Origin of the sequence: Megamonas rupellensis DSM 19944 (assembly GCF_000378365.1) — a bacterium.
In the GTDB taxonomy this organism is placed as follows: domain Bacteria; phylum Bacillota; class Negativicutes; order Selenomonadales; family Selenomonadaceae; genus Megamonas; species Megamonas funiformis.
This window is the reverse complement of sequence record NZ_KB899574.1, coordinates 1-57,671: the sequence shown is the minus strand read 5'-3', so window position 1 is coordinate 57,671 and position 57,671 is coordinate 1. Positions and strand designations below refer to the sequence as shown.

Genomic DNA, 57,671 nt, shown 5'->3' with positions numbered 1-57,671 from the left:
TACAATGGAAGAAATTAGAAAACCAATGGGAATGTTAAAAATTGACCATGTAAGAACAATGCTTCAAATGGAACGCATCAATAATTTATGGAAAGAAAAATATAATCGAGATTGGACAGAAGATGACGTACAAAAAATCTATGAAATCAGTGAACGTAAAATCTTTGAAGTTTTAGATAAATATACAGATATAAAACCACATGTATTAGAAACAATTATTGAAATTAGAAATAAAGGCTTAAAAATTGGTTCTACTACAGGCTATACAAGTGATATGATGAAAATCGTAACAGATAGAGCAAAACAGCAAGGATATACTCCTGATTTTTGGATTAGCCCTGATATGGTAAATAGTAAAGGCCGTCCATATCCTTATATGATTTTCCGCAATATGGAAGCTTTAGAATTAATTTCTGTGGATAAAGTATTAAAAGTTGGCGATACTATTGCAGATATTAAAGAAGGCGTTAATGCTGGTATTGATACTGTAGGTATCATCGAAGGCAGTTCTTTGATGGGCTTAAGTCAAGAAGAATATGAAGCACTATCTGAAGATAAGAAAAATGCAATGGATTTAAAAGTAGTATCTGCATATCAAGATGCTGGTGCGAAATATATTATTAGAGATATCAGTGGTTTATTGGATATTTTAAAATAATAGATGAATTTATAAAGGCTGTAATAATTGAACGTGATAGATTATTACAGCCTTTTTTGATGAGTTTTTTAATTAAATTTTATAATTTTAAAATTTAGATTTCACAAAGATTATTTATAATGTAGTTAGTTAAAATAATTTATAAGTATTTTATGGTATTTAAGTTTTTAAACTTATAATGATTGTGAGGGATTATATTATGTTTAAAGGAAGCAAACTATCTGCAATGGATTTGATGGCTAAAAATTTAATGATTATGATAAAATTTATGCAAAATAAAATGAAAGAAATCTTTAAACATAATTTTTATAAGCGTTCTTTAAATAAAAAAGTGCCTCCGGAAAGAAAAATCTCTATGCTTAAATTTGGTTGATAATTTTCCATTTTTAAACATAGAGATTTTTTTATTTTTGTTGATTTTTAAAGAATTGATAATAATAAGGTTTCATTTCTTTGCGATTTTTGATAGGTGGCCATAAATCACCAATAGCTGTTGTACGCATAGCAGCACTTAAATGTTCATATAAAAGAGGATTTTCTTTAGATAATTCTTCAATTAAATTTTTAGCTTTTTGACGCATTGTATTGCCATTGAATGGACATGGTGGAGCACAAGGTTCTTGACCATGAAGTGAGATGGCATTTCTTATTTCTTCTTCACGGAAATAAAGCAATGGTCTGATTACAGTTACATCAGAACGACTTAAATAAGTAGATGGCATGAAAGTCTTTAATTGACCAGAATAAAATAAATTCATGAAGAAAGTTTCTACTGCGTCATCATGATTATGGGCATAGGCTATTTTATTGTAGCCATGTTCTTTGGCATAGCCATTGATTGCACCACGGCGGAAGAAAGCACAGGAATAACAAGCGTTTTTATTATCTTGATTAGCGATAGTTTCAGCGATATTTACTTCATGAATATGGTAAGGCATGTTTAATTTATCGCAGAATTTTTGCATAGCTTCGCAAGAAAAATCTTTAGTAAACATAGGATTTATGGTGATTGCTCCTAGTGTGAAATTTTTCTTTAAAGTATTTTTTAATTCTGTTAAAGCGTATGCCATAAATAGGCTATCTTTGCCACCAGATAGACCGATTAGGATTTTATCATTATCTTCAATTAATTGGAATTCAACAACTGCACGGATTATGCGACTTAAATATTCTTTAGGTAATGGTTGCATAAAAAAATCCTTTCTTATAATAAATATTTGATAAATAATTATATTGTCTTATTTAAATAAATAATAGATAAAAGGTAGGATAAATGAATTATACAAAAGATAATATCTTTTATCAATCATAGCTTTTAAATTTTATGTAATATTGTTATAATAGAAAACAAAGCTATTAATTTGTAATGGAGGTTTTTCAACCTATGAGTGAACAAAAAGTAATTTATGCTATTGGTCATAGAAATCCAGATACAGACTCCATCTGTTCTGCAATAGCATATGCAAATTTAAAACGCAATATGGGCTGTGAAAATGTTGTACCAGCTCGTGCAGGTAGCGTAAACAAAGAAACTAAATATGCTTTAGAATATTTCGGTGTAGAAGCTCCTCAGCTTGTAAGTGATATTTATCCAAGAGTTAAAGATATTGCTGTTAAAGTACAAAAATCTGTAAAAGCAACAGATAATCTTCGTACTTTAGGTATGGCTATGAAAGAATGCAATCTTCGTTCTATACCTGTAGTTGATGATGAAAATAAATTAATTGGTATGGCTAGCGTTAGCGATTTAGCAAAAGCTTATTTCCAAGAAATTACATTAGATAGCGTATCTGCTTCTGGTGCTTGCATCAATGATATTGCTAATGTTATTGATGCTGATGTTTTAGTTGCTGGCAATAACGAAGGCAAAATCAATGGCGAAATCAAAGTAGCTGCTGCTTGCATGGAAAAAGTTGCAGAAAGCATCAAAGCTGGCGATGTAGTAATCATCGGCAATAGACCAGAATCTGCATTTATTAAATGCATTGATTTAAAAGTTGCTTGTGTAATCATCACAGGAAATACAACTATTTCTGATGAAGTAGTTGCTAAAGCAAAAGCTGAAAATGTAATGATTTTATCTACAGCATTGGACACTTATAGCACAGCTCGTCTTATCAGCCAATGTGCACCAATTTCTAGCATTATGACTACAGATGTAATATCTTTCAAACCATCTGATATGTTAAGTGATATCAAAGGTGTATTAGAAGCAAATGAATACCGCAATTATCCAGTAGTAGAAAATGGTAAATTAGTTGGTATCGTAAATAAAGATAAATTCATGATGCCTGAAAAACAACAGATTATTTTAACAGACCACAATGAATTAGCTCAAGCTGTTGAAGGTATTGAATCTGGAAAAATTATCGAAGTTGTTGACCATCATCGTTTCGGCGGATTACAAACAAGCGATCCTATTTTTATCAATGTTCGCCCAGTTGGTTGTACTTGTACAATCGTAACTAATATGTATCAACAATATGGCGTGGAAATTCCAAAAGAAATTGCAGGTCTTTTAATGTCTGCTATTATTTCTGATACAGTATTATTCAAATCCCCAACTTGCACACAAACAGATAAAGATGCTGTAGAATATTTAGCAAAAATCGCTGGTGTAGATTATAAAGAATATGGTATGGCAATGCTCAAAGCTGGTGCAGATATCGGCGATATGACTCCTGCTCAAATCGTTAAAAATGACTCCAAAGAATTCCAGATTGGTAACTATCCAATGCTCATCAGCCAGTTATCCGTTATGGATACAGACCAAGTAATGGCTATGCAAGATGAAATCTTAGCTGAAATGGCTCGTGTATGCACTGCAGAAGGTTATGCAATGTCTATCGTTATCGTTACTGATATCATCAACGAAGGTAGCTATTTACTCTTCAGTGGCGAACCTAAAAACTTAATCGGTGAAGCATTCAAACAAGATGCAAGCAAATCTGTTATGTATTTACCAGGCGTAATGTCCCGTAAAAAACAGATTATTCCACCACTTTCTGAAGCTGTAAAAAAACTTTAATAGATAAAATTTTATAGATGATAATATTAAAAATGCTGAAATAATATTTTTATTTCAGCATTTTTTTTATGAATAGAATTTAATTAGTACTTAATTTTGTAAAGACTCCCATTTAGCAGCGATGACTTTATCATTTTTTAAGCAATTAGATATTAATTTTTTTACAGCAATAATTGGTTGTTTATTGAAACATAAATATTCAGCTTTAATGTGGACATTATTATGAGATATATCTGTACTATTTAAACTTATAAGATAGAATTTTTCTTGTTTAGTGTCGTTTACTAGATAGGAACGAATAGAAAATTCTTCACTTTCCTTACAAGTGATATTTATGCAAAATGAATGTCTATTTTCTGTATAGACAGTATTTAAAGGATATACTTTAGGTGCTATAGAGCGAGAAATAATATTGGCAATAACTAAAATAATGGTGGCAATGGTAGAGAGTATAAGTTCATTTGCGCCAACAAAAACACCTATGGCAGCACTGCACCATAAAGTAGCACCTGTATTTAATCCTTTTACGTTACCTTTTTCTTTAAAAATAACGCTACTACATAAAAAACCCACACCAGAAATAATATAACTTTCTATACGAGCTGTTTCTGAAACTAAATTGATGATTGAAGGTAGTTGTATGAATAAGCAACTGCCAAAACAGATTAAAATATTAGTGCGAATACCTGCTAAATGACCTGTTAATTGTCGTTCAAGACCAATTATAAAACCAAGAGTGATGGAAAATGAAAGTTGTAAAATAAAATCAAATATATACATAAAAATCTCCTTAAATAATAAGATTTCATGTAAATTTTAATATAAATTAAAAAAGAAAAATATGATTTAAATCTGATTAATTTCTAATTTTTTGTTTAGATTTTAATTTTTTATAACTAATAATATATATTTTGACATCTAATCTAATATTTTAGATAATAGAATGAGTAATTTTTTATTTTGTTTTTATTTGGGAGGATTTTCTTTTGAATATATATGATGGTTTAAATCCAGCACAAGCTCAGGCTGTAGCTCATACAGAAGGGCCTCTTCTTATTATGGCAGGCGCTGGTTCGGGAAAAACGAAAGTATTGACTTGTAGAATAGCTAATTTATTAGATAAAGGAGTATCTCCATATAATATCTTAGCAATAACATTTACTAATAAAGCTGCAACAGAAATGCGTGAACGTGTGGATAGAATGATTGGTGAGAAAGCAAAATATGTTTGGCTCAGCACATTTCATTCATTTTGTGCTAAATTTTTGCGTTTTGAAATCGAAGCTTTAGGCATTTATAAGAAAAATTTTGTCATTTATGATACACAAGATGCTTTGACTTTAATAAAAAATTGTTTAAAAGAATTAAATCTTGATGAAAAACAATATGCACCATATGCAGTACAGTCAGCTATTTCCAATGCTAAAAATATGATGACAACTCCACAAGAGTATACACAATCAGCAAGTGATTTTTTTGCTAAAAAAATTGCAGAAATTTACACTATGTATCAAGCAAAATTAATTGAAAATAATGCTTTAGATTTTGATGATTTATTAATGCTTGCAGTTAAAGTTTTAAAAGAACATGAAGATATAAAAATGAAATATCAACAGCGTTTCCAATATATTTTAGTTGATGAGTATCAAGATACAAATGGAGCACAATATCAATTGACTTCACTTTTAGCTGGAATGTATCGCAATCTTTGCGTCGTAGGTGATGCAGACCAATCTATTTATGGCTGGCGTGGTGCTGATATTAGAAATATCATGGATTTTGAAAAAGATTATCCAGAAGCTACAGTCATAAAATTGGAACAAAATTATCGTTCAACAAAAACTATTTTGAATGCTGCTAATATGGTTATTGAACATAATCTTGACCGTAAACCTAAAAAACTATGGACGAATAATCCTCAAGGTGAAAAAATAATTCACTATACGGCAAGTGATGAACGTGATGAAGCTAGATTTATCACAGAAGAAGCTGTAAAACAAAAAACATTATTCAATGTATCTTATGGAGATATGACAGTATTATATCGTACAAATGCTCAATCTCGTGCATTAGAAGAAGGTTTCATGAAAGCTGGCGTTCCTTATACTATGGTTGGCGGATTGAAATTCTATGATAGAAAAGAAATTAAAGATATTTTAGCTTATTTGAGAGTTATTTATAATCCAGAAGATACAATAAGTTTAATGCGTATAATCAATGTGCCTAAGCGTTCATTAGGTGCTGTAACTATGAATAAATTAGCTGAATTTGCTGATATGTACAATATGACTTTATTTGATGCTATATCTGCTCCAGAAACGGCACCAATTACACCAAAAGCAAAACAATCTTTGGCTAATTTTGCTGAATTTATCTTAGAAATGTTGAATAATTCAGTGGTATTATCAGTTCATGATTTAATTGAACAAGTGATGCATAAATCTGGATATATTGCTGAATTGGAAAAAGAAAATACAGTCGAAAATCAGACTCGTTTAGAAAATATCAAAGAATTATTGAGTGTAGCGAAAGATTTTGAAAAGACAAATGAAGAACCAACTTTGGAAAACTTTTTAAGTACAGTGTCTTTAGTCTCTGATATTGATAATGCAGATATGGAAGACGAGAGAGTTACACTCATGACTATGCATTCAGCTAAAGGGCTAGAATTTCCAGTGGTATTTTTAGCTGGCATGGAAGAAGGATTATTTCCACATGCTAGAACTTTGATGAATGAAACTGAAATTGAAGAAGAACGTCGTACTTGTTATGTAGGTATAACTAGAGCTGAGCGAAAATTATATATTACAAATGCAAAAGCTCGTATGATTTATGGCAAAACATTATCGTATGAACCTTCACGATTTATCAGTGAAATTCCTGCGGAATATCTAGAAGAACGTGAAGCAAAAAATAAATTTGGCTTTGGCATGGGCAGTATGAATAATTATGGCTCAGGATATAGTCAAAGTGGTAGAAATAATTTTGGTGGAAGTATTTTAGGTAATAATAATTCTACAGGTAGACCAAATTCACTTTTAGGTGGAGGTTTTGCGCAAAAAGCGCAAACAGTTAAGCCAGCAGGTAATGTAATTCGTCCAGATTTATCCATAAAATGGAAAGTTGGTGATAAGGCTAAACATAATAAATGGGGAATTGGTACAATTGTATCTGTAAAAGGAACAGGTGAAGAAGTAGAATTAAAAATAGCTTTTCCAGGTCAAGGCATAAAAGCTTTAATGCAAAAATATGCTCCTATCAGTAAAGTATAAATAAAAAGATTGCTTTAATTGTGAAATACAGTTAAAGCAATCTTTTTTATTGGGGATAATTGAAGTTTTGGGGATATATCAAATAAAGTAAATATTATTAAAATTACCAGAATGGTACAAAAGTATCGATTTCTTCATCAGGAAGATTAGTAGCAGGGACAGCTGTGATATTTTGAGAATCTGTACTGCGATTCATATCAATTTTTGTGTTGATTATTTCGTCAGAAAGATTAGTAGCAGGAATAGCAGTAATATTTTGGGAATCAATACTGCGACTCATATCGATTGTTGTATTGATTGTTGCTTCTGGAAGATTAGTAGCGGGAACTACTGTTTTAGGGGAACCACTAGCAAAACATAAAGAGCTAGAAAATGCTAAAAGACAAGCGCAACTAAAACCGAGAGTGAATTTTTTTAAATTTAACATAATAAAACCTTCTTTTCTTAATTATATAGTATACTATTATATAAAAATTATCTTGTATTATATGATTATATTTAATATAATTTAAATATACATAGCTAACTATGTAATAAATAATAGCGCAATAAAAATTTTTTGTCAATAGTTTTTATAGATATTTTAGTTTATGTTGAGAGTGAAATTTTGATATAATATATATTATTATTGAGTTATTTTTTTCTTTTGAGGTGAGAGCAGTGTTAGTACCAGATACTATGCGATTAGGGCAATTAATATATGAAATAAATAAAAAAATGATAGCCAGACAAAATAATAATTTAGCCAGTTTAGGTGTAACTGTACAACAGGCATTAGTTATTGCTTATTTAGATAAATCTAAAGATAAAAAAGTTACACAAAGAATGATTGAAATTGGACTAAATAATACAAATCCAACTGTTACGAATATCATAAAAAGTATGATGAGCAAAAATTTAATATACAAAATTCAAGATAAGGTAGATAAGAGAAAGTATTATTTATATTTGACACCACTTGGCTTAAGTATTGCCTCAGAATGTGCAAAAAGAATGGAAGCAACAGATATAGCAGCTTATAAAAATTTAACAGAAGAAGAACTAAAGACGCTAAGAGTATTGTTAGAAAAAGTAGAATTTTAAGAGAAAAGACCAGTTACTTATATGGTAACTGGCCTATTTATATGTATTGTGGGTGAAATAATGGAAGATATAAAAAAACAAATAGATGAATTAAAGAAAAAAATCTTATATCATAATGATTTATATTACAATCAAGATAATCCAGAAATAGAAGATGCTCAATATGATGAATTGATGCGACAATTAAAAAAGTTAGAAGCTGAAAATCCAGAATTAATAACAAAAGATTCACCAACGCAAAGAGTAGGCGGGGTGGCAAAACGTGAAGCTGGTGTTCTTGTAAAACATGATGTGCCAATGCTTAGCTTGCAAGATGTATTTTCTGCTGAAGAAGTGGAAACTTTTGTAGATAATATGCAAAAAGAATTAGATAATCCAGAATTTGTAGTAGAAGAAAAAATAGATGGTTTGTCTTTAGCACTTCGTTATGTAGATGGTGAATTGAAATTAGCTGTTACTCGTGGTGATGGTGTTGTACAAGGTGAAGATGTAACAGCTAATGCTATGCAGATAAAAGATATTAAGAAAAAACTAAAAGAAAAATTGCCTTATTTTGAAGTTCGTGGAGAAGTATATATGACGCGAGAAGCTTTTTCCTTAGTGAATGAAAAACAAGAATTATTGGGGAAAAGATTATTTGCTAATCCTCGAAATTGTGCAGCAGGTACACTTCGCCAATTAGACAGCAAAATCACTAAAGAACGCAATTTATCCATGTTTATTTTTAATTTGCAAAAGGTAGAAGGTATAGAATTAAAATCGCATACACAGGCATATGACTTTATGCACAAACAAGGAATGAAGATTATACATTCATATAAAGTATGCAAAACTAAAGAAGAAGTTTTACAAGCTATAGAAGAAATTGGAAATCGCCGTGGAGATTTGGATTATGATATTGATGGAGCAGTTGTAAAAATAAATGATTTTGCACAAAGAGAAAAATTAGGGGCAACATCTAAAGTTCCTAAATGGGCAATAGCTTATAAATATCCACCAGAAGAAAAAGAAACTAAATTATTAAATATAGAATTATCCGTAGGTCGTACAGGAAGAATTACACCGACAGCAGTATTTGAACCAGTTTGGCTCTGTGGAACAAAAGTAGAAAGAGCTACATTGCACAATCAAGATTTTATTGATGATTTGGATATACGCATTGGCGATACAATAAAAGTATATAAATCAGGGGAAATTATTCCGAAAGTTCGTTGTGTAATCAAAGAAAAACGACCTCAAAATAGCAAGCCTTTTATCATTGGCGATACTTGCCCTGTATGTAATGCTCATACTATTCGCGATGATAAAGCAGATATTCGCTGTAGTAATCCACATTGCCCAGCACAGATTGAACGTTGGATAATAAATTTTGTCGGTCGAGATGCTATGGATATCAAAGGTTTTGGCATGATGTATATAAAAACTTTGATTGAAAATGGATATTTAAAAGATCCAGCAGATATATATTATTTACACAATTATCGCGATGAATTAATAGCAAAAGGATTGATTGGCAAGGAAAAAAATACTGATAAACTTTTAAATGCAATCGAAAAAAGTAAGCAAAATGCACCATGGAGATTGCTTACAGGACTGGGCATTTTGAATATAGGTAAATCAGCAAGTCGTTCCTTGATAAATCATTTTTATTCTTTTGATGATATAGCTAAAGCTACAGAAGAAGAGATAAAACAAGTAGTAGATATTGGAGAAATAAGTGCAAAACTTGTATATGAATTTTTCCATGATGAAGAAAATATTGCTTTATTAAATAAATTAAAAGAAGCAAATGTCAATATGGCAGAGGAAAAGACAGAAAAAACATCTGATAAATTCCAAGGTTTGACTTTCGTATTGACAGGAACATTAGAAACCATGGGCAGAAGTGAAGCTAGTGAAATTATTCAATCTCTAGGCGGAAAAGCTTCTGGTTCTGTATCGAAAAAAACATCTTATGTAATTGCAGGGGCAAATGCAGGCAGTAAACTTACAAAAGCTGAAAGTTTAGGTGTAAAAATAATTACTGAACAAGAATTTTTAGCAATGATTAAAGAAAATTAATTTATAAAAGAAAAGCATTTTAAAATGGATTGAGTAATAATTCCATTTTAAAATGCTTTTTTATTGATATTATTTAATTATTAGCTTTATTGTCTTTTAATTTTTGAGATACATTGTAAATAGCAGTGAGTTCATCTTTATTGAATTGATATTTTTCACCACAGAAATGACAGCAAACTTCAGCATGACCATCATCAACTAGAGATTTTAAATCATGTTCATTTAAGCTGATGAGTACATCTTCAATACGTTCTTTGGAGCATTGGCATTTAAATGCTAAATCTGTAGTAGTTAAATAATCAACTTTATCAAAACCTTGCAATAGTTCAGCAATAATACCACGAGCATCTAAACCATCTTTTACCATGGTAGAAACTGGGCGAATTTTAGCGAGGTTATTTTCTAATTTTGTAAGTGTTTCTTCTGTAGCATCTGGTAATAATTGAAGGATAAAACCACCAGCTGCAGCTACTTTTAAATCAGGATTTACAAGAACACCTAAGCCTACACTAGAAGGAGTTTGTTCAGAAGTATAGAGATAATTTGTGAGGTCTTCAGCAATTTCTCCAGAAACGATTTCACAGCTACCAGTAATAGGGTCTTTAAGACCAGTGAAACGAGTTACGGATAAAATACCTTGACCGACACCACCGCCTACATCTAATTTACCTTTTTCATTGAGTGGTAAATTAACATGAGGATTGGCGATATAACCACGTACAAATCCTTCAGGATTAGCATCAGCAACAACAGAGCCTAATGGGCCGTTACCATTAAATTTTATAGTGATACATTCTTTATTTTTAAGGTTTGCTGCCATTAGTAAAGCACCTGTCATAGTACGACCAAGAGCAGCAGCAGCTACAGGATAACATTCATGACGAGATACAGCTTCATTTACAAGGTTAGTTGTAATAGCAGCATGAACACGAACACCATCAGCGACAGCTTTTACTAAATGATCTTTCATTATATTCCTCCGAAATAGTAAATAAATTTAAATTTTAGATATAAAATAAATAATAGTATAGCATAGTTTTTATAATTATATAAAGATATGAGTTTAATATTTTGGATTATTTTTGTGATTGATGTTTAGGTACGAAATAAGACAAGATTAAACAAAGTACACTACTGCCAACTAAAATATAGTAAATATTATTTAGACTATAAAATAAAGCCTGGCGTAAAAGTTCATGATATTGAGGAGCAGTATTATCATAAAAATCTTGCATAGTGATATTTATTAAATTATGAGCTTGGATAAAATCTGCTGTAGAAACATTTAATACAGCACCGAGAACGGTAACACCAATTGTTTGAGCAAGTGTACGAGTGAGCATATTTAGACCAACAGCGGCACCACGTAGATTGTATTTTACAGAGTCTTGGACTATGAAAGTTAGTGTATTTAAAGTGCCTGAAAAACCAAAGCCAAAGAAAAATACATAAATAGATAAGTGCCAAAGAGGTGTGTCTATAGTTAATTGTGTTAATAACCAAGAACTGAAAATTAAAATTAACGAAGAAAACATAACAATTATATTTGTAGGATATTTTTTCATTAATTTAGCAATGGAAATCGAACTCATAAACCAAGCAATGGAAGTTCCTATCAAAGAAATACCAGCGATAGTAGCACTGTAACCCATAATTGATTGAATATGTAATGGTAAATAAACAGAACAAGCAATCAATATGAAAGAGCTGATAAAAGTTATGATATTTACAATGATAGAAGATTTATTGAGGATAAATAAAGGAACAATAGGCTCAGAAGTTCTGGCTTCTTGGATATAAAAGAGGATAGAAGAAATCAAAGTGATAACTAACAAGATTACACCTAAATAAAAATCTTCATCTAAACTCATTACACCATATAAAAGGCTGCCAATAGCAATGGAAAGCAAAATAGCTCCAAGGTAGTCTATTTTAGGATTAGTAGCAGGCTTTTGTTCATGTACAAATTTAGCGAGTATATAGACTGATAAAAGACCAAAGGGAATGTTTATAAAAAATATCCATTGCCATGAAAGATAATCTATGAGAAATCCACCAAGTAATGGACCTACAAGACCAGCTATTCCCCAAATAGTACTGATAGCTCCTTGAATAATAGAGCGTTCTTCCAAGGTGAAAATATCACCGATCATTGTAAAACCAATGGTAAAAATAGCACCAGCACCAATGCCTTGAATGCCACGGAAGATAATTAGTTGGTGCATGGTTTGAGATAATCCAGCCAATAAGCTACCGAAAAGAAAAATGGAAATGCCAATCATGAAAATTCGTTTTCGCCCATAAAGGTCAGCCAATTTACCGTAAATAGGAGTAGAAATTGCTGAGGTCAAAAGAAAAATAGAAAAAATCCAGCTAATCATTTTGAAATTATGCAAACTTTTCACAATTACAGGTGCAGCAGTAGAGACAACAACACCTTCAAATGCAGCTAGAAATATTGCAATGAGAAAGGAAAATGCAATTTTTTGTTTAGTTTTGTCCATATGTAAGAAATCACCTATTTTACTATTAATTTTTAAGACATTTTAACATAGAAGCTAAAATAAGTCAGCTATATTTTGTGGGGAAAAGTAACAATACTATTCAATCATTGTCTAAAATATGATAAAATGTAAACAGTTTATTTTGAAAATGGGGTGAAGATATGAAAGTTACTAGAGAAGATGTAGAAAATGTAGCTCTTCTGTCTCGTCTTAGCATTAAAGATGAAGATATGGATAAAAATATAAGCGAGCTTAATGATTTTCTTGAATATGTAGATAGATTACAACAAGTAGATACTGAAAATGTAGCTCCTACTGCACACGTATTGCCTGTACAAAATGTATTTCGTGAAGATGTAGTAAAACCTTCCCTTGATCGTGAATTGGCATTATCTAATGCTCCACAACAAGAAGATGGTTATTTCCGTGTACCTAAAATTTTAGAAGAATAATTTATTTTAATTACTTTGATTAAATTGAGGAGGCTTTTACGTGAATTTATTTGAAAAAACAGCACATGAATTACATGATATGCTTGTAAATAAAGAAATTTCTGCTGTAGAAATTACAAAAGATGTACTTTCTCGTATGGAAGTTACTGATGATAAAGTAAAAGCATATATCACAAAAACAGCTGATTATGCTTTACAACAAGCAGAAAATGTTGATGCTGATATCGCTGGCGGAGCAAAAATCTCTGTTTTAGCAGGTATACCAGCAGCTATAAAAGACAATATTTGTACAAAAGGTTTAAAAACAACTTGTGCATCTTATATGCTCGAAAATTTTGTACCACCATATAATGCTACAGTAATGGATAAAGTTTTAGCTCAAAAACCTGCATTACTCGGTAAATTAAATATGGATGAATTCGCTATGGGTGGTTCTACAGAAAACTCTGCGTTTTTTGCTACACATAATCCATGGAATTTAGACTGCGTACCAGGTGGTAGTTCTGGTGGTAGTGCTGCAGCAGTTAGTGCTGGTAGTGCTATTTGGGCATTGGGCTCTGATACTGGTGGATCTATTCGTCAGCCAGCATCTTTTTGTGGTGTTGTTGGTTTAAAACCTACTTACGGTCGTGTATCTCGTTATGGTTTAGTAGCATTTGCTTCTTCACTTGACCAGATTGGCCCTGTGACTCGCGATGTAACAGACTGTGCTCATGTGATGAATGTAATTGCAGGTCATGATGAAAAAGATTCTACATCTATCAATAGTGATGTTCCTGATTATACAAAATCCTTAGTAAATGATATAAAAGGATTAAAAATCGGTTTACCAAAAGAATATTTTATCGATGGTATGGACGAAGATGTAAAAAAAGCTATGAATACAGCTATCGAAGATTTGAAAAAACTCGGTGCTGAAATCGTAGATATTTCTTTACCACACACAGATTATGCTATTTCCACATATTATTTAATAGCTCCAGCAGAAGCTTCTACAAACTTATCTCGTTATGATGGTGTAAGCTATGGCTCTCGTGTAGATGGTGAAGACATTGTTTCTATGATGACAAATACAAGAACTGCAAAATTCGGTCCAGAAGTAAAACGTCGTATTATGATTGGTAACTATGCTTTAAGTGCTGGTTATTATGACGCTTATTATTTAAAAGCATTAAAAGTTAGAACACTTGTAAAACAAGACTTTGATAATGCTTTTAAAAACGTAGATGTTATTTTGGCTCCAGTAGCACCAACACCTGCATATAAATTAGGTTCAATGGCAAATGATCCATTAAAAATGTATTTGATGGATATTTTCACTGTTCCACTTAACTTAGCAGGTCTTCCTGGTATTTCTATTCCTTGTGGCAGAAGCAAAGATAATATGCCTATCGGTATGCAGTTTATTGGTCGCCCACTTGATGAAGAAACTATTATTCGTGCAGCATATACTTATGAAGTAAATCATGATTATGCTAATAAAATTGGTCAGGGGGTAGAATAATGAAATACGAAGCAGTCATTGGTTTGGAAATTCATAGTGAATTAAAAACTAATACAAAAATTTTCTGTAGCTGTGCTACTTCCTTTGGTGCAGACCAAAATACACATGTTTGTCCTGTTTGTCTTGGTCTCCCAGGCGTATTACCTGTTGTCAATAAACGTGTAGTAGAATTTGCTATCAAAGCAGGTCTTGCACTCAACTGTACAATTAATAAATTCAGTAAATTTGATAGAAAAAACTATTATTATCCAGATTTACCAAAAAATTTCCAGACTTCTCAGTTTGATTTACCAATCGCTGAACATGGTTATGTGGATATTGAAGTAGAAGGCAAAACAAAACGCATTCGCATCACTCGTATTCATATGGAAGAAGACGCTGGTAAACTCGTTCACTCTGGTACTACAATCAAAGATTCTAGTAGCTCTAATGTTGACTATAATCGTACTGGTGTACCACTTATCGAAATCGTATCTGAACCAGATATGCATTCTCCAGCAGAAGCTCGTGCATATATGGAAAAAATAAAATCTATTTTACAATACATTGATGTATCCAATTGTAAAATGGAAGAAGGTAATTTACGTGCCGATGTAAACGTATCTCTTCGTCCAGAAGGTAGCGAAAAACTTGGTACAAAAGTTGAAATGAAAAACTTAAATTCCTTCAAAGTAATCGAAGATGCTTTAGAATATGAAATTGAACGTCAAAATGAAGTGTTAGAAGATGGCGGTATCTTAGTACAAGAAACTCGTACTTGGGACGATGGTCGTGGAATTACACTTTCTATGCGTAGCAAAGAAAAAGCTCAAGATTATCGTTATATGCCAGAACCTGACCTTGTGCCAATTGTTACAACTGATGAACAGATTGAAGCATATAAAAAAGAACTTCCTGAATTACCAGATGCAAGAAAAGCTCGTTTAGTAAATGAATATGGTCTTCCTACTTATGATGCGGAAATCATCACTTCTACTCGTGCTATGGCTGAATACTTTGATGCTGTTGTAGATGCTGGTGCTGATGCAAAACTTGCTTCTAACTGGATTATGGGTGAATTGTCTAAACATTTAAATGCTAATGAAATGACTATTGAAAATTCTCCAGTATCTGCTCAAAATTTAGCAAGCTTAATTGGCTTAATTGGTAAAGGCACAATTTCTTCTAAAATAGCAAAAACTGTATTTGAAGAAATGTGGACAAGTGGAGATACTCCAGAAAAAATCGTAAAAGATAAAGGTTTAGTACAGATTACTGATACAAAAGCAATAGAAGAAATTGTAGATAAAGCAATTGCAGATAATCCAAAAGCTGTTGCAGATTATCCAAAATCTATGGGCTTTTTAATCGGTCAAGTAATGAAAGCAAGTAAAGGTAAAGCAAATCCTGGTCTTGTAAATAAAATGATAAAAGAAAAATTAGGCTGATTTATGGTCTAAGAATAATAAAAAGCTATTGTGTTAAATTTTTTAATACAATAGCTTTTTGTTTTAGATGGCGATATCTATATTCTTTTGATAAAAAATTTGACAAATTGTCAGTTAATAGTGATAATAGTAAAATATATACGGTTTATCTAAAGATTTATTTGTATGGGAATGTAATAAACAATGAAAAATATATATTGGGCTGCCATAAATTCTGTGCCAGGCATAGGTAGTAAAACGCTTCGTCAACTTTATGGATATTTTCATGACGGCCAAAAAATATGGACAGCGACAAGAGAAATGTTAGAACAAAGTAATTGTTTAGGCAGTAAAACATTGTCTGAATTAATAGAATTTAGACAGAAAATATCTATAGATAAATTAACAGAGCAATTAAAACATTATAAAATTAAAGTCTGCATAGAAATAGATGAAGAATATCCAAAGTTATTGAAAGAAATCTATGATCCTCCATTTATTTTATATTATCAAGGTCAATTGCCTAAAGATGAAATTTGTATAGGTATAGTAGGTTCAAGAACTCCAACGACTTATGGAAAACAGATAGCAGAAAATATGGCTGAGGAATTAGCTAAATTTAATTTTGTAATAGTTAGTGGTGCTGCTAAAGGTATAGACACTAAAGCTCATACAGGAGCTTTGAAAAAAGGTAAGACTATTGCTGTTTTAGGTTGTGGATTAGATATTATATATCCAAAAGAAAATAAGCAACTTTTAGAAGCTATAGCTCAAAATGGTGCTGTAATATCAGAATATCCACTAAATACATTGCCAAAACCAGGGAATTTTCCAGCTAGAAATAGAATTATCACAGGATTGTCCAAAGGAATATTAGTAGTTGAAGCTGCGAAAAAGAGTGGTTCATTGATAACAGCAGAATTTGCTTTAAGTGAAGGGCGAGATGTATTTGCCATACCAGGAAATATTTATTCGCAAAAAAGCGAAGGCTGCCATAGTTTAATAAAACAAGGTGCTAAATTAGTTACAAGGGCAAATGATATTGTAGAAGAATATAATTTTGTAACTAACCAGCAAAGTATATCCAAAGAAACACAAATAGAATTAGGTTTTTCCATGACAGCGGAAGAACAACTTATATATGATAGTTTATCTTTTACAGAGCCTAAATGTATTGATGAAATCATATATAAATTGAGAATAAATGTTTCGAATATATCGTTTATTTTATTACAAATGAAATTGAAGGGACTAGTTAAAGAGACAAGTCCAAATTTTTATATAAGAGCAATCAGGGAGTGCTTTGAATGAAGAAAAAAACGCTTGTAGTAGTAGAATCGCCAACTAAAGCAAAGACTATTGAAAAATATTTAGGCAATAAAAAATATACAGTAATGGCTTCTATGGGACATCTTCGAGATTTACCTAAAAGTCAGTTTGGTATAGATGTAGAAAATGATTTTGCACCTAAATATATCAATATTCGTGGCAAGGGAGATTTAATTAAATCTTTAAAGAAAGAAGCTAAAAAATCTGAAAAAGTTTATTTAGCTTCTGACCCTGACCGTGAAGGCGAAGCTATTGCTTGGCATCTATCTCATATCTTAGGGATTGATGAACATGAAAAATGTAGAATTGTATTCAATGAAATAACAAAACCTGCTATTCAAGAAGCAGTAAAAAATCCTAAAGAAATAAATATTGATAGAGTAGATGCTCAACAAGCACGTCGTATGCTTGACCGTATTGTAGGATATAAATTAAGTCCACTTCTTTGGAAGAAAATTCGCAAAGGTTTGAGTGCAGGGCGTGTACAATCGGTAACAGTGAAATTAATTTGTGACCGTGAAAAAGAAATTCAAAAATTTGAATCAGAAGAATATTGGACAGTTGATTTTAAATTTAAGAAAAAACCTCGTTCTAGTATGTTTGGAGCAGAGCTAGTCGCTATTGATGATAAAAAGTTAATGGTTTCAGCGAAAAAAGAAGATGTAAAAATTGCATCTAAAGCTCAAGCTGATGAATTATGTAGCGATATTGAAAAAGTTACTTTTAAAGTAACAGAAATAAAGAAACGTCAACGTCATCGCAAAGCTCCAGCACCATTTACAACAAGTAGTTTACAACAAGATGCCGCTAGAAAAATAGGTTTTACTTCACGTAAAACAATGATGATAGCTCAACAGCTTTACGAAGGTATTAGCTTAGGTAAAAAAGGGCCAACTGGTCTGATAACATATATGCGTACAGACTCTACACGTATTTCAGAAATAGCTTTAAATGAAGCTAGAAATTATATTGAAGAGAATTTTGGTAAAGAATATTTGCCAGAAAAACCATATATTTATGCAGCTGGAAAATCTTCTCAAGATGCTCATGAAGCAGTGCGTCCAACAAATATCGCTTTAAGTCCTGCCACTGTTGAAGAATATTTGAGCAAAGAACAGTTAAAACTTTATAAATTAATTTGGCAACGCTTCTTAGGTTGTCAGATGTTACCTGCTAGTTATGATGTTATGAGTGTAACTATTAAAGGCGATAAGTATTTAGCTAAAGCTACTGGTTCGCAATTAAAATTTGCAGGCTTTACTGCTGTATATAATGATAGCGATAATAAAAAAGAAAAAGATGTCATCTTGCCAGATTTGCAGGAAGGCGATGAATTATCTATTCAAAAATTAGAAGCAATGCAACATTTTACAGAACCACCTGCTAGATATAATGATGCTTCTTTAGTTAAAACTTTAGAAGAAAGAGGCATTGGTCGTCCTAGTACGTATGCACCAATTATTGAAACTATTTTAGCTAGAGGTTATGTAGTTCGCAGTGATAAAAAATTTGAACCAACTGATTTAGGTTTTGTAGTAGTAGATTTATTGGAAAAATATTTTAAAGATATTGTTGATGAGAAATTTACTGCTGATTTAGAAAATAAATTAGATGAAATAGCAGTAGGTAAAATTCAAAAAAATACTTTGCTTGAAGAATTCTATGGGCCATTTGAAAAAACTTTAGAACATGCAGAAGAAGAAATTGGTGAAGTAGAAGTGCCAGATGAAGTTTCTGATGTACAATGCGAATTATGCGGTCGTATGATGGTCATAAAACAAGGTCGCTATGGTAAATTCTTAGCATGTCCAGGTTTTCCAGAATGTAGAAATACAAAACCTATTTTAAAAGATACGGGTGTTAAATGCCCTAAATGTGGTGGTAAAATCATTGAACGCCGTACACGTCGTGGCGTAGTATTTTATGGTTGTGAAAATTATCCACAGTGCGATTATGTATCATGGGATATGCCACTTACAAGCAATTGCAAGACTTGTGGTTCATTCTTATTTAGACATCGTTTCAAAAATGGAAGAACTATTTTATATTGCAGTAATGATGATTGTGCTACAAGAAAAGAAGATACTCCTATAAATAAGGAAATTAATAAATTAAAAGAAAAAATTCAACAGCAGACTGCTAAGAAATTAGCGGAACTAGCACAAAAAGAAGCACAAGCAAAAGAAGAAAATGAAAATAAAGAGCATAAAGAAGAAAACGAAGCATAAAGAGAAATAGGAAAGGAGATTTTGCGTGAAAAAAGTTATTATCGTAGGAGCTGGTATGGCTGGCAGTGAAGCTGCATGGCAAGTGGCTCAAAGAGGTATAAAAGTAGATTTATATGAAATGCGACCAGAAAAATCTACTCCTGCACATAAGACAGAAAAATTCGCTGAATTAGTATGTAGCAATTCTTTGCGTGGTGCAGGACTTGAAAATGCTGTAGGCTTATTAAAAGAAGAAATGCGACAGCTAAATTCTATCATCATGGAGTCGGCCGATATAAATCGTGTACCAGCTGGTGGAGCTTTAGCTGTAGATAGAGAAGGATTTAGTCAATATATTACAGATAAAGTAAAAAATCATCCTAATGTTACTGTGATAAATAAAGAGATAGAAACAATACCTCAAGAAGATGATGTTATTACAATTATTGCCAGTGGTCCATTGACTTCAGAAGTATTAGCAAAATCCATTGGTGAATTGACAGGTGAGGATTATTTTTACTTTTATGATGCTGCGGCACCATTAATCAGCAAAGAGTCTATTGATATGAGTAAAGCATATCGCGCTTCTCGCTATGGTAAAGGAACAGCTGATTATATTAATTGCCCTATGGATAAAGAAGAATATGAAAAATTTTGGCAAGAGTTAACAACAGCAGAACTTGCACCAATCAAGGAATTTGAAAAAGCTAAGTTTTTTGAAGGTTGTATGCCTGTTGAAGAAATGGCTCGTCGTGGCATAGATACTTTACTATATGGGCCATTAAAACCTGTAGGTTTAGAAGATCCTAAAACAGGAAAAAGACCATATGCTGTAGTGCAACTTCGTCAAGATAATGCAGCAGATAGCCTATATAATATAGTAGGTTTTCAAACTCATTTGAAATGGCCAGAACAAAAACGCGTATTTGGTTTAATACCAGGACTTGAAAATGCTGAATTTGTGCGTTATGGCGTAATGCATAGAAACACATTTATTAATTCTCCTGAATTATTGCGACCAACTTTGCAATACAAAGATAGAGATGATTTATTATTTGCAGGTCAGATGACAGGCGTTGAAGGATATATAGAATCCGCAGCTTCTGGTCTTGTGGCAGGTGTTAATGCAGCATATTTAGCTAAAGGAGAAAATCCAGTGATTTTCCCAGAACAAACAGCTCATGGCTCTATGTGCAAATATATTACTTCTGCTGTAGCAAAACATTTTCAGCCTATGAATGCTAATTTTGGTTTGATGCCACCTTTAGAAGAACGCATTCGTGATAAAAAGTTGAAAAAACAAAAAATTGCAGAACGTGCCTTAGAATTTTTAGCAAAATTTAAAATAGATGTATTGAAATTATCTAAGTAAAACTGATAATATGAATATAGCCTATAAATGGAGATGATTTTATGGAAAATTTTAAAGCAACCACTATCATAGCAGTAAAAAAAGATGGAAAAACTGCTATAGCTGGTGATGGACAAGTTACTTTTGGACAAGCTGCTATTATGAAAGCAAATGCCCGTAAAGTACGTCGTTTATATAATGGTAAAGTTTTAGCTGGCTTTGCAGGTTCTGTTGCCGATGCTTTTACTTTATTTGAAAAATTTGAATCTAAATTAATTGAATATCATGGTAATTTAACTCGTGCAGCGGTAGAACTTGCTAAAGATTGGCGTACAGATAGAGTTCTTCGTAAATTAGAAGCATTATTACTCGTTGCTGATGAAAATACAATGTTACTACTTTCTGGTAATGGTGAAGTAATTGAACCAGATGGTAATGTTGCAGCTATTGGTTCTGGCGGATTTTATGCACTTTCAGCAGGTCGTGCATTAGCTAAACATTCTAATTTGACTGCAGCTGAAATTGCTAAAGAAGCACTTACTATCGCTGCTGATATTTGTGTATATACAAATCACAATATTATAGTGGAAGAATTAGATAAATAAAGGAGAATAAATTCATGAAATTGAATGAACAAATTCCTCGTCAAGTTGTTGAAGAATTAGATAAATATATTGTAGGACAATCACAAGCAAAACGTTCTGTAGCTATTGCACTTCGCAATAGATGGCGTAGCCGTCATCTCCCAGAAGATATGAGAGATGAAATTATTCCTAAAAATATCTTGATGATTGGCTCTACTGGTGTTGGTAAAACAGAAATTGCAAGACGTTTAGCAAAACTTGTAAAAGCACCTTTTGTAAAAGTTGAAGCTACTAAATTTACTGAAGTAGGTTATGTAGGTAGAGATGTAGAATCCATGGTTAGAGATTTAGCTGAATCTGCTGTACGTATGTTAAAACAAGAAAAATTAGAACAAGTACAAGATAAAGCTAAAGAAATGGCTCAAGAACGTATTTTAGATATTTATGTTCCAGAACCAAAATCCAGTGCTGTATCTAATCCACTCAGCGCTATCTTTGGTGGTACAAACAAAGAAGAAGAAAGCACAGAAAAAGTGGAAGAACCAAAATATTCTGCTGGCAGAGAATGGTGCAGAAAACGCCTTTTAAAAGGTGAATTAGAAAATGATATTATTGAAATTGATGTTGAACCAAAAGCAGCTCCTGTAATTGGTATGTTTGCAGGTTCTGGCATGGAAGACATGAGCAATAATATTCAGGATATGATTGGCAATTTAATGCCTAAAAAACGCAAAAAACGCAAAGTTACAGTTGCTCAAGCAAGAGAAATCTTCACTCAAGAAGAAGCTCAAAAATTATTGGATATGGAGTCTATTGCTCAAGAAGCTATTGAACTTGCAGAACGCAATGGTATTATTTTCTTAGATGAAATTGATAAGGTTGCAGTAAAAGGTTCTTCTTCTGGTCCTGATGTATCTCGTGAAGGTGTACAGCGTGATATCTTACCAATAGTTGAAGGCTCCACAGTATCCACAAAATATGGACAGATGAAAACAGACCATATTTTATTTATTGCAGCAGGTGCTTTCCATATGGCTAAGCCTTCTGATTTAATACCAGAACTTCAGGGTCGTTTCCCAATTCGTGTGGAATTGACTTCTTTAACTGAAGAAGATTTTAAACGTATTTTAACAGAACCAACAAATGCATTATTAAAACAATATAAAGCATTACTTGCTACAGAAGGTGTTTCCATTGAATTTACTGATGATGCTATTGAAAGATTAGCTCAAGTAGCTTGTGAAGTAAATGAACAAATGGAAAATATTGGAGCAAGAAGACTTCATACAATTATGGAAAAATTATTAGAAGATTTATCTTTTGATGCACCAGAATTAGAAGAAAAAAATGTAGTAATTAATGCTGATTATGTAAATGAAAAACTTGGTGGAATCGTTAAAAATCGCGACTTAAGCCAGTTCATTTTGTAATTTGATAAATATTGTACAAAATTCAAAAAAATATAAAAATTTTCCTTTAAATTGACTTATAGATATGATAGAATAAAAAAAGGAAAGGTTTAACAGAAAATCAAAAGTTTTTCTGTGCAGGAAGGGGATAACAGATGGCAACATTACTTGAAAAAACAAGAAAAATAAATAAACTTTTACAAAAAGCAGAAGTGGTAGAATACGATAGCATTTCCCGTGTACTTAGCAATGTTATAGAAGCAAATGTATATATTGTTAGTAAAACAGGGAAAATCTATGGATATGCCTTCCTTGATGATTTTGAATGTGATACAATGATTGACAAAATCGTAAGCCAAGGAGAATTTCCAAAACACTATGTTAATTGGCTCTTAAAAATGGATAGCACATCTTCTAATATTCCACAAAAAGAAATTTGTGCTTTTGATGATAATAGTGAATGTTTAGTAGAAGGCAAAATTACAACTATTGTACCTATTTATGGCGTTGGTGAACGTATTGGTACATTAGTATTAGCTAAATTTAATGAAGAATTCACAGATGATGATTTATTATTAGCTGAATATGGTGCCACTGTTGTAGGTATGGAAATTTTACGTGATAATTCTCAAAAAATTGAAGTTGAAGCACGTAAAAAAGCTACTGTACAGATTGCTTTAGCAACACTTTCTTATTCTGAAATTGAAGCAGCTGTAAATATTTTAAGTGAATTAAATGGTACTGAAGGTTTACTCGTTGCATCTAAAATTGCTGACCGTGTAGGTATTACTCGTTCTGTAATTGTTAATGCACTTCGTAAATTTGAGTCCGCTGGTGTAATTGAATCTAAATCTCTCGGTATGAAAGGTACTTATATCAGAGTATTAAATGAACACTTATTAGATGAAATTCAAAAATTAAAAAGATAATAATTTTTAAGAACGATGTTGATAAAAACATCGTTCTTTTTATCTGAAAGCATGATAATTTATTATTGTGTTTACAAAAAAATTATGATATAATGCTTAACGGTGTAAAAAAACGCACACATTCCGATTTTGTACTGTGTCCTAGTTAGATATACCTTATTGGTACGCTGATAAGAATATCTAAAAGGGTTAAAACAAAGCTAAAGAATGTGGAGGAAAAAATAACAGGAGGTGCACCATCATGGCAGTTATTTCCATGAAACAATTATTAGAAGCAGGCGTTCATTTCGGTCATCAGACTAGACGTTGGAACCCTAAAATGGCTCCATACATTTTCACAGAACGCAATGGTATTTACATTATCGATTTACAGAAAACTGTAAAAAAAGTTGACGAAGCTTATGATTTCTTACGTAGCGTTGCTGAAGAAGGCAAAAGCATTCTTTTCGTAGGTACTAAAAAACAGGCTCAAGAAGCTGTTAAAGAAGAAGCTTTAAAATCCGGTATGTTCTATGTTAACGAAAGATGGCTCGGTGGTATGATGACTAACTTCGCTACTATCCGTAAAAGCATCAATCGTTTAAAAGAACTTGAAGCTATGGAAGAAGATGGAACTTTTGAAGTTCTTAGCAAAAAAGAAGTTCTTGCTTTAAAACGTGAACAAGAAAAACTTGAAAAATCTCTTGGCGGTATTAAAGACATGGAAGAATTACCAGGCGCTTTATTTATCGTTGACCCACGTAAAGAAAGAATTGCTGTAGCAGAAGCTAAAAAACTTAACATTCCAATCGTTGCAATCGTTGATACAAACTGCGATCCAGACGAAATTGACTATGTAATTCCTGGTAACGATGACGCTATCCGTGCTGTTAAACTTTTAACTTCCCGTATGGCTGACGCTGTTATCGAAGGTCGTCAAGGTGAAGCTGGCGAAGTAGTAGAAGAAGTTGCTACTAGCGAAGACGCTGAATAATTTTAGTTAATTTTAAATTTATATAACAATTAAAAAGGTAAGGGCCCAAACCCTTGCCTTTTATTGACTAAGGAGGAAATATTAATGGCTATTACTGCAGCATTAGTAAAAGAATTACGTGAAAAAACTGGTGCAGGTATGATGGACTGTAAAAAAGCTCTTTCTGCAACTGACGGTGATATGGACAAAGCAATTGACTTTTTAAGAGAAAAAGGTCTTGCTTCCGCAGCTAAAAAAGCTGGTCGTGTAGCAGCTGAAGGTGTTGTAACATCTTATATTCATGCTGGTGGACGTATCGGTGTATTAGTAGAAGTTAACTGCGAAACTGACTTCGTTGCTGGTACTCCTGAATTCCAGGATTTCGCTCGTGATATTGCTATGCAGATTGCTGCTGCTAACCCAACTTGCGTACGTCGTGAAGAAGTAGACCCAGCAGCTATTGAACATGAACGTCAAGTTCTTCGTGAACAAGCTATTAATGAAGGCAAACCTGAAAAAATCGTTGAAAGAATGGTTGAAGGTCGTCTCGAAAAATATTATAAAGAAGTATGTCTTTTAGATCAGCCATACATTAAAGATCCAGATGTTACAATTTCTGACCTTGTAAAAGGCAAAATTGCTAAAATCGGTGAAAATATCTCCATTCGTCGTTTCGTAAGATATCAACTTGGTGAAGGTATTGAAAAGAAAGCTGATAACTTTGTAGAAGAAGTTATGGCAGCTGTTAAATAATTTCATTATGAAATACAAAGAGAGAACACTTCGGTGTTCTCTTTTTTGTAATAAGATAAAATTAGTATAAAAATTAGATATAGAAAAAAATTATAATGTCTACCGTTTGCCATAGATATATGATAAAATAAGAAAAGATATTATGCAGGTTGATAATTATAAGTTTTTATGGAGGTTTTATTGTGGCTGATATTAAATATAAACGTATAGTTTTCAAATTAAGTGGTGAATCTTTAGCTGGTGAACAGCGTTTTGGTATTAATCCAGAAGTTGTTGAATCTATCGCTAAACAAATTAAAAAAGTACGTGAGTATGGTATTGAAGTAGCTATCGTTGTAGGTGGCGGAAATATTTGGCGTGGTCTTGCTGGTAGCAATAAAGGTATGGATAGAGCTACAGCAGATTATATGGGTATGCTTGCTACAGTGATGAATGCTTTAGCACTTCAAGATGCTTTAGAAGGTATGGGCGTTGATAGCCGTGTTCAATCTGCTATTGAAATGCGTCAAGTTGCTGAACCTTATATTCGTCGTAAAGCAATTCGTCATTTAGAAAAAGGTAGAGTTGTTATCTTCGGTGCTGGTACAGGTAATCCTTATTTCTCCACAGATACAACTGCTGCTCTTCGTGCTGCTGAAATTGAAGCTGAAGTTATTTTAATGGGTAAAAAGAATACAGATGGTGTATATGATTCCGATCCTAATAAAAATCCTGAAGCTAAGAAATTCGATAGCCTTGAATATTTAGAAGTATTAAATCGTGGACTTGCAGTAATGGATTCTACAGCAACAAGTCTTTGCATGGATAATAAAATTCCTTTAGTAGTATTTAATATAGATAATCATGAAAATATTTTAAAAGCTGCTTTAGGCGAAAATATTGGAACAACTGTTGGAGGTAATGATTAATGATTAAAGAAGTAATAGCTAAAAATGAAGAGCGTATGAAAAAAACTTTAAGTGCAGCAAAATCTGAATTTGCTTCTCTTCGTGCAGGTCGTGCAACTCCTGCATTATTAGATAAAGTAATGGTAGAATATTACGGTTCTTTAGTACCAGTAAATCAGGTAGGTAATATCTCTGTTCCTGAACCTCGTATGATTTTAATTCAACCATGGGAAAAACCAATGCTTCATGAAATTGAAAAAGCAATTACAAGATCTGACCTTGGTCTTAGCCCAAATAATGATGGTACAGTAATTCGTTTAAATATACCTCAGCTCACTGAAGAACGTCGTACTGATCTTGTAAAAACATTGAATAAACGTGCAGAAGAATCTAAAGTATCTGTTCGTAATATTCGCCGTGATGCTAATGAAGCTATTAAAAAATTAGAAAAAGCAAAATCTATCACAGAAGATGATGCTAAAAAAGCTCAAGAAGATATTCAAAAAATCGTAGATAAATATATTAAAGAAATCGATATTGCTAGAGCGGAAAAAGAAAAAGAAATAATGGAAGTTTGATTGTATGGAATATTTAGGATTGCCAGCTGTTGAGGCTATAGAGCGATTAAATTCTAGAAATATAAAATTTAAAATGAACTATACTGTGCCAATGAGAGGCTATTTTAAAGTTGATGATAGTAAACTATATATTGTCAGAGTAAAAGTTTTAGATGATAATGTATTAGAGCTTACAGCTGCTGCCAAGATGCGAAAGGAGGTGTAATAGATGGCTTATAAAATTACTGATGATTGCATTTCTTGCGGTGCTTGCGCAGGTACTTGCCCTGTAGGCGCTATTTCTGAAGGTGAAAACCATTATGAAATTGATGCAGATATGTGTGTAGAATGTGGTGCATGTCAAGCTGGTTGTCCAGCAGGTGCTATTGAAGCATAATTGTTTTATTAGCAATAAGCACTGGAAAGGCCCCTCTAAAGAGGGGCTTATTTCTTATATTTTATGTGGAAGGGGCTTCTAGTATGCTCAAAAAAATATTTTCTTCTAAAAAAGAAAAAAGAGATATTTCTATAGATAAACAATTAGATTTAAATAAATTACCACAACATGTTGGTATAATTATGGATGGAAATGGTCGCTGGGCTACTGGAAAGGGTTTAATTAGAACATCTGGACATAAAGCTGGCGTGAAAACACTAAAAAAAATTCTTAAAACTTGTATAAAATATAATATACCTATTTTAACAGTATATGCATTTTCTACTGAAAATTGGAAAAGACCAATGACAGAAGTTAATTTTCTGATGAATTTATTTTCTAGTTTTTTAGCAGAACAAATTGATGAAATGTGTGAAGATAATGTACGTATTCACTTTATTGGAAGAGTTGATGAATTACCAGGCAATTTACCAAATGAATTACATGCAGCAGAAGAACGCACTAAAAAAAATACTGGTGTAAGATTTAATGTTGCTGTAAATTATGGTGGTAGAGATGAGATTGTAACAGCAGTAAAAAATATAGCTAGTGAAGTACAATCAGGTGATTTATCTATTGATAAAATTGATGATAAAGTGATTGACGATAATTTATATACAAAAGATTTACCACCTGTAGATTTGATGATTAGAACAAGTGGCGATATACGATTGAGTAATTTCTTATTATGGCAGGCAGCGTATGCCGAATTTTGGTTTACAAAAACAAATTGGCCAGATTTTTCTTCTGAAGAATTTCTTCAAGCAATTGTCGATTTTCAAAAGAGAGATAGAAGATTTGGTGGTTTGAGTAGCAAATAATTATATTTAGGGCGGTGGAAGATTTTGCTAACGCGAATTATCAGTGGAATTATTGGTATGATAATAGCTACAGGTGTAATTCAAATAGGGGGTTCATTATTTATAGCAGTTTCTATATTGCTTGCTTGTCTTGCTTGGCGAGAATATGTAAATGCTTTTGCCCATAAGAATTATAATATACCATTGTTTTGGGGCTTATTGATTATTTGTTTTATGGTATTAAGTGGATATATGGCTAATAATATTGCATTTGGTATTGTAGTAGCTATATTTGTTTCCTTAATGAATATGATATTTAATCATAAGCATTTTTCTGTGTTAGATGGTTGTATTACTTTAGCAGGAACAATGTATATAGCTATTCCTTTTTATCATTTAATAATGCTTAGAATGATTGAGAACTCAACTATTTTAGCGACAAATAGTCTTTTAGGGGAATTTTCTGTAGGTTGTATTTTAATATGGCTTACTTTTATTGGTACATGGGCTAGTGATAGTTTTGCTTATTTTGTAGGTTGTAGTATAGGTAAACATCGTTTATGTCCAGAAATCAGTCCTAAAAAAAGCGTTGAAGGTTTTGTTGGCGGAATTTTAGGTTCAATGATATGTGTAGGTCTTTTAGGCAGTTATTTTAATTTTGATATGATGATTATGTTATTAATGGGTGCATTGATAGCAATTATTGGTACATTTGGCGATTTAGTAGAGTCTTGTATTAAAAGATTTGTGGGTATCAAAGATTCAGGTACTTTAATTCCAGGTCATGGTGGCGTGTTAGATAGATTTGATAGTTTATTATTTACAGCACCGCTCGTTTATTATATAGCAATATTTTTATTAGATATTTAAGGTAAAGGAATATAATATAATGAAAAAAATTGCAGTATTAGGTTCAACTGGTTCAATTGGAACTCAAACTTTAGATGTAGTTAGAAATCATAGTGATTTCTTGAAAATTGAAGTTTTAGCGGCTAATAATAATGATGAATTATTAGAACAGCAAATAAATGAATTTAAACCAGCTATGGCGATTTTGCATAATAAAGAAGCTTATGAAAAATTAAAAGCTCGTTATGTAGGAGAAACTAAATTATATTATGGAGAAGAAGGATTAATCGAAGGGGCTACTACAGATAAAATTGATACAGTAGTTACTTCATTAATGGGTTTTGCAGGTCTTCGTCCAACTATGAGAGCTATTGAAGCTGGTAAAAATATCGCACTAGCTAATAAGGAAACTTTAGTAGTAGCTGGTGATTTAGTTATGAAAAAAGCTCGTGAAAAACAAATTGAAATCATGCCGATTGATAGTGAACATGGAGCATTATTTCAATGTTTACATGGCGAAGATATGAATAAAGTTGATAAATTATTAGTTACTGCCTCTGGTGGCCCTTTTAGAGGTAAGAAAATAGAAGAGTTAAGAAATGTTTCAGTAAAACAATGCTTAAGTCATCCAACATGGAAAATGGGACGCAAGATTACTATTGATAGCGCATCTTTGATGAATAAAGGCTTAGAAGTAATTGAAGCAAAACAATTATATAATGTGGATTATGATAAAATTCAGGTAGTAGTTCACCCACAAAGTATTATTCATTCTATGGTGCAATATGTGGACGGCTCAGTTATTGCTCAATTAGGTTCAACTGATATGAGACTTCCTATACAGTATGCACTTACTTATCCAGAAAGAATGGTTTGTCCTGCTGAAAAATTAGATTTTTGGCAAATGAAAGATTTAACTTTTGAAAAGCCAGATACAGACACATTTAGAGGTCTTGCTTTAGCGTATGAAGCAGGAAAAATAGGCGGTTCTATGCCTTGTGTGATGAATGCTACCAATGAAATTGCTGTAGAAGCTTTCTTAAATGAAAAGATTAGTTTCTTAGATATTTATGATATAATAGAAGAAGCTATGCAATCTCATATAACTTTGATAGAACCAGAACTTGAAGATTTATTTGAAATTGATAGCAATATTCGTAAGCAAGTAAAGGAGAAGATTTATAAGTGTTAATCAGTGCAATTGCTATTGTATTTGTCTTTGGTTTGCTAGTATTGGTTCATGAATTTGGACATTTTATTACTGCAAAAAAAACTGGTATGCGTGTAGATGAATTTGCAATTGGTTTTGGTCCTAAATTAGTAAGTACAAAAAGAGGGGAAACAGTATATTCTATAAGAGCTATTCCTCTTGGTGGTTTTAATAAAATTGCAGGAATGGAAAAAGGCATGGATGAAGATGCAGGAGATAGAGCGTATTGGGCTCGTCCTGTATGGGCTAGAATGATTGTAATTTTAGCTGGTTCGATAATGAACTTTATTTTACCTTTTTTGATTTTTGCAGGAGTTTTTTTCTTTAATGGTATACAAACTCCATCAAATGCTCCAGTTTTAGGGCAAGTTATTTCTGGAGAAGCAGCAAGTCAAGCTGGCTTAAAAGATGGAGATAAAATTTTAAGCGTAAATGGAGAACAAATTACTTCATGGACAAATTTTGTACAGAAAGTGCAAAATGCTGATGGAAAAATTTTAAAAATAGAATTTATCCGTGATAATGAGCAGATGGCTACTTCTGTTGTGCCAAAATATGATGAACAAGCTAAGCGTGCTTTGATTGGGGTAACTGCGCCAGTTGATGTAAAAAGTGTAGGCTTTGGTGAATCAATTGCTTTAGCATTTGCTACAGTAGTAAATATTATTTACCAAATGTATAGTGGTCTTATTGGCATGATAACAGGTAGTGTTAGTGCAGAATTATCTGGACCAGTGGGTGTAGCTCAAATGACTAGTCAAGCTGCACATTTAGGTTTAGTTCCATTATTACAATTTGCTGCATTATTGAGCTTGAACTTAGGAGTAATAAATTTATTGCCAATTCCTGCTTTAGATGGCGGACATTTTGTAGTCTTATTAGTAGAAGCAATTCGTGGCAAAGCTATTGAAGCTAAATATGTGAGAGTAGTGCAAATGGCTGGTATAATTTTATTATTATCCTTGATGTTCTTCGCTACAGCTCAAGATGTTGGTCGTTTATTTGGTTAAGAGTTAATAAATACAACATAAAAAGGTGTTGGATATAATGATAAAAAGAAAAATGACACGACAAATCAGTATTGGTGATGTAAAAATTGGTGGTGGTGCACCGATTTCTGTGCAATCTATGACTAATACTAAAACAACAGATACAAATGCTACAGTAGCACAGATTAAAGCATTAGTAGATGCTGGTTGTGATATTGTTCGTGTAGCTGTACCTGATATGTCAGCAGCTGAAAATATTTACAATATTAAAAGTCAAGTCGATGTACCTTTAGTTGCAGATATTCATTTTGATTATCGTCTTGCTTTAAAAGCTATAGAACAGGGTATAGATGCACTTCGTATTAATCCTGGGAATATCGGTGATGAAGAGCGTGTAAAAGCAGTAGTTGAAGCTGCAAAAACAAGAAATATTCCTATACGCATAGGTGTTAATGCAGGTTCACTTGATAAGAAATTGTTGGCAAAATATGGTAAAGTAACAGCAGAAGCGTTAGTTGAAAGTGCTTTAGAGCATATAAGAATTCTAGAAAAATTAAATTTCTATGATATTAAAATTTCACTAAAAGCACATGATGTACCATTGACGCTAGATGCTTATCGCTTGATGAGTGAAACAGTGGATTATCCACTTCATTTAGGCATAACAGAAGCAGGCACTGTAAATACAGGAATTATTAAATCCGCTGTAGGTATAGGTGCTTTACTTGCTGAAGGCATCGGCGATACATTCCGCATTTCTTTGACTGGTGATCCTGTAAATGAAGTAAAAGTAGCAAATGAAATTTTAAAAGCATTAGGTCTTAAAGAATATGGACCTACACTTATTTCATGTCCTACTTGCGGTCGTTGTAATATTGATTTACCAAGTATTGCTGAAAAAGTAGAACAAAGATTGTCAGGAATAACAAAACCTATTAAAGTTGCTGTTATGGGTTGTGTTGTAAATGGCCCAGGTGAAGCTCGTGATGCTGATATTGGTATCGCTGGCGGTAAAGGTGAAGGATTAGTCTTCCGCAAAGGCGAAGTTATAAATAAAGTTGCTGAAGATAAATTAGTAGATGCTTTATTTGAAGAATTAGATAAACTTATAAAATAAAAAAGAAGCTGTAATAAAATTTTAGTTTTTAATTTTATTACAGCTTTTTTAGTGGCAAAGAAGATAATGAACATTTTTATTTTAGCTAAAGTATGATAGAATATATAAGTTAATTAATATTGAAAAGGGTTTTTCCCATATATTTTAGGAGGAATTTATAGTGCGTACATCTAAACTTTATGCGCCTACATTGCGTCAGACTCCAGCAGAAGCTGAAGTACCTAGTCATCAGCTAATGCTTAGAGCTGGTTTTATTCGTAAAGTAGCAGGTGGGGTTTATACATATTTGCCTCTTGCTTGGCGTACTTTACGCAAAATAGAACAAATTATTCGTGAAGAAATGGAAGCTAAAGACGGTCAAGAATTAGCTCTTCCAATTGTACAACCTGCTGAACTTTGGAAAGAAACTGGTCGTTGGGAAGTTTTTGGCGAAGAAATGTTCCGTTTAGTGGACAGACATAATCGTGAATTCTGCCTTGGACCAACACATGAAGAAATTATTACAGATTTAGTACGTAATGAAGTACGTTCTTATAAACAATTACCATTATTGTTATATCAAATTCAAAATAAATATCGTGATGAAATTCGTCCTCGTTTTGGTCTTATGCGTGGTCGTGAATTTATCATGAAAGATGCTTATTCTTTTGATAAAGATGAAGCAGGACTTGATAAATCTTATAAAGATATGTATGATGCATATACAAATATCTTCAATCGTTGTGGTCTTACATTCCGCCCTGTAGAAGCTGATGGCGGTGCTATTGGTAATGCTACAACACATGAATTCACTGTATTAGCTGAAACAGGTGAATCTGATATCGTTTACTGTGAAAAATGCGATTATGCAGCAAACGCTGAAAAATCCGAATTAAAGCCAATTGTTGCACCAGTTGAAGAGGAATTACCACTTGAAAAAGTAAATACTCCTGGTACAAAAACTATTGAAGCTGTAGCTGAATTTTTAAATACTCCACTTGAAAAAAATATTAAAGCTGTTATTTTCCAAAATGAAAAAGATCAAGTAATCTGTGCATTTGTTCGTGGTGACCATGAAGTAAATGATGTAAAATTACAAAATATTACAGGAGCAATCACATTAAAAATGGCAGAAGAGTCTGCTATTCGCGCTATTGGTGGTGTGCCTGGTTTCATGAGTCCAATTGGTCTTAGCAAAGATGCAATCGTGGTTGTTGATGCTACAGTAATGGAAATGCATAATGCTGTTTGCGGTGCAAATGAAGAAGATTGCCACTATAAAAATGCTAATCCAAAACGCGATTTTGGTGATGTAATCATAGCTGATATTCGCCTTATTGCCCAAGGAGATCCATGTCCTCATTGTGGCGCTCCAGTAAAAATGACTCATGGTATTGAAGTAGGACAAGTATTTAAACTTGGTATAAAATACAGTAAAGCACTCGGTGCTACTTTCCTTGATGAAAATGGTAAAGAAAAACCATTGATCATGGGTTGCTATGGTATCGGTGTTAGCCGTACAATGGCAGCTGCTATTGAACAATTCCATGATGACAATGGTATTATTTGGCCTGCATCTATTGCACCATTTGAAGTAGTTATTGTACCTATCAACGCTAAAGATGAAGCTCAAATGCAGATTGCAGAAAAACTTTATGCTGATATGAAAAATGCTGGTATAGATGTACTTTTAGATGATAGAAAAGACAGAGCTGGCGTAAAATTCAAAGATGCTGATTTAATTGGCTATCCAGTACGTATTACTGTAAGCCCTAAACTTTTAGATGCTAATGAAGTAGAAATTAAAGTTCGTCGTGATGGTGCTACTTCTAATGTAAAAGTTGATGATTGTGCACAAACAGTAAAAGATATGCTTAAAAATTTATAATAGATTTTAAGTACGACATTATATAAAAAAGCACCTTAAAAGTTAGATTGTTTTGACTTTTAAGGTGCTTTTGCTATTTTATTATTTTTGAACTAATTTTGTTAAATAATCAGTTATTTCTTGCCAAAGATTAGGATTTATATCTAAGACTTTGCGTAATCGTTGAGGATATTTGCCATTTTTTTGATAAATTTTAATGATAAATTTTATAGCACAAATTAATTGTTCTTTATTTAAAGCAATATCGATATGTTGACCATATACAGGGTTATTTCCTAACAATCCACCGATATATATATTTCAAATTTATGTGGATTTTTAAATGATGGCATTATGCCAATATCTTGAGATTTTGCTTTGCCTAAGCTATTGATACAGCCAAACACACCAATTTTTAATTTTTTAGGTACGATTTGACCATAAAATAAATCATCTAATTCTGTTGCTAAAGCATGTACATCATATAAACCCTTAGTGCAAGTAGTACCTTTACAGCTGACGATAGCTCTAACTGTAGTCCCTGTACCACCTAAGCGCAGATTGTGTGCTTTTATTTCAGCTAACATGCTCTCAATATTATCTGGGGAAATTTGTTCAATTTCTATAGTACCTCTAGATGTGGCAGTAATTTTACCATTGCCATATGTTGAAGCAATTTGAGCGATAGCTATTAATTCTTGAGCTGAAAATTCGCCACAATTACCTACAATTCTAGCTGTATAGAAATTATTTTTTTGATGGATTATACCTGCTGGTATCATTTTATTTCTCCTTTGTATTTACATATTGTTTAGTTTTTACCAATATTTACCCATTCAACAGCTTTAGAATATTTTTCTAGTTCAGGAATACTAAGTTCAATAGCACTATTTCGGCTACCACAAGCAGGATAAACTTTATCAAAGCGTTTTAAAGATTCATCAAGATATACTTTTACGCCATCTTTAGGAGCAAATGGACAAACTCCACCGATAGGAAAGCCAGTCATAGGCTCAACTTCATCAGCTTTGAGCATAGTAGCTTTTTTGTGAAATTTTTCTTTGAATTTATGGTTATCAATTCGCATATCACCAGCCATAACTACAAGAATAGCATCTTCATTTAATTTAAAAGACATAGTTTTGGCAATATGAGCTTCTTGGCAATTTAAAGCTTTAGCAGCTTCAGTTACCGTAGCACTAGAAACAGGAAATTCCATAATTTTATCTTCCATATTAAATTGTTTGAAATATGATTTTACTTTTTCTATGGACATAAAGAACAGCTCCTTTTAAAAATAAAAGCCACTAACAAAAGTCAGTGGCTTTATTTTATAATATATTATTTTGCTTCGATAGCAGCATTTAAATCTTCGATGAGTTTATCGATATCGATGCCATGAGCGCCTGCACCTTGTTCGATGTTTTCAAAGTGAGCAGCAGCACAACCGAGGCAACCCATACCAGCGTTTACGAATACTTCTACAGTTTCAGGATATTGGCTAACAACTTCCATAATACCCATTTCTTTAGTTATAGTCATGAAAAATATCTCCTTTATTTATGATTTATAGTGAAATTTGATAATTAATTTTATTCACATGGGAATTATATCATATTTTTTTTAGTTTTGGTATAAGTAAATAATATTTTTGTAAATAATCATAGAAAAATGATATGAATTTATTTTAAATTATTTTTAATGAAAAATAATAAAGATAGATAATTGATAAATTTTTTAGATAGCAGTACAATAAGACATTATGAAAAATAAAAAATGTGTTGTGGGGATAAAGAGGGAGATTTTATGGAATTTGTAGCTTTTTATTTAGGTGATATCAATATTTATTGGTATGGCTTAATAATTGTCTTTGCATTATTAATAGGCTTAGGTATAAGTAAAATAATGTTTAAATTATATGGTGAAAAATTCAGCCCCATGTGGGATTTATTGATTTTTATAATTCCTGTGAGTTTGATATGTGCTAGAATTTTTTATGTAATTATACATTTAGATGCATATATGTCAAATATAAGTCAAATTTTTTGTATTTGGCAAGGTGGTCTATCTATTTATGGAGCATTATTGGGTTTTCTAGCAACAAGTATAGTTTTTTTGCGTAAATATGGTTATAATTTATGGTTGTGGTTTGATTTGATGATGCCTTCGATTTTATTTGGTCTGATTATTTTGCAACTAGCAAACTTTATGATGCAATTTTCATTGGGAACTCCGCTAGGTTTAGATATTCCTAATGACCATAGTTTAGCTGAATATGTAGAATATAGGTATCGTCCAACAGGCTTTGAAGCATATCAATATTTTCAGCCAGTAGCTTTATATCAAGCTTTTGCTTATAGTATAGTATTTATAATTTCTGTTTTGTGTTTACTTATAAATAGAAAATATAAATTTTTAGCTGAAGGCACAGTTTTTTTATTTAGTGTTATTTTGATGGCTATTATTAGATTTGGTATTGGCTTTATGTATTTTAGTGTTAATAAAGATATGTTATTATATCCAATGCAGTGGATAGCATTGACTGTGATGATAGCGACTGTATTTATATATGTAGTAAAACGTTTTCAACATAATTGAGTGTTTATTTTAAGATGAAAGAGAGAAGATAGGTGTGTTTAAACAAAAAATATATACAAAAATAATATTATTTATTATGTTAGTTTGTTTGCCTTTAGTTTTATCAAGCCCTAAAGTAATGCCTGTATCAGCGGCAGAAAATGAAGAAGATATTCCAATTACTATATTAAATTATCATAAGGTTGATAATATGAATATAGCTTTATCAGTATTACCGGAAGATTTTGACCGACAAATGGCTTATTTAAAAGAAAATGGTTATAATACCATAAATACTGACCAATTATATGATTATATGGTAAATGGAGCAGAGCTTCCAGAAAATCCTATCATGATTACTTTTGATGATGGTTATGAAGATAATTACCAAAATGCGTATCCAATTTTGAAAAAATATGGTTTTACAGGTACTATTTTTGTAATTACAGATTTTGTTAGCAATCAACCTAATTATTTAACTTGGGAGCAAATAAAAGAAATGAAAGCAAATGGCATGGATTTTCAATCCCATACAGCTAGTCATAAATCTATGACAGAGCTTACAGAAGCGCAGTTAAAAGATGAACTTACAAAATCTAAACAAACATTAGATACGCAATTAAATCAAGATACAAAATTTATGGCTTATCCTACAGGCACATATAATTTATATATTGCCAAATTAGTTAATGACGCAGGTTATCGTGGCGCATTTACGATAAAATATGGTAATGTGGATAGAGCAAGTAATATTTATGCTTTAGAAAGAGTACCTATTTTCCATACAGAAAATACATTTTTATCTTTTTATGAACGCATGCATTATGTACCAGTATTTGAACGATTGGGTTGGTATAAGAGTTAATCGAATTTGCTATTGAAATAAATTTTGATGGCTGTTACAATTATACTTGTATAAATATGATTATTTTATAAAATGAGAGGGGTTTCATTGGTGGAATTTGAACATATTAGTGTTCTACCAGAAGAAGTAATAGCAGGACTTGCTATTAAACCTGATGGTATATATGTGGATTGTACTTTAGGTGGAGCAGGTCATTCATCAAGAATTGCAAGTCAATTAAATGAAAATGGTCATTTAATTGGTATTGACCAAGATGAAGATGCTATAAAAGTTGCAACTGAGAGATTAAAACAATATCAATGTAAAATAGATATTGTGCATAGTAATTTTAAAAATTTAGAAGCCATATTAAATGATTTAAATATAGAATATATTGATGGAATTTTATTTGATTTAGGTGTTTCCTCATATCAATTAGATGAAGCAGATAGAGGTTTTTCTTATATGCAAGATGCACCACTTGATATGCGCATGGATAAAACACAAGATTTTTCTGCATATAATGTGGTTAATGAATATGATGAGGAACAATTAAATCATATTTTTAAAACATATGGTGAAGAACGTTGGAGCAAACGTATAGCTGAGTTTATTGTAAAATATCGTCAAGAAAAGAAAATAGAAACTACAGGCGAATTAGTGGATATTATTCGCCGTGCTATACCAGCTGCTGTGCGAAAAAAAGCAACGGGTCATCCAGCAAAACGCATTTTTCAGGCTATTCGTATAGAAGTAAATAATGAATTAGGAATTTTAGAAAATACTTTTAAAACAGCAGTAAAACATTTAAATAAGGGTGGGAAAATAGCAGTAATAACTTTTCACTCTTTAGAAGATCGCATAACAAAGAATGTTTTTAAAGAGTTATCTCGTGGGTGCATTTGTCCACCGCATTTACCAATTTGTGTATGTAATCATAAGCCTGAGATAAAGCTTTGCAGTAAAGCTATAAAGCCATCAAAATATGAGATGGACGATAATTCACGTTCTAAAAGTGCAAAATTAAGAGTAGCAGAGAAGTTATAATCTTAGGAGGATTTTATTATGTTAGCGCAACGCAAAATTGTTTATGACGAAAGTCAAAAAAATTATAAACAGATGAAAACTAAAAAATTAGTAAAAGTAGAACAGGCAAAAAATGTAAATGTAAATAATGCGTTGCGTTCAAGATGTATTATTTTATTTGTGATTGTTGTAGCTTTAGCAGGATTTTTTATATTGCGTAGTGGTGCAGCTGCTAGCAATGCTTATTATTTAAATCAATTAAAAAATCAATCTACAGTATTAGAAGCAGAAAATTCTCGTCTTCATTTAGAAATAGCACATTTAAAATCACCAGAAAGAATACAGTCTATTGCTACACAAGAATTAGGAATGATAGTACCGGATAAGTTTTTCTTTTCAACTAAAAATTGATTATCAACTAAGCCATAAATTTCTTAAACAAATTTTTATTTTAAGATTTTATGGCTTAATTTTTTGTAGTATACATATATAAATAAGTGAGCTATAATATAGTTTGATTTTAGATTGCTAAATGATATAAAAAGCAAATTCAGGAGGGTTTCCAATGACCATTGAACAACTAGTGTCAGTATTAAATAATGTAGAAGTAAAAGGAGATGTGAATAAAGAAATTGAGTTTATAACTCATGATTCACGTCGTGTGAGAAAAAACACTTTATTCGTATGTATCTGTGGTACTAGGGTAGATGGTAATAAATTTATTCCTCAAGCTATAGAAGCTGGAGCTTGTGCGATTATGACTGAAAAAGATGTAGAAGTTCCTGCAGATATTACAGTTATAAAAGTGCCAAATATGCGTGAAGCAATGGAACTTGCTGTACCATATTTTTATGATTATCCAGGTAAAAAAATGCGTATGATTGGTGTTACAGGAACAAATGGTAAAACAAGTAGCACATATATGCTTCGTGATATTTTGCGTAAAGCTGGTTATAAAGTCGGTGTTATTGGCACAATTAAAATCATGATTGAAGATGAAGAAATGCCAATTCACAATACAACACCAGATGTGATTGATCTTCAAGAAATCTTAGATAAGATGTATAAGCAAAATATCGATTATGTAGTTATGGAAGTATCTTCACATGCTTTAGATATGAATCGTATAGCAGGTTGTGAATATGATACTGCAATGTTTACAAATCTTACTCAAGACCATTTAGATTATCATAAAACTATGGAAAATTATGCCCTAGCTAAGGCAAAATTATTTGATAGTTTATCTGCACCAAATTTAGTGAAGTCTAATAAAAATGCTGTAATTAATTTAGATGATGAACTTGGCAGTAAAACAATGATTGAGCATACAAAATGCAATTTAATAACTTATGGTATTAAAAATGATGCTGTATTAAAAGCTGAAAATGTAGAAATAAAAGCATCGGGTGCTTCTTTTGATGTAAAATACAAAGATGATTGTGTTCATTTTGATTTAAAAGTTACAGGTATGTTCAATGTTTATAATATTTTAGGTGTAATTGGCGTAGCTTTAGCTGAAAAAATTTCTTTTGATATAATCAAAGAAACTCTTGAAGCATTTGAAGCTGTAGCAGGACGTTTTGAACTTGTACGTCAAGGTCAAGATTTCAGCGTAATAGTCGATTATGCTCATACTCCAGATGGATTAGAAAACGTTTTAAAAACAGCGCGTGAAATCGCTAAAAAACGTTTGATTGTAGTATTTGGTTGTGGTGGTGATCGCGATAGAACAAAACGTCCTATTATGGGTCGCATTGCAGCACAGCTTGCTGATGTGGTAATTGCAACTTCTGATAATCCAAGAACAGAAGATCCAGAATTTATTTTATCTGAAGTAGAAGCTGGTGTACTTCCTGCACTTCATGGCAATTTCCATGAAAAAATCACAGATAGAAGAACAGCTATTTTCAGAGCTATTGAACTTGCGCAAAAAGATGATATCGTACTTATTGCGGGTAAAGGTCATGAAAATTATCAGATTTTGAAAACAGGAACTATTCATTTTGATGATAAAGAAGTAGCTATTGAAGCAATTAGGGGGAAGATTAATGGCTAATTATCAATTTTCATTAACACAAGTAATGCAAGCTACAAATGCTATCTTAAAAAAATTGACTTCAGCTTCAGTTTTTGGCGGTGTAACAACTGATACTAGAAAAATTGAAGAAGGAATGTTATTTATTGCCTTAAAAGGTGAAAACTTTGATGGGCATGATTTTATTGCTGATGCTGCTAAAAAAGGAGCAATTGGGGCTATTGTAAATAAAGATTATGATATTTCCTTGATTGAAGATATTGATATAGATATTTTAGCTGTAGATGATACATTAAAAGCATATCAAGATTTAGCTCATTTTTGGCGCAAGAAATTCAATATTCCTGTAATAGCAATAACTGGTTCTAATGGTAAAACTACTACAAAAGATTTAACAGCAGCTGTATTATCAGGAAAATATAATGTATTGAAAACACAGGCTAATTTTAATAATGAAATTGGACTTCCTATGACTTTATTGCAATTAGATGGAAGTTATGATGTAGCTGTTGTGGAAATGGGTATGCGAGGATTAGGTCAAATTAAAGAATTGACTGATATCGCTAAACCTACAATGGGTGTAATCACTAATGTAGGTGAAACTCATATGGAACTTTTAGGATCTATGGAAAATATAGCGAAGGCTAAAGGTGAAATGGCACAAGCTATTGAAATCAATGGAAATGTCATTTTAAATGCTGATGATGAATTTGTTTCTAAAATGAATAGATTGACAAAAGCTCATGCAATTTATTTTGGTATCAATCATGCAGGCGATATCAAGGCTTTTGATATCAAAACTGTAAATGATGGCAAAACAGAATTTGATGCAATTGTTGGCGACAAAGTAGCTCATTTCACATTGAATATGATAGGCATACACAATGTTTATAATTGTTTAGCTGCTTTAGCTGTAGGTTATGCTTGTGGACTTACTGTTGAGGAAATGCAAAAAGGATTAGCTACATTTAAACCAACTGCTATGCGTTTTGAATATAAAAGATTAGCTGATTTTAATTTAATAAATGATGCATATAATGCAAGTCCAATGTCTACAAAAGCAGCTTTAGAAAATTTAACTAAAGTAGCTAAGAAACGTAAAATTTTAGTAATGGGTGATATGTTTGAATTGGGTAGTGTAGAACAAAAAGCTCATGAAGATATTGGTTTATTAGCTGGTAAATTAGGTGTGGATATTGTAATCACTAGAGGCACATTGACAAAATTCACAGCTGAAGCTGCAAAAAAAGCAGGGGTAGCAAAAGTTTTTGAATGTGCAAGTCATGAAGAAGCAGTAGATGTATTGAAAAAAGAATTACAAAAAGAAGATACTGTTTTATTTAAAGGCTCTCATGGTATGCATATGGAAAAAATAATTGAGTTATTGGAGAAAGAATATAAATGATAGAAGCATTTAATTTAAATATGATATGGGCAGCAGTAGCTGCTGCCCTTGTAGTTTTGGCAGTAGGACCATTTTTAATTCCAGAACTACATAAATTAAAATTTGGTCAAAGCATTCGTGAAGAAGGGCCAAAAAGTCATCAAGCTAAATCAGGAACACCAACTATGGGCGGTATTATGATTGTTGGTGGTATTACTATTGCAACTTTAATTTTTGCAGATTTTACTATAGAAGTGGCTTTAGCTTTATTTGTAATGTTAGGTCATTTTGTTTTAGGATTTTTAGATGATTATATAAAAGTTGTTTTAAAACGTAATTTAGGTTTAAAAGCTAAACAAAAATTACTAGGACAATTTATTATTGCAATTATTGTAACTTATATTGGTATAAATTATACAGGACTTACTCAAGATGTTTGGATACCATTTATTGGACAAACTTATGATATTGGTTGGTTTTATTATGTTTTAGTAATTGGTGTGCTTATTGGTACTACAAATGCTGTAAATTTAACTGATGGTTTAGATGGTTTAGCATCTGGTGCTATGGCTGTAGCTTCATTAGGTTTTGCTGCTGTTTGTTTATATTTCAATAAAGCAAATTTAGCGATTTATAGTTTTGCTTGTTTCGGTGCATGTGTAGCCTTCTTGAAATTCAATTACCATCCAGCAAAAGTATTCATGGGTGATACTGGTTCTCTTGCTTTAGGTGGTGTTTTAGCTGGTCTTGGAATTTTGACAAAGACAGAATTATTATTGATTATCTTAGGTGGTTTATTTGTAATCGAAACTTTATCTGTAATCATTCAGGTAACATCTTTTAAAACTACAGGTAAACGCGTATTTTTAATGAGTCCAATTCACCATCATTTTGAATTAAAAGGTTGGTCAGAAACTCGTGTAGTTATGACTTTTTGGTTTGCTGAATTTGTTTTTTGTATTTTAGCTTTATTGACTTTACATTATAGTTAATACTGATTAATATTTAGATAGAGCTAGGTTTCTTTCATTTATTTCTTACGTATTAAAGAAATAAATTTAAAGATTTTAGGAGGTTTTTTTAATGGATTTGAGCAATAAGAAGGTTATTGTAATCGGTGCAGGCATTAGTGGTTTTGCAGCAGCTAAACTTGCTAAAAAACTAGGAGCAGATGTTATTTTAAGTGATGCGAATGAAAAACTAGGTGAAAAGCACGATTTAACTGAGCTTACTGCTTTAGATATAAAAGTAGTTTTAGGAAAACAAACAGAAGCTTTATTTGAAGGCGCAGATTTAGTGATTATTTCTCCAGCTGTACCAAGACATTTACCACTTTTTGAAAAAGTAGCTGAAAAAGTAAAAATTATTAGTGAGGTAGAGTTTGCTTATAAATTAGCTAAAGCTCCTATTTTTGCTGTTACAGGTACAAATGGTAAGACTACAACAACTATGCTTTTAGGCGAATTGATGAAGACTATTTATGGTGAAGATAATGTTGGTGTGGGTGGTAATATTGGTACACCACTTTGTGAAGAATGTTATCGCATTGGCGAAAATGGTTGTATTGTAGCAGAAATATCCAGTTATCAGATGGAAGCTTCTAGTGATTTTGCAACAAAAGGTGCAGCTATATTAAATGTAACTCCTGACCATTTGGCTCGTCATAAAACTATGGAAGTTTATCAAGCTGAAAAAGAAAAAGTATTTGCTCATCATACTGAAGAAAATTTCTTAGTTTTAAATTATGATGATGTACATACTCGTGATATGGTAAATAGAGCAAAAAGTACAATCTGCTTTTTCAGTAGTTCCCAAGAATTAGAAGAAGGGGCTTTTGTAAAAGATAATCAACTTGTTATTCGTTGGAAAGGTTTAATGCATGTTATTTGTAATGTAGATGATATGCAAATCAAAGGTAGCCATAATATAGAAAATGCTTTAGCAGCTTTAAGCTTAGCCTTTTTGGCAGGTGGCGATACTATAAAAATGGCAGAAGCTTTAAAAGCTTTTGCTCCAGTAGAACATCGCATTGAACCTGTTAAAACTATTGATGGGGTAACTTATTATAATGATTCTAAAGCAACAAATCCAGAAGCTGCCAATAAAGCAATTGCAACATTCCCACATATAATTTTGATAGCGGGTGGCGATGATAAAAATACTCCACTTGATGAATTTTATGCTTTAGTAAATGAACGTGTGGATAATTTAATTTTAGTTGGCGATGCTACAAAACGTTTTAAAGAAGAAGCTTTAAAACATAATTATCCAGAAGATAAGATTTATGAAGCAGGATATTCTATGCAAGAAGCAGTAAATTATGCTCATAAAATAGCCAAAGTTCCACAAGTAGTATTATTATCACCAGCATGTGCAAGTTTTGATATGTATGAAGATTATGAAGCTCGTGGTCGTGATTTTAAACGTTTAGTTAATGAATTGAAATAAGTTTAAATAGAGAAAGTGAGAAAATAGTATGAGGATAATTGTATCTGGCGGTGGCACAGGAGGACATATTTATCCAGCAATTACATTGATAAATAATATAAAAAAATTAGTGCCAAATGCAGAATTTCTCTATGTAGGTACTAAAAAGGGTTTGGAAGCTGATATTATTCCACGTGAACAAATTCCTTTTGTTACCTTAGATATAAGTGGTTTTGAACGTCATTTGACTATGAAAAATTTTGTAGTAGCAGGTAAGGCGTTAAAAGCCGTAATGAAAGCTAGAAGTATTGTCAAAAATTTTAAACCAGATGTGGCTATTGGAACAGGTGGATATGTATGTGGACCTATTTTGATGGCTGCAAGTTTGATGGGAATACCAGCTTTGATACAAGAGCAAAATGCTATCCCAGGTGTTACTAATAAAATTTTAGCAAGATTTGTAGATAAAATAGCAGTAGGATATAAACGAGCCTTAAGTTATTTTCCTGAAAATAAAGTAGTATTTACAGGTAATCCTATTCGTGATGACATTTTATTGAGTACAAGAAATGAAGGTTTAATGGAATTTTCATTAGATACTACGAAAAAAACTATTTTAGTATCTGGTGGAAGTCGTGGTGCTCATAGCATTAATAAAGCTATGCTTGAAGTTCATAAACATTTTGCCAATAATTATCGTGTGCAGATTATGCATGTTACAGGTAAAAATGAATATGATTTTGTAAAAAATGGCTTAGCTGATTTAGGTGTTAATTTAGATAAAGTAGATAATTTAGCTGTTTATCCATATTTGTATGATATGCCAAAAGCATTAGCAGCTACAGACATAGCTGTTTTTAGAGCTGGGGCTACAAGTTTAGCAGAGCTTACAGCAAGAGGTGTACCAGCAGTATTAATACCATATCCATTTGCAGCAGAAAATCATCAAGAATTTAATGCTCGTGAATTAGAAAAAAATGGAGCTGCTAAAGTTATCTTAAATCGTGAACTTACAGGCGAAAAATTGATAAATGTATTAGAAGATATGCTTGCTAGTGAAAATCGTCTACAAGAAATGGTGGAAGCTAGCCGTAATATGGGAAAACCTAGCGCTGCTTTAGCTATTGCTGAAATGGTAGTGGATTTGGCTAAAAAAACAAATTATTGATTGTGAGAGGTGTACTTGAAAAGTGCTTGAAGGTATAAAAAAATTACATTTTGTTGGCATTGGTGGCGTAGGTATGAGTGCCATTGCTGAAGTAATGTTAGACAAAGGATATGAAATATCTGGTTCTGATTTGAGTGAATCAGCAGTAGTAAAACATTTAAAAGCAAAAGGTGCTACAATTTATAAAGGTCATGATGCTTTGAATGTAGAAGGTAAAGAAGCATTAGTTTTATCTTCTGCTATACATCAAGATAATCCTGAACTTGTAGCTGCGAAAGCTAAAGGTTTAAAATTATTTCATCGTTCCGATATCTTAGCTTATCTATTAAATGATGCTAAAGGTATAGCAGTAGCAGGTGCTCATGGAAAAACAACTACATCTTCTATGATCAGTGTAGTTTTAGAACATGCAAAAGTTGACCCTACAATTTTAATTGGTGGTTTTGTAGATTATTTAAAAGGTAATGCAAAACTTGGTAAATCCGATTATTTAGTAGCTGAAGCTGATGAAAGTGATGGCTCTTTCTTGAAGTTCTATCCTAAAATTGCAGTTGTTACTAATATTGAAGATGACCATATGGATCATTATGGTTCTATGGAAAATATCATCAAAGCATTTATCCAATTTGTACAGAATTTAGATAAAGAAACAGGTCTTGCTGTATTATGCTTTGATAATGAAAATATTAGAAATATAGCAGATAAAGTGGATAGAAAATATATTTCTTATGCTTTAGATCATGATGCTGATTATATGGCAAAAGATATTAAAATAGATGGACCACATACAAGCTTTACTGTTATTTATAAAGGTGAAGTTTTAGGAGATGTAGCTCTTAATATTCCAGGCAAACATAATGTATTAAATGCATTAGCTACAATTGCTGTATGTCATCATATGGGATTGAGCATAGAAGAAATAGCAGAAGGATTTAAAGTTTTTTCTGGTACAAAACGTCGTTTCCAAACAAAATTTAGAAATGAAAATGTTTGGATTGTAGATGATTATGCACATCATCCAACTGAAATTCAAACAACTATAAAAGCTGCTAAACAGACAAATCCAAAACGTTTAATAGTAGCTTTCCAGCCACATCGTTATAGCAGAACACAATTATTACAAAAAGAATTCGGTTCTTGTTTTGTAGGTGCAGATGTATTGGTATTAACTGATATTTATGCAGCAAGTGAAGACCCTATCGAAGGAATTTCAGGTAAAACTATTGTAGATGAAGTAAAAAAACAAACAGGTGTAGATGCTATTTACATTGAAAAATTAGAAGATATTGCACCATGGCTTAAAGAAAATATTCAAGCTGGAGATTTAATCATTACTATGGGTGCAGGTAATATCTATACTGTTGGTGAAAATTTAGCTCAAAGTTTATAATTGTGAGGAATAGAAAATGAATTTTAAAAAGATTGTTGTCTTGATGGGTGGCCCATCTAGTGAAGCAGAAATTTCTAGATTAACTGGTACAGCTATTTTAAATGCTTTACAAGAAAAAGGTTATAATGCAGTAGGCATGGAATTTGTGCCAAAAACATTAGTGGAAGATATCAAAGAAAGTGGCTGTGATATTGTATTTAATGCTGTTCATGGTAAATATGGTGAAGATGGTAGAATTGCAGCAGTACTTGAAATGATTGATATGCCATATACAAGTTGTAGCGTTTTATCCAGTGCGATAACAATGGATAAAGTAGCAAGTAAACATCTTTTCCGTTCTACAGGAATTTCTACACCAAATTGCCTTATTTATCGTAAAACAGATACTGATAGAAATTTAGTAGAAGAAATTGCTGGTAAATTCTCTATGCCAGTAGTTGTAAAAGCAGCTTCACAAGGTTCTAGTATTGGTGTAGAGATTGTAGAGAAAAAAGAAGATTTACAAAAAGCAATTGATGCATGTTTTGAATATGATGATGCTATTCTAGTTGAAGAATTCATCAAAGGTAGAGAATTATCTATTCCTGTTTATGGAAATAAAGAAAAGAAAGCTTTACCAATTATCGAAATAACTACTAATTCTGGTAGATATGATTATAAGAGCAAATATACAAAAGGTGAATCTTTCCACATTATTCCAGCACCACTTAGCGAAGAATTAACAGCTAAAATTCAAAAATTATGTATTGATGCATGTACAGTAGCTGATTGCCGTGGTGTTGTACGTGTAGATGTTATGCTCAGCGAAGAAAATATTCCATATGTATTGGAAATAAATTCAGTTCCAGGTATGACACAGACATCTTTAGTTCCAGATGCAGCAAATCATGTAGGCATCTCTTTTGGTGAATTATGTGAAATGATTTTGCAGATGGCTATAGAAGAAAAATAAGGAATAATTTATGACAAAAAAGCAAGTTAAATCAAAAAGATTAATTGCAGCTAAAAATTTAAAAAGAGGCCTAATAGGCCTCTTTGCTATACTAGCAATTATATTTATAATTAACTCGCCTATATTGAAAATAGGTTATGTAAAAGTTACAGGTAATTCTTATTTACCTAGAGAAGATGTTTTGCAAATTGCACGAATAACAGAACCTATAAATATTTTTTCTGTACAAACAGATGTTATTCAAAATTATTTACAAAACGATTTACGCATAGATACAGCTAAAGTTTGGCGAGATTTTCCGAACTGTTTAAATATAGAAATTGTAGAAAGATTACCACTTGCAGTTATGAATTGCAGTTATGGTTATGTTGATTTAGATAAAAATAGTGTGATAATTGACACATATAAAGATCCTAAAAAGATACAAAAGCCAGTGATAGTAGGTATTTCTTTAGATGAGGTATATACTGGTGATAAAGTTGAAAATGAAGTAGTAAATAAGGTTTTAAGTTATTTAGGTTATTTAAAACCAGAAGTATTACAACAGATTATACAAATAAATATTGCTGATGCAAATACTATTGAAGCTTATACCCTAAAAGGAACAAAAATTATTTTAGGTAATATAGAAGATCCAGAGGATTTAGCAAATAAAACAAATGAATTTTTTTATGATGTAAAGACAACAACTATACCAGTTGAATACATTGATTTTAGTTATGCTCGACCAGTATTAAAAATAAAGCAATGAGGCTAAATAATGATTAGAGATAAAAAATTTTATTCGATAATTTTTATATGCTTTTTATTGGGATTTATGATATCTGTTCAAGTAAGGACGGCTCAAGAAAATGTGAAGACATCTACTCAATATCAACGAATAGAAAAATTATCTGATATGTTATTGCGTACGGAACAAGAACGTGATGAGTTAAAAGCAGAAATTGTTAGATTGAAAGAAGATGGAAATTTGCGAAAAGAATTTCCTGAAAGGATAAATTTTTTAGCAGGAACAACAGCAGTCAAAGGACCAGGGGTAGTAGTATCTATTGAAGATAGCAAAAAAATCATATCAAATTCAGATAATACGAATTTATATATAATTCATGACGAAGATATCTTAAAAGTAATTAATGAATTAAGAGCTGCTGGTGCAGAAGCAATCTCATTGAATGATCAAAGACTGATATCAACTTCAGAAATTCGCTGTGCAGGTCCTACTATTTCAGTAAATAACACAAGAGTAGCAGCTCCATTTGTAATAAAGGCTATAGGTAATGCCAAAAGTATGGAAGATGCTATAAAAATGCGTGGTGGAGTAGCTGAAACTTTGAGTGTATGGGGAATACAAGTGGATATAAAAAAGGATAATAATATAGTTATTCCTGCATATAAGGGTGCGACAGAATTTAAATATGTAACAGCTATATCTCAATGAGTTTTATGTAGGGGATTTTTATGAAAAATGTAGTTATTTTATGTGTGGTAGCAGGTTTATTAGGTGGCAGTATAGGATACATAGTGCCAGTTGTTATTCCTACAGAATATAATAAATTATTTTCAGTGGCTATATTAGCTGGGATAGAATCTGTTTGTAGTGCTATTAAATTAATAATGAGAAATAAATTTAAAGGCAATATTTTTATTATAACTTTTTTTGCAAATGTAATTATTGCTGTATTATTTGTGTTTATTGGAGATAGTTTAGGATTAGATTTATATTATGTAATTTTATTAGCATTAGGTTTTAAATTATTACAGGATTTAGATGTAGTTAAAACATATATATTTACTAAATGAAATAAGTCTCTTGATACAAGATAATAGTTAAATAAAATATTTAAGCTATTAAACTGTTGTATTGAGAGCTTTTTTATTATATATTAGAATATATTGGTAGGGTTTTAATAAAGCAATTATTGACAAAATAACAAATAAGATATTGGCTAAACATGTTTTTTGTTATATAATTAGTTATTAAGTGTAATATTTTTTAATTTTATAAGTAATTGAAAGAATAATTAACACATAAAGTTACAGGATTGTAAATATAAAATTTTAGTAGAACTAATTTAAAATTAAAAAAAGCTTATGAGAATAGAGAACTGGGGGTTACAGTGGTGTTTGAGTTTGATCAGGAACAAGAAATGGAGCCGATTGCGAAAATAAAAGTAGTTGGTGTTGGTGGTGGCGGTAATAATGCCGTAAATAGAATGATTGCTTCTGGTTTAAAGGGAGTAGAATTTATTGCGATAAATACGGATGCACAAGCATTAGTACATGCTATGGCACAAAATCGCATGCAGATTGGTGAAAAATTAACTCGTGGTTTAGGTGCAGGTGCTAGACCAGAGATTGGTGAAAAAGCTGCTCAAGAAAATCGCGATGATATCATAAAAGCATTACAAGGTGCAGATATGATTTTCGTAACTGCTGGTATGGGCGGTGGTACAGGTACAGGTGGTGCTCCAATCGTAGCTGAATGTGCTAGAGAAGTTGGCGCTCTTACTGTAGGTGTAGTTACTAGACCATTTACTTTTGAAGGTAAAAAACGTTTGAAACAAGCAGAAGCTGGTATTGCAAATTTAAAAGCAAATGTAGATACTTTGATTACAATTCCAAATGATAGATTGTTGGATATTATTGATAAGAAAACTTCAATGGTAGACGCTTTCCGTATAGCAGACGATGTTCTTCGTCAAGGTGTACAAGGTATTTCCGACTTGATTGCTGTTCCAGGTCTTATCAATCTTGACTTTGCCGACGTAAAAACAATTATGAGTAATGCAGGTTCTGCACTCATGGGTATAGGTGAAGGTCAAGGTGATAATGCAGCTATTGATGCAGCTAAAATTGCAGTAAATAGCCCATTGTTAGAAACTTCCATTCAGGGCGCAAAAGGTGTGTTATATAATATTACTGGTGGCCCAAATTTAGGCTTAGCACAAGTAAATGAAGCTTCAAGAATTATCTCTGAAGCTGCTCATGAAGATGCAAATATTATTTTTGGTACAGCAATAGATGAAACTCTTGATGATACTGTAAGAATAACTGTTATAGCTACAGGATTTGACGAAAATGCTGATGAAGGTGTACCTGAATTTCCTTCAGTACCAAAACAGCCAGCAGTAGAAGAAGTGGGAATGGGCTTCCCAGATCTTCCACCATGGATGAGACATAGTAGTAAATAAGGTTATTAACAGGCAATCATGAATTGATTGCCTGTTTTTTGCTCAACAAAGAAATAATTTCAACAGGAAGTGAAAGTATGCGACGATATATACCTTTATTGATAATTGGGTTATGTATTGTATTTATGGTATTAGCGACTTTACTTTATACAACACAAAGTGTTGGCAAAAAAGAACAAGCCAATAAATTTATACCTGTAACTAAAACTTTAACAGTATATACTACAATTCCTGTAGAGATGGCTTCGATTATTGCTAGTGAATATCAAAAAGATGCTAATATTCAAGTTAATTTTATTCCTATAGCAAAAGAGGATTTAATAAATAATTTTCAAAATAATAATATAAAAGATGTTGATATGGTCTTAGCAGATTCAACAGTTTTAGAAGAATTAAAAAGTTTAAATGCATTAACAAGCAATATATCTGAAGAAGAAGATATTGTAAAAGAGCGATTTAAAGATAATAATAATTCTTGGATTGGTGTATGGTATGACCCTATTGTTTTTTGTTATAATTTAGATTATGTGAAAAATAATTGGCAAATTCCTTTGACTTGGAATGATTTAGCACAGAATAATAATATAAAAATAGCTATGACAGATTTTATGGTGGCTTCAGCTGCTGCAAATGTATTGTATTCGTTAAGTCAAGATAAAAATATAGATAATACTATGTTATTGATGCAACAAATTCATGCTAAAGTAGTGCGTTATGCTAAATATTTATCCACTCCAGTGCGTATGGTTGGTATGGGAGAGGCTGATGTTGCTATAGCAGTACAAAGTGAAACGTTGCGATATATAAATGATAATTATCCTATAAGCATCATTTATCCAAAAGACGGGACTGCATACCAATTGACAGCTGTAGGCATTGTTAAAGATAGTAATCAACAAGTAGAGGCAAATAATTTTATCAAATGGTTATTAGGTGATGATATTCAAATCAGCTTACAAAAAAATCGTTATTATTATGTACCAACAAATTACACATCTTTAACTTATAAAGAATTTGCAGGGAAAAATATAAGATTTTTAGAAAAGAATAATATTTTTGATGAAAATGCCAAAAAAGCTATTTTAGATGAATGGGTAACAAATGTGCGTTTAAAAAATTAAAGTAATTGGAGTTTAAACTCAGGAGGAGAAATTATGTTAAAAGCCGGTTTTATAAGTTTAGGTTGTTCTAAAAACCTAGTAGATACAGAAGTTATGTTAGGTATTTTAGCCAAAAATAATATTGAGATCACAGCTGAACCAGCAAAGGCAGATATTTTAATTGTAAATACATGTACTTTTATTCAATCTGCTAAAGAAGAATCTATCACAACTATTTTGAATATGGCAGAATATAAACAAGAAGGCAAAGGAAAATGTCGTTCTTTGATTATTGCTGGTTGTATGGGTCAGCGTTATGGTCAAGAATTATTAGAAGAATTTCCAGAAGTAGATGCTATCGTTGGCACTGGTGCATGGAGCCGTATTATGGAAGCTGTTGAAGCTACTATTCAAGAAAGAAAACGTGTATTGATTACAGGTGAATCTAAAGAAATTTACACTGCTTCAACACCACGTATTTTTACTACTCCATTTTATAGTGCATATATTAAAATTGCCGAAGGCTGTAATCATCGTTGTGCCTATTGTGCTATTCCATATGTACGTGGTAATTATCGTAGCCGTACTATTGAGGATATCAAGCAAGAAGTTGAAGCTTTAGCTGAAAAAGGTGTAAAAGAATTTAATATTATTGCGCAAGATACAACTTATTATGGTAGAGATATCTATGGAAAACCATCTTTAGTGGAATTATTAAAAGAATTAGTTAAAATTGAGAAAGTAAAATGGTTGCGTATACAATACGCTTATCCACATACATTTACAGATGAATTAATAGATTTGATTGCTAGTGAAGATAAAATCTGTAATTATGTAGATTTACCATTACAACATGCTCATAATGATGTATTAAAACGTATGCGTCGCAGTGATACAAAAGAAAGTGTAGAAGCATTATTAGCTAAATTGCGTGAACGTATTCCAGGTGTTGTAATTCGTTCTAGCTTTATTGTTGGTTTCCCTGGAGAAACAGATTCTCAATATACTACACTTCGCAATTTTGTAGAAAAACAGCGTTTTGATAAAGTAGGTATTTTCTCTTATTCTCGTGAAGAAGGAACACCTGCTTATGATATGCCAAATCAAGTTGATGAAAATATCATGCAAGAACGTTATCATGATTTAATGAGTCTTCAAAGTAAAATTTCTGAAACTATCAATATTGAGATGGAAGGTAAAGTCCTTGATGTATTGATTGAAGGTCGCGATGATGAACAACATATGGCATATGGTCGTTCTTATCGTGAAGCTCCAGATGTAGATGGTCAAGTATTTATCGAAGGTGATGATATCAGTCAGCCAGGCGATATTGTTAAAGTTAGAATTTTACAAGGCTTTGATTATGATGTAGTGGGTGAACGCGTAGACGCGTAAATAATTTAATTGGAGATGAGTTTTAGATGATAGTAGAAATCGTAACTACAGGTAGTGAATTGTTATTAGGTCAAGTAATCAATACAAATGTAGCTTATATGTCAGCTCGTCTTAATGAATTAGGTTTTGATGTAGTATATCAAACAACTGTTGGTGATAATCATGATCGAATGAAAGCAGTGTTAGAGCATGCATTATCTAGAGCAGATATCGTCATAACTTCCGGTGGTTTGGGGCCAACACAGGGCGATATAACAAAAGAAGTGTCAGCAGAAATTTTTGGACGTAAATTAAAAATCCATGCTGAAAGTAAACGACGCATGGACGAACATTTTGCTCAAAGACATGTTGTTTGGACTGAAAATAATTTGCGTCAAGTAACACTTCCAGAAGGTGCTGAAGTATTTTTAAATTATAATGGCATAGCTTCTGGTGTTGTCTTAGAAAATAATGGTAAATATTTAATTAATTTACCAGGGCCACCAAGTGAAATGAAAGATATGTTTGAACGTAGTTTAAAGCCATTTTTACAAAGAAAATTTGGCTTTAAACATGTGATTGTATCTAAAGTATTAAACACTTGTGGTATAGGTGAGTCTTTATTAGAAACAAAGATAAAAGATTTGATTTTAGCACAATCTAATCCAACTTTAGCATTACTCATTCGACCAGAAGGCGTAATTATTCGCATCACAGCTAAAGCATCAACTCATAGTGAAGCAGAAAAAATTATTGAAGTAGTAGAAGCTCAAGTAAAAGCTCGCGTTGGTGAATATATTTATGCTGTTGATGATGAGAATATGGAAGAAGTCGTAGCTAAATTATTGAAAGATAATTGCTTGACTGTAGCTTGTGCTGAATCCTGTACTGGTGGAATGCTAGCTAGTAGATTGACATCTATTTCAGGAAGTTCTATGTATATTAAAGGCAGTATTGTAACTTATAGCAATGAGGCTAAGATGAAATTCCTTGATGTAGATAAAGAAATTTTAGATACAAAAGGTGCAGTATCACCAGAAGTAGCTAAACAAATGGCTGAAGGTGTAAGAAAAGCAGTAGGTTCTGATATTGGTGTAGGCATAACTGGTATAGCAGGTCCTACTGGAGGAACAGATAAAAAGCCTGTAGGTTTAGTTTATATTGCTGTAGCTGGTAAAGATAATACAGTAGTAAAAGAAAATATTTTTTCTGGCGATAGAGCACGTGTAAGATATCGCTCTACTCAGCAAGCATTAGAAATGATAAGACAATATATTAAGAATAAATAATGGATTATATTTCTTTGATATGAAGAAATAAAGTAAATAGGAGGACTATTTTTTGGAAGAAAAAATTATTAAATTTGAAGATATGCAATTAAGTAAAAAGGTATTAAATGCTGTTCGTGATATGGGATTTGAAGAACCATCTCCAATTCAAGCACAGACTATACCTTTAGCGTTAGAAGGTCATGATGTTATAGGACAAGCCCAAACTGGTACAGGCAAAACAGCAGCGTTTGGTATTCCAACTATTGAACAAATTGATGAAAAGAATAAATACATTCAAGCTTTAGTATTGACTCCAACACGTGAGCTTGCTATTCAGATTGCAGAAGAATTTAATAAAATTGGTAAATACAAACGCGTAAAAACTTTACCTGTATATGGCGGTCAAATGATAGATCGTCAAATTAGAGCTCTTCGCTTTGGGGTTAAAGTAGTAGTAGGTACTCCAGGTAGACTCATCGACCATATTCGTCGCAATACTATAAAACTTGACCATGTAAAAATGCTCATTTTAGATGAAGCTGATGAAATGCTCGATATGGGCTTTATTGAAGATATTGAAGAAATTATGTCAAATGTGGCACAAGGTGAAAATCGTCAGACTTTATTATTCTCTGCTACAATGCCAGCACCAATTGAAAAATTAGCACGTAGCTATATGCATAATCCACAAAAAGTAATGATCAGTCGTGAACAACTTACAGTGCCATCAGTTGACCAATTATATTTTGAAACTCGTGATAAATTCGAAGGTCTTTGTCGTGTACTTGATATAGAAGATAGTGGTAAATATATTATTTTCTGCCGTACAAAGAAAAATGTTGATGACCTTCAAGCTTCATTACAAGTTCGTGGTTATATGGCTGGTAGCTTACATGGTGATATGAGCCAAGCACAGCGTGATCGTGTTATGCGTCGTTTCCGCGAAGGAAAACTTGAAATTTTAATTGCAACAGATGTAGCTGCCCGTGGTATTGATATAGATGATATCAGTCATGTAATCAATTTTGATATTCCACAAGACCATGAATCTTATGTACATCGTATCGGTCGTACTGGTCGTGCTGGTCGTACAGGTATCGCTGTTACATTCATTGAACCAAAAGAATATCGTCAATTAAAATTGATTGAACGCATGACAAAATCTCGCATGATACGAGGAGAGCTTCCAACACCTGCTGATGTTATTGAACGTCAAAGAGAAGCAATCAAAGAACGTTTGTTAAAAACATTAAATAATAATACGTATGCAGATTATCATTTAATTATTTCTGATATCGCTAATGAAGGTTTTGATTATGTAGATATCGCAGCAGCAGCGTTACAGCTTTCTATTGAAGGCGTAAAAGAAAAAGACGATAAAGTTTTAGATGAACGTTTTGAAAATACAGGTGGAGCACCTGGTATGGTACGTTTATTCTTAAATATTGGTCGTAAACAAGGTATTCGTCCACAAGATATCGTGCGCACATTTGCTTCAGAAGTTGATATTCCAGGTAGCATAATTGGTGTAATCAATATTTATGATAAATTTACTTTTGTGGAAGTGCCAAAAGATATAGCTGAAAAAGTAATATCTGTAATGCACAGAAATACTATTAAAGGCTATAAATTAAATATCGAACCTGCAAAAGGCAAATAAAAATAAATAGAGCATTTATAATAAAAATAGCATTATCTTTAGGGATAATGCTATTTTTGTTTTATTTTATATTTTTGTCTGTTGAAGAATTATCATAATTGAAATTTAAGTTTTTTATTTTTTCATCAATTTTATGAGCGATTTCTGGATTATCTGCAAATAATTCATGAGTTAGGAAATAAAGATAAGAGGAATTATAATAAATTTGTTTGCGCATTTCTAATTGATTTTGTTGAAGTGCTTTTATTTCATTGAATAAAACTATAAGATTTTTATTTAATGTTGTTAATTTCTTATCTATATCTGCATTGTGGATAAATTCAGTAGATTTTTCAGAAGGTATCTGTTTGTGAGGATTTAAAATGCGTTCACGACAAAATTCAGATAGGGATTTCTTTTGTTTTTTAGCTTCTTTTTTTAGAGCTAATTTATCATTATCAGTTAAATTAATAGAAATTTGTCCCATATAAAATAACCACCTTCATAATCATAATAAATTAATTATATCATATAATCTGAAGGTGGTTGGTCTTTGTTAAATTTAGTAGAGATTTTAAGAAATTATAACTTGAATATGTTTACTTTCTAGCTCAGCTTTGATGATATCTGTAATATGATTATCTGTTATTACCATTTTTACACCATCTTTTAAATTTAAAGGAACAACGCTATGCTTAGAAAATTTTTCACTTTCAGTCAAAACGATTACATATTCTGCTTGGAGAGCCATATCACGCACAGCTTGAGCTCTCATTTGGTCTTTATTAGTAAAACCTATCTTTGAAGAATAGCCATCAGTGCCAATGAAAAAGAAATTTACCAAATGCGAGCGTAAAGCCCCTAAATTTATTTATGGAGATATAAGCTCGCTAAAAAACAATGATTCGATATCATTGTTTTTTATTGTATTATATTTTTAATAGTTATATAATACTTTTATGAAATATAAATCAAATAATAATATAGTATATTCTTGTAAATATCATGTAGTATTTTGTCCTAAATATCGTAGAAAAGTGTTGAACAATGGTGTTGATGAACGATTAAAGGAGTTGATTAATAATATTTGTCAGGAGCTTCACATCGATTTAATCGAGAT

At 32.0% G+C, this 57,671-nt stretch carries 58 protein-coding genes (1 of these 58 running past the window's edge); 47 read left to right on the top strand and 11 right to left on the bottom strand.

Features of this window, described 5'->3' with window-relative positions:
• A protein-coding gene (gene phnX, locus F553_RS0104895; protein ID WP_018999227.1) for a phosphonoacetaldehyde hydrolase crosses the window boundary here: on the top strand, positions 1–658 show its 3' portion. Its footprint begins 110 nt before the window's first position; the window shows 658 of its 768 coding nt (coding positions 111–768); its start codon lies off the left edge, out of view; the stop codon is at positions 656–658.
• Between the two features lie 199 nt (positions 659–857).
• On the top strand, positions 858–1,031 hold the full coding sequence (locus F553_RS12575) for a hypothetical protein (RefSeq protein WP_018999226.1): 174 nt from the start codon (positions 858–860) through the stop codon (positions 1,029–1,031).
• Between the two features lie 31 nt (positions 1,032–1,062).
• Here the strand turns inward: F553_RS12575 and F553_RS0104885 are convergent, their stop codons facing one another.
• The gene (locus F553_RS0104885) at positions 1,063–1,848 is read right to left on the bottom strand and encodes a tRNA lysidine(34) synthetase (protein WP_018999225.1); all 786 of its coding nucleotides are present in this window, start codon (positions 1,846–1,848) and stop codon (positions 1,063–1,065) included.
• A gap of 194 nt (positions 1,849–2,042) precedes the next feature.
• On the opposite strand from F553_RS0104885, the gene F553_RS0104880 reads away from it, so the two are divergent.
• On the top strand, positions 2,043–3,686 hold the full coding sequence (locus tag F553_RS0104880; protein WP_018999224.1) for a putative manganese-dependent inorganic diphosphatase: 1,644 nt from the start codon (positions 2,043–2,045) through the stop codon (positions 3,684–3,686).
• Between the two features lie 90 nt (positions 3,687–3,776).
• Here the strand turns inward: F553_RS0104880 and F553_RS0104875 are convergent, their stop codons facing one another.
• Positions 3,777–4,466, bottom strand: a complete 690-nt coding sequence (locus F553_RS0104875) for an MgtC/SapB family protein (protein WP_018999223.1) — start codon at positions 4,464–4,466, stop codon at positions 3,777–3,779.
• Positions 4,467–4,672: 206 nt separating this feature from the next.
• Here F553_RS0104875 and pcrA point away from each other — a divergent pair, with 206 nt between their 5' ends.
• On the top strand, positions 4,673–6,958 hold the full coding sequence (gene pcrA / locus F553_RS0104870) for a DNA helicase PcrA (RefSeq protein WP_018999222.1): 2,286 nt from the start codon (positions 4,673–4,675) through the stop codon (positions 6,956–6,958).
• Positions 6,959–7,061: 103 nt separating this feature from the next.
• On the opposite strand, the gene F553_RS0104865 is transcribed toward pcrA, so the two are convergent.
• Positions 7,062–7,385: a hypothetical protein gene (locus F553_RS0104865; protein ID WP_018999221.1), complete on the bottom strand. Its 324-nt coding sequence runs from the start codon at positions 7,383–7,385 to the stop codon at positions 7,062–7,064.
• A 233-nt stretch (positions 7,386–7,618) separates the two neighbouring features.
• On the opposite strand from F553_RS0104865, the gene F553_RS12190 reads away from it, so the two are divergent.
• Together F553_RS12190 and ligA are read left to right on the top strand one after the other, a co-directional pair.
• A complete protein-coding gene (locus F553_RS12190; protein WP_018999220.1) occupies positions 7,619–8,041 on the top strand; it encodes a MarR family winged helix-turn-helix transcriptional regulator in 423 nt (140 codons plus the stop codon).
• Between the two features lie 60 nt (positions 8,042–8,101).
• Positions 8,102–10,102: an NAD-dependent DNA ligase LigA gene (gene ligA, locus F553_RS0104855; protein WP_018999219.1), complete on the top strand. Its 2,001-nt coding sequence runs from the start codon at positions 8,102–8,104 to the stop codon at positions 10,100–10,102.
• Positions 10,103–10,175: 73 nt separating this feature from the next.
• Here ligA and hslO read toward each other — a convergent pair whose 3' ends face one another.
• Positions 10,176–11,072, bottom strand: coding sequence for an Hsp33 family molecular chaperone HslO (gene hslO / locus F553_RS0104850; protein ID WP_008538392.1), 897 nt, complete (start codon positions 11,070–11,072; stop codon positions 10,176–10,178).
• A gap of 106 nt (positions 11,073–11,178) precedes the next feature.
• Complete coding sequence (locus tag F553_RS0104845) at positions 11,179–12,606, bottom strand: MDR family MFS transporter (protein ID WP_015562582.1); 1,428 nt, start codon at positions 12,604–12,606, stop codon at positions 11,179–11,181.
• 161 nt (positions 12,607–12,767) lie between these two features.
• Here F553_RS0104845 and gatC point away from each other — a divergent pair, with 161 nt between their 5' ends.
• The 21 genes from gatC to F553_RS0104740 all read left to right on the top strand — a co-directional run bounded on the left by gatC (position 12,768) and on the right by F553_RS0104740 (position 34,194).
• Positions 12,768–13,058, top strand: a complete 291-nt coding sequence (gene gatC / locus F553_RS0104840; protein ID WP_015562581.1) for an Asp-tRNA(Asn)/Glu-tRNA(Gln) amidotransferase subunit GatC — start codon at positions 12,768–12,770, stop codon at positions 13,056–13,058.
• Positions 13,059–13,098: 40 nt separating this feature from the next.
• On the top strand, positions 13,099–14,562 hold the full coding sequence (gene gatA, locus F553_RS0104835; protein ID WP_018999218.1) for an Asp-tRNA(Asn)/Glu-tRNA(Gln) amidotransferase subunit GatA: 1,464 nt from the start codon (positions 13,099–13,101) through the stop codon (positions 14,560–14,562).
• The gene (gatB, locus tag F553_RS0104830) at positions 14,562–15,989 is read left to right on the top strand and encodes an Asp-tRNA(Asn)/Glu-tRNA(Gln) amidotransferase subunit GatB (protein ID WP_008538388.1); all 1,428 of its coding nucleotides are present in this window, start codon (positions 14,562–14,564) and stop codon (positions 15,987–15,989) included. The genes gatA and gatB overlap by 1 nt, the downstream gene beginning before the upstream one ends.
• Positions 15,990–16,172: 183 nt before the next feature.
• Complete coding sequence (dprA, locus tag F553_RS0104825) at positions 16,173–17,279, top strand: DNA-processing protein DprA (protein ID WP_018999217.1); 1,107 nt, start codon at positions 16,173–16,175, stop codon at positions 17,277–17,279.
• On the top strand, positions 17,276–19,525 hold the full coding sequence (topA, locus tag F553_RS0104820) for a type I DNA topoisomerase (protein ID WP_018999216.1): 2,250 nt from the start codon (positions 17,276–17,278) through the stop codon (positions 19,523–19,525). The genes dprA and topA overlap by 4 nt, the downstream gene beginning before the upstream one ends.
• Positions 19,526–19,550: 25 nt before the next feature.
• Positions 19,551–20,876: an FADH(2)-oxidizing methylenetetrahydrofolate--tRNA-(uracil(54)-C(5))-methyltransferase TrmFO gene (gene trmFO, locus F553_RS0104815; RefSeq protein WP_018999215.1), complete on the top strand. Its 1,326-nt coding sequence runs from the start codon at positions 19,551–19,553 to the stop codon at positions 20,874–20,876.
• A gap of 41 nt (positions 20,877–20,917) precedes the next feature.
• Positions 20,918–21,460, top strand: coding sequence for an ATP-dependent protease subunit HslV (gene hslV / locus F553_RS0104810; protein ID WP_008538384.1), 543 nt, complete (start codon positions 20,918–20,920; stop codon positions 21,458–21,460).
• Between the two features lie 14 nt (positions 21,461–21,474).
• Positions 21,475–22,869 (top strand): ATP-dependent protease ATPase subunit HslU, encoded by a 1,395-nt coding sequence (hslU, locus tag F553_RS0104805; RefSeq protein WP_018999214.1) that lies wholly within the window; start codon positions 21,475–21,477, stop codon positions 22,867–22,869.
• A 134-nt stretch (positions 22,870–23,003) separates the two neighbouring features.
• A complete protein-coding gene (gene codY / locus F553_RS0104800) occupies positions 23,004–23,777 on the top strand; it encodes a GTP-sensing pleiotropic transcriptional regulator CodY (protein WP_008538382.1) in 774 nt (257 codons plus the stop codon).
• 241 nt (positions 23,778–24,018) lie between these two features.
• On the top strand, positions 24,019–24,750 hold the full coding sequence (gene rpsB / locus F553_RS0104795; RefSeq protein ID WP_015562572.1) for a 30S ribosomal protein S2: 732 nt from the start codon (positions 24,019–24,021) through the stop codon (positions 24,748–24,750).
• Positions 24,751–24,834: 84 nt separating this feature from the next.
• Positions 24,835–25,482, top strand: coding sequence for a translation elongation factor Ts (gene tsf, locus F553_RS0104790; protein ID WP_018999213.1), 648 nt, complete (start codon positions 24,835–24,837; stop codon positions 25,480–25,482).
• A 182-nt stretch (positions 25,483–25,664) separates the two neighbouring features.
• The gene (gene pyrH, locus F553_RS0104785; protein WP_008538378.1) at positions 25,665–26,390 is read left to right on the top strand and encodes a UMP kinase; all 726 of its coding nucleotides are present in this window, start codon (positions 25,665–25,667) and stop codon (positions 26,388–26,390) included.
• Positions 26,390–26,947, top strand: coding sequence for a ribosome recycling factor (frr, locus tag F553_RS0104780; protein WP_015562568.1), 558 nt, complete (start codon positions 26,390–26,392; stop codon positions 26,945–26,947). Before pyrH ends, frr begins: the two co-directional genes overlap by 1 nt.
• Positions 26,948–26,951: 4 nt before the next feature.
• Entirely contained in the window at positions 26,952–27,152 is a 201-nt protein-coding gene (locus F553_RS0104775) for a hypothetical protein (RefSeq protein ID WP_008538376.1), read from the top strand.
• A 3-nt stretch (positions 27,153–27,155) separates the two neighbouring features.
• On the top strand, positions 27,156–27,323 hold the full coding sequence (locus tag F553_RS0104770) for a 4Fe-4S ferredoxin (RefSeq protein ID WP_008538375.1): 168 nt from the start codon (positions 27,156–27,158) through the stop codon (positions 27,321–27,323).
• Positions 27,324–27,406: 83 nt separating this feature from the next.
• Positions 27,407–28,183: an undecaprenyl pyrophosphate synthase gene (locus tag F553_RS0104765; RefSeq protein ID WP_018999212.1), complete on the top strand. Its 777-nt coding sequence runs from the start codon at positions 27,407–27,409 to the stop codon at positions 28,181–28,183.
• Between the two features lie 24 nt (positions 28,184–28,207).
• Positions 28,208–29,032, top strand: coding sequence for a phosphatidate cytidylyltransferase (locus F553_RS0104760; protein WP_026296932.1), 825 nt, complete (start codon positions 28,208–28,210; stop codon positions 29,030–29,032).
• A 19-nt stretch (positions 29,033–29,051) separates the two neighbouring features.
• Entirely contained in the window at positions 29,052–30,203 is a 1,152-nt protein-coding gene (locus tag F553_RS0104755) for a 1-deoxy-D-xylulose-5-phosphate reductoisomerase (RefSeq protein ID WP_015562565.1), read from the top strand.
• Positions 30,197–31,231: an RIP metalloprotease RseP gene (rseP, locus tag F553_RS0104750; protein WP_008538371.1), complete on the top strand. Its 1,035-nt coding sequence runs from the start codon at positions 30,197–30,199 to the stop codon at positions 31,229–31,231. The genes F553_RS0104755 and rseP overlap by 7 nt, the downstream gene beginning before the upstream one ends.
• 37 nt (positions 31,232–31,268) lie before the next feature.
• The gene (ispG, locus tag F553_RS0104745; protein ID WP_018999211.1) at positions 31,269–32,327 is read left to right on the top strand and encodes a flavodoxin-dependent (E)-4-hydroxy-3-methylbut-2-enyl-diphosphate synthase; all 1,059 of its coding nucleotides are present in this window, start codon (positions 31,269–31,271) and stop codon (positions 32,325–32,327) included.
• Positions 32,328–32,487: 160 nt separating this feature from the next.
• Positions 32,488–34,194, top strand: coding sequence for a proline--tRNA ligase (locus F553_RS0104740; RefSeq protein WP_018999210.1), 1,707 nt, complete (start codon positions 32,488–32,490; stop codon positions 34,192–34,194).
• A gap of 81 nt (positions 34,195–34,275) precedes the next feature.
• Here F553_RS0104740 and F553_RS12655 read toward each other — a convergent pair whose 3' ends face one another.
• The 4 genes from F553_RS12655 to F553_RS0104725 form a co-directional block, all read right to left on the bottom strand.
• A complete protein-coding gene (locus F553_RS12655) occupies positions 34,276–34,476 on the bottom strand; it encodes a hypothetical protein (RefSeq protein WP_018999209.1) in 201 nt (66 codons plus the stop codon).
• Positions 34,470–34,955, bottom strand: a complete 486-nt coding sequence (locus F553_RS12085) for a ferredoxin-like domain-containing protein (protein WP_018999208.1) — start codon at positions 34,953–34,955, stop codon at positions 34,470–34,472. The genes F553_RS12655 and F553_RS12085 overlap by 7 nt, the downstream gene beginning before the upstream one ends.
• A gap of 29 nt (positions 34,956–34,984) precedes the next feature.
• On the bottom strand, positions 34,985–35,449 hold the full coding sequence (locus F553_RS0104730) for a YbaK/EbsC family protein (RefSeq protein WP_018999207.1): 465 nt from the start codon (positions 35,447–35,449) through the stop codon (positions 34,985–34,987).
• A gap of 65 nt (positions 35,450–35,514) precedes the next feature.
• Positions 35,515–35,715, bottom strand: a complete 201-nt coding sequence (locus F553_RS0104725; protein WP_008538365.1) for a DUF1858 domain-containing protein — start codon at positions 35,713–35,715, stop codon at positions 35,515–35,517.
• 264 nt (positions 35,716–35,979) lie between these two features.
• Here F553_RS0104725 and F553_RS0104720 point away from each other — a divergent pair, with 264 nt between their 5' ends.
• The 19 genes from F553_RS0104720 (at position 35,980) to F553_RS0104630 (ending at position 56,572) form a co-directional block, all read left to right on the top strand.
• Complete coding sequence (locus F553_RS0104720; protein ID WP_018999206.1) at positions 35,980–36,771, top strand: prolipoprotein diacylglyceryl transferase; 792 nt, start codon at positions 35,980–35,982, stop codon at positions 36,769–36,771.
• Between the two features lie 34 nt (positions 36,772–36,805).
• On the top strand, positions 36,806–37,615 hold the full coding sequence (locus F553_RS0104715) for a polysaccharide deacetylase family protein (protein ID WP_018999205.1): 810 nt from the start codon (positions 36,806–36,808) through the stop codon (positions 37,613–37,615).
• A gap of 90 nt (positions 37,616–37,705) precedes the next feature.
• The gene (gene rsmH, locus F553_RS0104710; RefSeq protein WP_008538362.1) at positions 37,706–38,641 is read left to right on the top strand and encodes a 16S rRNA (cytosine(1402)-N(4))-methyltransferase RsmH; all 936 of its coding nucleotides are present in this window, start codon (positions 37,706–37,708) and stop codon (positions 38,639–38,641) included.
• Between the two features lie 18 nt (positions 38,642–38,659).
• Complete coding sequence (gene ftsL, locus F553_RS0104705) at positions 38,660–39,031, top strand: cell division protein FtsL (RefSeq protein WP_018999203.1); 372 nt, start codon at positions 38,660–38,662, stop codon at positions 39,029–39,031.
• 154 nt (positions 39,032–39,185) lie between these two features.
• Positions 39,186–40,676 carry a UDP-N-acetylmuramoyl-L-alanyl-D-glutamate--2,6-diaminopimelate ligase gene (locus F553_RS0104700; RefSeq protein WP_018999202.1) on the top strand — a complete coding sequence of 497 codons (1,491 nt, stop codon included), beginning with the start codon at positions 39,186–39,188 and terminating at the stop codon, positions 40,674–40,676.
• Entirely contained in the window at positions 40,669–42,060 is a 1,392-nt protein-coding gene (locus tag F553_RS0104695) for a UDP-N-acetylmuramoyl-tripeptide--D-alanyl-D-alanine ligase (protein WP_018999201.1), read from the top strand. The genes F553_RS0104700 and F553_RS0104695 overlap by 8 nt, the downstream gene beginning before the upstream one ends.
• Entirely contained in the window at positions 42,057–43,031 is a 975-nt protein-coding gene (gene mraY, locus F553_RS0104690; RefSeq protein WP_008538358.1) for a phospho-N-acetylmuramoyl-pentapeptide-transferase, read from the top strand. Before F553_RS0104695 ends, mraY begins: the two co-directional genes overlap by 4 nt.
• A gap of 91 nt (positions 43,032–43,122) precedes the next feature.
• Entirely contained in the window at positions 43,123–44,487 is a 1,365-nt protein-coding gene (gene murD / locus F553_RS0104685) for a UDP-N-acetylmuramoyl-L-alanine--D-glutamate ligase (protein WP_018999200.1), read from the top strand.
• Between the two features lie 28 nt (positions 44,488–44,515).
• Positions 44,516–45,634 carry an undecaprenyldiphospho-muramoylpentapeptide beta-N-acetylglucosaminyltransferase gene (gene murG / locus F553_RS0104680; protein ID WP_018999199.1) on the top strand — a complete coding sequence of 373 codons (1,119 nt, stop codon included), beginning with the start codon at positions 44,516–44,518 and terminating at the stop codon, positions 45,632–45,634.
• Between the two features lie 22 nt (positions 45,635–45,656).
• Entirely contained in the window at positions 45,657–47,024 is a 1,368-nt protein-coding gene (gene murC, locus F553_RS0104675; RefSeq protein WP_018999198.1) for a UDP-N-acetylmuramate--L-alanine ligase, read from the top strand.
• Between the two features lie 16 nt (positions 47,025–47,040).
• Positions 47,041–47,976 (top strand): D-alanine--D-alanine ligase family protein, encoded by a 936-nt coding sequence (locus F553_RS0104670; RefSeq protein ID WP_018999197.1) that lies wholly within the window; start codon positions 47,041–47,043, stop codon positions 47,974–47,976.
• Between the two features lie 10 nt (positions 47,977–47,986).
• A complete protein-coding gene (locus tag F553_RS0104665; protein ID WP_018999196.1) occupies positions 47,987–48,727 on the top strand; it encodes a cell division protein FtsQ/DivIB in 741 nt (246 codons plus the stop codon).
• Positions 48,728–48,736: 9 nt separating this feature from the next.
• On the top strand, positions 48,737–49,414 hold the full coding sequence (locus F553_RS0104660; protein WP_018999195.1) for a DUF881 domain-containing protein: 678 nt from the start codon (positions 48,737–48,739) through the stop codon (positions 49,412–49,414).
• Between the two features lie 20 nt (positions 49,415–49,434).
• Positions 49,435–49,776 carry a small basic family protein gene (locus F553_RS0104655; protein ID WP_018999194.1) on the top strand — a complete coding sequence of 114 codons (342 nt, stop codon included), beginning with the start codon at positions 49,435–49,437 and terminating at the stop codon, positions 49,774–49,776.
• A gap of 347 nt (positions 49,777–50,123) precedes the next feature.
• Positions 50,124–51,167 carry a cell division protein FtsZ gene (ftsZ, locus tag F553_RS0104650; protein ID WP_050900420.1) on the top strand — a complete coding sequence of 348 codons (1,044 nt, stop codon included), beginning with the start codon at positions 50,124–50,126 and terminating at the stop codon, positions 51,165–51,167.
• A 77-nt stretch (positions 51,168–51,244) separates the two neighbouring features.
• A complete protein-coding gene (locus F553_RS0104645) occupies positions 51,245–52,288 on the top strand; it encodes an ABC transporter substrate-binding protein (RefSeq protein WP_018999192.1) in 1,044 nt (347 codons plus the stop codon).
• 33 nt (positions 52,289–52,321) lie between these two features.
• A complete protein-coding gene (gene rimO, locus F553_RS0104640) occupies positions 52,322–53,662 on the top strand; it encodes a 30S ribosomal protein S12 methylthiotransferase RimO (RefSeq protein ID WP_008538347.1) in 1,341 nt (446 codons plus the stop codon).
• 26 nt (positions 53,663–53,688) lie between these two features.
• Positions 53,689–54,930, top strand: a complete 1,242-nt coding sequence (locus F553_RS0104635; protein WP_018999191.1) for a competence/damage-inducible protein A — start codon at positions 53,689–53,691, stop codon at positions 54,928–54,930.
• Between the two features lie 82 nt (positions 54,931–55,012).
• Positions 55,013–56,572 carry a DEAD/DEAH box helicase gene (locus F553_RS0104630; RefSeq protein WP_033405531.1) on the top strand — a complete coding sequence of 520 codons (1,560 nt, stop codon included), beginning with the start codon at positions 55,013–55,015 and terminating at the stop codon, positions 56,570–56,572.
• A gap of 61 nt (positions 56,573–56,633) precedes the next feature.
• Here the strand turns inward: F553_RS0104630 and F553_RS0104625 are convergent, their stop codons facing one another.
• Entirely contained in the window at positions 56,634–57,038 is a 405-nt protein-coding gene (locus F553_RS0104625; protein WP_018999190.1) for a hypothetical protein, read from the bottom strand.
• A gap of 87 nt (positions 57,039–57,125) precedes the next feature.
• Positions 57,126–57,395: a DeoR/GlpR family DNA-binding transcription regulator gene (locus tag F553_RS12080; RefSeq protein WP_018999189.1), complete on the bottom strand. Its 270-nt coding sequence runs from the start codon at positions 57,393–57,395 to the stop codon at positions 57,126–57,128.
• 115 nt (positions 57,396–57,510) lie between these two features.
• On the opposite strand from F553_RS12080, the gene tnpA reads away from it, so the two are divergent.
• Positions 57,511–57,671: IS200/IS605 family transposase (gene tnpA / locus F553_RS12285; RefSeq protein ID WP_156809621.1), on the top strand; the 161-nt coding region annotated here is incomplete at its 3' end.

Coding starts and splice junctions, on each gene's coding strand:
- F553_RS12575 (WP_018999226.1), top strand. CDS start 858: ATGTTTAAAGGAAGCAAACTATCTGCAATGGATTTGATGGCTAAAAAT.
- F553_RS0104885 (WP_018999225.1), bottom strand. CDS start 1,848: ATGCAACCATTACCTAAAGAATATTTAAGTCGCATAATCCGTGCAGTT.
- F553_RS0104880 (WP_018999224.1), top strand. CDS start 2,043: ATGAGTGAACAAAAAGTAATTTATGCTATTGGTCATAGAAATCCAGAT.
- F553_RS0104875 (WP_018999223.1), bottom strand. CDS start 4,466: ATGTATATATTTGATTTTATTTTACAACTTTCATTTTCCATCACTCTT.
- F553_RS0104865 (WP_018999221.1), bottom strand. CDS start 7,385: ATGTTAAATTTAAAAAAATTCACTCTCGGTTTTAGTTGCGCTTGTCTT.
- ligA (WP_018999219.1), top strand. CDS start 8,102: ATGGAAGATATAAAAAAACAAATAGATGAATTAAAGAAAAAAATCTTA.
- hslO (WP_008538392.1), bottom strand. CDS start 11,072: ATGAAAGATCATTTAGTAAAAGCTGTCGCTGATGGTGTTCGTGTTCAT.
- F553_RS0104845 (WP_015562582.1), bottom strand. CDS start 12,606: ATGGACAAAACTAAACAAAAAATTGCATTTTCCTTTCTCATTGCAATA.
- gatC (WP_015562581.1), top strand. CDS start 12,768: ATGAAAGTTACTAGAGAAGATGTAGAAAATGTAGCTCTTCTGTCTCGT.
- gatB (WP_008538388.1), top strand. CDS start 14,562: ATGAAATACGAAGCAGTCATTGGTTTGGAAATTCATAGTGAATTAAAA.
- dprA (WP_018999217.1), top strand. CDS start 16,173: ATGAAAAATATATATTGGGCTGCCATAAATTCTGTGCCAGGCATAGGT.
- topA (WP_018999216.1), top strand. CDS start 17,276: ATGAAGAAAAAAACGCTTGTAGTAGTAGAATCGCCAACTAAAGCAAAG.
- hslV (WP_008538384.1), top strand. CDS start 20,918: ATGGAAAATTTTAAAGCAACCACTATCATAGCAGTAAAAAAAGATGGA.
- hslU (WP_018999214.1), top strand. CDS start 21,475: ATGAAATTGAATGAACAAATTCCTCGTCAAGTTGTTGAAGAATTAGAT.
- codY (WP_008538382.1), top strand. CDS start 23,004: ATGGCAACATTACTTGAAAAAACAAGAAAAATAAATAAACTTTTACAA.
- rpsB (WP_015562572.1), top strand. CDS start 24,019: ATGGCAGTTATTTCCATGAAACAATTATTAGAAGCAGGCGTTCATTTC.
- tsf (WP_018999213.1), top strand. CDS start 24,835: ATGGCTATTACTGCAGCATTAGTAAAAGAATTACGTGAAAAAACTGGT.
- frr (WP_015562568.1), top strand. CDS start 26,390: ATGATTAAAGAAGTAATAGCTAAAAATGAAGAGCGTATGAAAAAAACT.
- F553_RS0104775 (WP_008538376.1), top strand. CDS start 26,952: ATGGAATATTTAGGATTGCCAGCTGTTGAGGCTATAGAGCGATTAAAT.
- F553_RS0104770 (WP_008538375.1), top strand. CDS start 27,156: ATGGCTTATAAAATTACTGATGATTGCATTTCTTGCGGTGCTTGCGCA.
- F553_RS0104765 (WP_018999212.1), top strand. CDS start 27,407: ATGCTCAAAAAAATATTTTCTTCTAAAAAAGAAAAAAGAGATATTTCT.
- F553_RS0104755 (WP_015562565.1), top strand. CDS start 29,052: ATGAAAAAAATTGCAGTATTAGGTTCAACTGGTTCAATTGGAACTCAA.
- ispG (WP_018999211.1), top strand. CDS start 31,269: ATGATAAAAAGAAAAATGACACGACAAATCAGTATTGGTGATGTAAAA.
- F553_RS12085 (WP_018999208.1), bottom strand. CDS start 34,955: ATGATACCAGCAGGTATAATCCATCAAAAAAATAATTTCTATACAGCT.
- F553_RS0104730 (WP_018999207.1), bottom strand. CDS start 35,449: ATGTCCATAGAAAAAGTAAAATCATATTTCAAACAATTTAATATGGAA.
- F553_RS0104725 (WP_008538365.1), bottom strand. CDS start 35,715: ATGACTATAACTAAAGAAATGGGTATTATGGAAGTTGTTAGCCAATAT.
- F553_RS0104720 (WP_018999206.1), top strand. CDS start 35,980: ATGGAATTTGTAGCTTTTTATTTAGGTGATATCAATATTTATTGGTAT.
- ftsL (WP_018999203.1), top strand. CDS start 38,660: ATGTTAGCGCAACGCAAAATTGTTTATGACGAAAGTCAAAAAAATTAT.
- F553_RS0104700 (WP_018999202.1), top strand. CDS start 39,186: ATGACCATTGAACAACTAGTGTCAGTATTAAATAATGTAGAAGTAAAA.
- F553_RS0104695 (WP_018999201.1), top strand. CDS start 40,669: ATGGCTAATTATCAATTTTCATTAACACAAGTAATGCAAGCTACAAAT.
- mraY (WP_008538358.1), top strand. CDS start 42,057: ATGATAGAAGCATTTAATTTAAATATGATATGGGCAGCAGTAGCTGCT.
- murD (WP_018999200.1), top strand. CDS start 43,123: ATGGATTTGAGCAATAAGAAGGTTATTGTAATCGGTGCAGGCATTAGT.
- murG (WP_018999199.1), top strand. CDS start 44,516: ATGAGGATAATTGTATCTGGCGGTGGCACAGGAGGACATATTTATCCA.
- F553_RS0104670 (WP_018999197.1), top strand. CDS start 47,041: ATGAATTTTAAAAAGATTGTTGTCTTGATGGGTGGCCCATCTAGTGAA.
- F553_RS0104665 (WP_018999196.1), top strand. CDS start 47,987: ATGACAAAAAAGCAAGTTAAATCAAAAAGATTAATTGCAGCTAAAAAT.
- F553_RS0104660 (WP_018999195.1), top strand. CDS start 48,737: ATGATTAGAGATAAAAAATTTTATTCGATAATTTTTATATGCTTTTTA.
- F553_RS0104655 (WP_018999194.1), top strand. CDS start 49,435: ATGAAAAATGTAGTTATTTTATGTGTGGTAGCAGGTTTATTAGGTGGC.
- ftsZ (WP_050900420.1), top strand. CDS start 50,124: ATGGAGCCGATTGCGAAAATAAAAGTAGTTGGTGTTGGTGGTGGCGGT.
- F553_RS0104645 (WP_018999192.1), top strand. CDS start 51,245: ATGCGACGATATATACCTTTATTGATAATTGGGTTATGTATTGTATTT.
- rimO (WP_008538347.1), top strand. CDS start 52,322: ATGTTAAAAGCCGGTTTTATAAGTTTAGGTTGTTCTAAAAACCTAGTA.
- F553_RS0104635 (WP_018999191.1), top strand. CDS start 53,689: ATGATAGTAGAAATCGTAACTACAGGTAGTGAATTGTTATTAGGTCAA.
- F553_RS0104630 (WP_033405531.1), top strand. CDS start 55,013: ATGCAATTAAGTAAAAAGGTATTAAATGCTGTTCGTGATATGGGATTT.
- F553_RS0104625 (WP_018999190.1), bottom strand. CDS start 57,038: ATGGGACAAATTTCTATTAATTTAACTGATAATGATAAATTAGCTCTA.